Consider the following 52,057-nt stretch of genomic DNA (forward strand, 5'->3'; position numbering starts at 1 on the left):
TTAGAAAATACCGGGCCGAAAGTGGGCACACAGTCCACCGTCCACCCACTACTGACCTCTACTCCTCCATCCCGCCTTGCTCCGAGGGCTCAGGGATGGCCGCCAGGTTCTCAAACGCGGTGCAGGAGCTGAAGTACTTCAGCTTGGCCACTCCGACCGGTCCGTTTCGCTGTTTGCCAACGATGATCTCGGCCACGCCCTTTTCCGGGTTGTCCTCCCTGGTATTGTACACGTCGTCGCGGTACAAAAACACGATCAGGTCCGCATCCTGCTCAATGGCCCCTGACTCGCGAAGATCGGAAAGCATGGGCCGCTTGTTGGTCCGTTCCTCCACCTTGCGGTTCAGCTGGGCCAGGGCCACGACCGGGACATCGATCTCCTTGGCCAGAGACTTCAAGTTCCTGGATATATGGGAAATCTCCTGCTCTCTGGAGTCCTTGCGCTGGCTGGTGTGCATCAGCTGCAGATAGTCCACGACCACCAGGCCAAGCCCGGTTTCGCCCTTCATCCTTCGGCATCTGGCCCGAAGCTCCATGGGATCAAGAGAGGGAGTGTCGTCAATGGCAATGGAGGCCTGGGACAGGGCCTCAGCCGCCTGATACAGGCGGGCCCAGTCCTCGTCCTGGAGAAAGCCGCTGCGCATACGGCTCAAGTCCACCTTGCCCCAGGCGCAGAGCATACGCATCATAAGCTGCTCCATGGACATCTCCAGGGAAAAGATGGCCACCGGGACCTCGTGCATAATGGCCGAGCGCATGGCGATGTTCAGGCCGAAGGCCGTCTTGCCCATGCTGGGCCGGCCGGCGACAATGATCAAGTCGGTCCGCTGCAGGCCGGCGGTTATTTCGTCGAATTGGTGGTATCCGGTGGGGACCCCGGTGATCAGCTCCCGCTGCTCGAACCTGGTCTCCAGGTACTCAAAGACCTGGTTGACCAGCTCCTTGCTCATCTTGAATCCAGGCCTGACCCGGCCCTCGGATATGCCGAAGATGTGCTGCTCGGCCCGGTCCAGGATGGACTCTGTAGTGTCGGAGGACTCAAAGGCCTCGGAGATGATGGAGGCTGACTCGTGGATGAGTTCCCTGCGCACGGCCTTGTCCCGGACAATCCCGGCATAGCTCATAGCATTGGCCGCGCTGGCCACGGACTCGGTCAGGGAGGTCAGATAGACGGCGCCGCCGACATCGTCCAGCTTGCCCCGCTTCTGAAGCTCATCTGCGACAGTAACCAGATCAATGGGCACATTGGTCCGGTACAGATCCAGAAAGATCTGGTAGATGATCCGATGCACCGGGGAGTAGAAGTCCTCGGCCCGCAGGATGTCGATCAACGTGTGCAGGAGGGAGTTGCGTAAAAAAACCCCCCCCAAAACAGCCTGTTCCGCTTCGATGTTTTGGGGGGGGATCTTTCCTACCAGGTCGGCATTGACCCGGGACAGGGAGCTTGCACCCTGTGAATCGTGCTCTGTACGCTTACTCCCCTTCCCCGCTGCTGGCTGATTCTTCGCCATGCCGAACCACATTCACCTTGAGTTCAGGCCGCACTCCAGAGTACAGCTTGACCGGCACCTGATGCTCGCCCAGGCTCCGGATGGGATTGTCCAGCTCGATGTCCTTCTTGTCCACCTCCAGACCCTGCTGGGCCAAGGCCTCGGAGATCATGGCGCTGGTCACAGAGCCATAGAGCTTGTCGCTCTCGCCGACTCGAACCGGAATAGTAATGACAGTCTCTTCCAGCCTCCCGGCCAGGCTTTCGGCCTCGGCCCGGGCCTTGTCCAGCTTTTCCTGCAGTTTGCGGCGCTGCTGTTCAAAGACCTTCAGGTTGCTGGGCGTAGCCTGCATGGCCAGCTCCTTGGGTATCAGATAGTTCCGGGCATACCCAGGCTTGACCTTGACCACATCTCCCAGCTTGCCGAGATTTTCCATGTCTGTGCGTAAAATGACCTCCATATCCTCTCCTACACGGTCTTTTTCTTGACCTCTGAGCTGTGAACAGCAGTGTAGTACATAAGGGCCATTTGCCTGGCCCGCTTGATCTCCGTCGTCAGTTTGCGCTGATGCTTGGCGCAGGTGCCTGTAATCCGCCGGGCGATGATCTTTCCCCGCTCGGTGACAAAATCCTGGAGGATATCAGGCCGCTTGTAGTCCAGAGGAAGGTTCTTGTCTGCACAAAACCGGCAGTACTTCTTCCGGGGTGTAAACTTGAATGCCATGGGCTAGGCCTCCTCGACCGGTTGGAATTCGTCGGCAAGCTTGACGGTCATGAACTTGAGCACACCGTCCGCAATCCGGATCCTGCGCTCTATCTCCGCGACGGCTGATCCAAGCGCGCCGTAGACCAAACGGACATAGTGCCCCCGGGTGTGCTTCTGGACCGGATAGGCCAGCGTCCGCTTGCCCCAGTCGTCAACTTCCGCTACCTGGCCGGAGTATTCGCCCACTACCCGGCTCACGTCGTCCAAAACCTGCTGCCTCTCCTCGGACCCGATGTCCGGGCTGAACAACAGCAGGGTCTCAAACTTTCTGTTCATCGTGCTCTCCTTATGGTCTGTGGTTCCAGATCACTGTCCTGGAACAAGGCAAAGAAGGAAACATAGCCCCCCGCGCACGCCGTGTCAAGATCAGGAATACTCTAAGGCCTCCGGAGCGAGAATCGAGATCTCGGCATCTTCCCTGAGCCCCTGCAAGTAGGCCTGGAACAGGGTCTGCCGCTTCATCCGGCGCACATTCTCCACCCAGAAGTCCTTTTGTTCTTCCCAGGCCGCGTCCTCCGGGGGCGTGATCTCGGCCAGCCTGGCCACAACCCATGCCTGAGCCAAAAAGTACGGCTGCTGCAGCCACTTTCCAGGGTCTGCTGCAAAGGCATCCCGGGCCAGGTCCTGGTTTTTGCCCAGCCCGGGAATGGCCCCGCGTCTGGTGAACTGCCGGCTGGACGTCGTCTGCAGCCCCAGCTCCTGGACCGTTGCCTCCTGCCCAAGCTTGTGCAGGGCGTCCTGGGCAGCACTGTGTGCCAGCTCCTTGGCCTTATCCCGGGCAAAGGCAGTGCGGACCCGGTCTTGTATCTCTTTCAGCTCAGGGACATGAGCCGGCTCATGCTCAGTCTTCTTGACCATCAGGTAGCCGTCCTCCAGCATGATCGGGCTCTCGGTGATCTCCCCGGCATTCATCTCCATCAGCCTCTGCACCTGCTCCTGATTCAGCCCGAGCCCGGACGGGGGATTCTGTGAGCCGAACGGTCCCATCTCCTCCACCTCCAGGCCCACAGCCTCGGCAGCCTGGTGCATATCCTGTGATGTGAGCACAATCTGCAGCACTTCATCCAGCTTGTCCTCGAGCTGGCCCATGGCCTTGTCCTCGGCCAGACGCTGCTCGATCCCCTCCCGAACCTGGTCCAGGGGCTGCACCCCTGCTTCCCGCCGGTCCTCGACCCTGATCAGATGAAAGCCGAACCTGGTCCGCACCGGCTCGCTGATCTCGCCCGGCTGCAGGGCAAAAGCCGCATCTTCAAAGGCCTGGACCATGGACCCGCGGCCGAACCAGCCCAGATCTCCCCCTTCTGCGGCGCTCGGCCCCTCGGAGACCTCCCCGGCTACCTGGGCGAACTCCGCTCCCTGCTCCAGGCGCTCCACGGCTTCGGCGATCTTCTGCCTGGCCTGCTCCACCTCATCCTGGGCAGCATCCTCGCCCACCTGGACCAGAATATGCCTGGCCTTCACCTGCTCCGGCCTGGAGAACTGCTTTTGATGATCCTGGTAGTAGCCTGCAATTTCCTCCGCATTGATCTCCTGATTGTCAGCCAGGGACTCAGGGGTGATTCTAAGGACCTGCATACGCATTGCGGCCGGCACCTGGTAATCCTTCTTGTGCTCCTGGTAGTAGGCCTGGACATCCTCTGCATCTACTGTGACCTGGTCCATGTAATCCTGGACCGGAAACTGGACGTAATCGATCCGGGCCTTGGCCTGGACATAGTCGAACATGTCTCTGGCCTCCGCCTCCCGGACCTGAACCGGGGACACGACCGCCTGGCGCAGAGAAGAGCTGACCAGGTCCATACGGATATCGGATTCAAACTGGGCCGGATTGAGATTGTTCATCCGCAGCATGGTCTGGTACCTGCGCGGATCAAAGGTGGCGTTGTCCCCATGGAAAACGCCCATTTCCCTGATCCTGGTCCGCACTTGGCCGGAGCCGACAAAAAGCCCGAGCTCCTGTGCCTTGGCCCGAATCAGGCGCTCATTGATCATCTGGTCCAGGACCTGGCGCTTGAGGTCCATTTCCTGCAGGTCCCGGGAGGTCACCTCGCCGCGCTGGCGTCGAAGGGTCTCCACCTGACGCTGATAGGTCTGGACGAACTCCCGCATCCCGATTTCCTGATCCCCTACCGTGGCTACCACCTGGCGCTTTGAGTCCCGGAAGCTGCCCACCCCCCAGAAGACAAAAACCAGGACGATGATGGCAAACAGGAGCTTGACCCCCCAGGACTGGGCATTATTGCGGATGGCTTCAAGCATATTTTCTCCGTTCTTTAGTGGTCCGAGACAGACAGGAATGCATCACAATAAGGTGCGTCCATGCTCCCTACAGGATATACCGGCTCAAGTCCCGGTTTTCTTCAATATCCTTGAGCTGATCCTGGACGTAGTGGGCATCGATGACCACCTTCTCCCCCTCCTGCTCGGCTGCGGAAAAGGAGAGCTCGTGCAGCACCTTTTCCAGCAGGGTATACAGGCGTCTGGCCCCGATGTTCTCGGTTTCCTCATTGATCCGCTGGGCATAGGAAGCAAGCTCCCACAGCCCTTCCGGATGGAACTCCACCTCCAGCCCTTCGGTTTCCAGCAGGGCCCGGTATTGAACGGTCAGAGAATTCTGGGGCTCGGTCAGGATCTGATAGAACTCCTGCTGCTGCAATGGACCGAGCTCCACCCGCAGAGGGAAACGGCCCTGCAGCTCGGGAATGAGATCCGAGGGCTTGGAATAGTGAAACGCCCCGGCGGCGATGAACAGTATGTGGTCGGTGCGCAGCATGCCGTACTTGGTGTTCACCACGCATCCTTCCACAACCGGCAAAAGATCCCGCTGCACGCCTTCCCTGGAGATGTCGGTCTGCTGGCTGCCGCTTTGGGAGGCACAGACCTTGTCCAGCTCGTCCAGGAAGATGATTCCACTTTGCTCCACCCGCTCCTTGGCCAGCTCCACCACCTTGTCCTGATCGATGAGCCGCTCCGATTCCTGCTGGACCAGGTGCTCGTAGGCATCCACGGTCTTCATCTTTCTGGTCTTTTTCTTCTTGGGAAACATTCGGCTGAACATGTCCCGGAACTGCATTTCCATGTCTTCCATTCCGGGCATGGCCATCATGCCCATCTGCATCCCCTGACCTTCTACCTCCACCTCCACCATTCGGTCGTTCAGCTTCCCATCCCTCCACAGCTGGCGGAACTTCTCCCGGGTCGGATTTTCCGGCTCCTGCCCGGTCTCCGGGTCCGCATCCTGGGCCGAGACCGCCGACCCCTTGCTCCTGGAGTTGGGCAGCAAGAGATCCAGCAGGGATTCCTCAGCCTGCTGGGCAGCCTTTTCCCGGACCTTGTCCGTTTCCTCCTGCCGGACCATGTTCACCCCGATCTCCATCAGGTCCCGGATCATGGATTCCACATCCCGGCCCACGTACCCCACCTCGGTGAACTTGGAGGCCTCCACCTTGAAGAAGGGGGAGCCGGCAAGCTTGGCCAGCCGGCGGGCTATTTCCGTCTTGCCTACCCCGGTGGGACCGATCATGATGATGTTCTTGGGAGCCACCTCTTCCTGGAGCTCCGGATCCAGCTGCCTGCGGCGCCAGCGATTGCGGAGGGCGATGGCCACCATCCGCTTGGCATCTTCCTGGCCGACAATAAATTTATTCAGTTCAGCCACTATCTGCGGCGGAGTCAGTGTTGCCTGCATACTCTATGCTACCTCTTCAATAGTGAATTGATCGTTGGTGTACACACACATCTGGGCTGCGATGAGCATGGACTTTTCCGCAATATCCCGCCCGGACATCTGGGTATGTTCAACCAATGCCTTGGCCGCAGCCTGGGCGTACGGCCCGCCGGAACCAATACCCACAATCCCGTCGTCCGGCTCTATGACGTCTCCTGTTCCAGTCAGGACCAGGACCGTACTCTTGTCGGCCACAACCAGCAGAGCCTCCAGCCTACGCAGGTACTTGTCCGTGCGCCAGTCCTTGGCCAACTCCACGCTGGCCCGGAGGAGATTGCCGCTGAAGGCCTCCAGCTTGGACTCGAACCGCTCAAAAAGGGTGAAGGCATCGGCCGTGGCTCCGGCAAAACCGGCCAGGATCCTGTCTTTATACATCCGTCTGACTTTTAAAGCCTTGTGTTTTAAAACCACGGCCTGGCCCATTGTCACCTGCCCGTCTCCAGCCATGGCCACCCCGGTCGGGGTTTTGACCGCCAGGATCGTGGTCCCGTGAAAATCGTTCTGGCTCACATCCACCTCCAGGTACGTGCTCAATCGTCATTTGCCTTGGATAAGGTCACGCCACCCTTTGCTGGAAATGCAGCTCTTGTCAAGCATCCAGGACCAATACTCCCACCGCGTCATCCCTGCCCTTGAGCTGCACGTCCCCCACCTGGCGGAACCGGGCTGAGGTGGTGGTCAACCGGGAATGGAACTCTTTGGATATAGCCAGACGGGTCTGCAGCTCCCGGGTGCCTTTCTCCAGCCTGGCCGCCACATTGACCGCGTCACCAATGCAGGTGTACTCCATGCGTTCCGGGCTGCCGATATTTCCGGCCACAACCGGGCCCCGGTGCAGCCCGATGGAGTTCTGCAAGGCGAAATCTCCTTCCAGACGCTGCTTCTCGTTCAGCCTGTCGCACTCTTCGATCATGGCCAAGGCCGCTTCCACCGCTCGATCCGCATCGCTGCCGCCGCTATTCCCTTCCCTGCTGTCCCCGCCTCCGGACCTCCTTTCGGAAGAATGCTCAAACACAACCATCAGGGAATCGCCCACGAACTTGTCCACCATCCCGCCCCTGAACTCCGCTTCCCGGACCATGCGGGTAAAGTACTCATTGAGCAGACTGACCAGGAGGTGCGGCGGCAGCTTGGTGCTCAAGGCAGTGAAGTTCCTCAGATCGCAAAACAGGATGCTGGCCTCGACCACCTCTCCACCCAGCTGGAGCTCGCCGGCCTGCAGCCTCTGGGTCACCGAGGGAGGCAAGACCTTGCCCAGACTCCTCTTCAGCAGATCCTTTTCCCTCAGGGCCTGTATCATTTGATTAAACAGCTGCATCAACTGCCCGAACTCATCCTTGCGGCCCACAGGAAGCCGCTGTCCCAAATCTCCGTTGCCCACCGCCCGCATGGCTGCATGCAGGGAGCGCACCGGATGAAGGATTTGCCTGGACAGGATCCAGGTCATGATCAAGGCCAGGCTCAGGGCCAAGCCCAGAGAGATTACCCCCGCCCGCTGAATCTCTGTCAGCTTGTCCCGGATGCGGTTGGCCGACATGTCGATGCCCAGGAGGCCGACCTGTCGGCCGGACTCCGTGGTGATGGGTGCATATCCGGACATGGCCCAGCCCCATTTATCCTTCCACGGCTCGGGATCCACCGAGGGCCTGGCAAAGCCCTGGAGCAGCTCCCGGGGCGGGTTTGGATACGGCTCGCCGATAGGGGCCGGCATCTCATCCGCCGAGATCTTCCCGTCTCCGTCATCGTCGCTGGGCGGGGAATCGACTACAAATCTGACCTTTCCGTCCCGGATGCGCATGATATAGGCATACAAGAATTCCGGGGTGGACTGGGCCAGATTGCCCATCAGATTCTGCAGGTCCTTGTAGGCCTGGGTCGAGCTTTGCTCCGGCCCACGCAGCTTCTCCACCCGGGAACCGTCCACAAGCTTGGACCCCACCACCGCCGAGGCTTTCAGCTGCTGCTTGATGGATGTCAGCATGGATGCCTTGGCCTGCCAGTAAAAATACGACCCGGTCGCCCCGGAAGCCAGAAAGGCGATCCCCATGATTCCCAGAATCAGCTTCAGCCGTACAGACATGCCCTCTCCTCCCTGTTGCTGATATCATGACAGGTCAATTTGCCGCATCATATAAGCATATCTTCCCTGCGGCGGCAATGCCGGGCAACAATCCGGCTGTTGAAGGCTCTTTGAAACTGGAAGTGGAATTGCATGCATAAGAGATGGCGAACTCCAAAAATCCACAGCCTACGTCGAAGAACCTTGTACACAATGCTGCCCCGGCCTCCAACCGGTTTGACCCTCTTCCGGGCCTGGCGTAGGATGCCCCATAATGCCGATTATGAAGGAGAGAGCATGCCTGATATCTATGAGCAGCGAAGGGAGAAGCTGCGGGCAAAGCTGGTCGAGCAGGGACTGGATGCCTACCTGGTCCTCCACCCGGCCAACCGTTATTATTTAAGCGGCTTTGAGCTCCACGATCCCCAGTGCAACGAAAGCGCCGGCGCCCTGGTCGTCGCGGCAGATGGCAAGGACCGGCTCTGCACCGATCCCAGATATCTGGATGCGGCCAGACGTCTGTGGCCGGAAGAGGATATCTTCATCTACCGCAACAAAAGGACCCCGGCCCTGGCCGAGTTCCTGGGCAAGCAGCCCTATGCCAGGATCGGGTTTGAAACCAGGATCATGAGCCACGAGCTCTTTGCCGCCCTGAATACCAAGCTGGACCTCATCCCCCATGTGGGGCTGACAGAAGAGCTGCGGACAGTAAAGGATGAGGTCGAGCTGGAGCACATGCGCGCCTCCTGCACCTTGAATCATCATGTTTTTTCCTCCCTGCCCTCCTGGCTGGAGCCCGGGCGGACCGAGCAGGAGCTGGCCTGGCGCATCGAGCGCTGCTTCCGGGAAAACGGGGCCAGCGAACTGGCTTTTTCGCCCATTGTGGCCGTGAATCAGAACGCGGCCCTGCCTCATTCCATCCCGGGCCCCGATCAGCTCAGTTCCGACTGCCTGCTCCTGGTCGATGTCGGCGGGCGCTGTCAGGAGTACTGCTCCGACCAGACCCGGACCTTCTGGGCGGGATCCAAACCAAGCGATCGATTCCAGCGTACCCTGGACCTGGTCCAGGGCGCTCAGCACAAGGCTATCTCCGCGGTCAGGCCGGGGATGGAGATCAAGGATCTCTACCAAACGGCCTGGGCCTACTTTGACCAGCATGGTGTTGCCGAATATTTCACCCATGCCCTGGGGCACGGCATCGGTCTGGAGACCCATGAGTACCCCGGGCTGGGCCCCAAGGCCCAGGGTGTGCTCCTGCCCGGCATGGTCATTACAATAGAGCCAGGGCTGTACTACCCCGAATGGGGCGGGATCCGCTGGGAACACATGGTGGTGGTCACCGAAGACGGGGCCGAAGTCCTGTGAAGAAGTCCGCCGTTCCGCCCCCGCCCCCCACATGGTCGCAACGCATGTACATCCGCATCCCCCGGCGGGAAATCGCCTTTTTCAAGTTCATGCTGGAAGGCGAGCACAACCTGGCCCTGATGACCGTGGTGGACAGATTCGAGGCAGCGATCAGACTGAGCTTTGCTCCGGGCCAGCTGCAGGAAGTGGAGGACTTTGTGCGCCGGATGGAGGATGAAATGCACGTGGAGAGGCTGCCGGTCCCCGGCAGCTCCTTTGCCTTTGCCACCCCATGATCAGGTGAGTTTCAGCTAAGTTAGGTGGGACAAATCATGGGAGCGTAATGTAAAGAACATTTCGCACCCATTAGTAAGCGAGGCCGTATGCTCAAAGTGACCTGTCTGGGAGCCACCCAAACCGTCACCGGCTCCAACTTCCTACTCCGGACCGACTCCGGCAAGAAATACCTTGTGGACTGCGGCCTCTTCCAGGGCCCGAAAAAGATCGAACGCCGGAACTGGTCGGACTGGGACTTTGATCCGGCAGGCATCGATGCCTTGCTCTTGACCCATGCCCATATCGACCACAGCGGCCGGATTCCCAAACTGGTCAAAGACGGATTCCGGGGCAGAATTTTGACCACCCATCCCACCGCTGAGCTGTGCCGGATCATGCTCCTGGACTCCGCCCATATCCAGGAGATGCAGGCTGAATGGGAATCGAAGAAGAGAAAACGCCAGGGCCTTGCCCCGGTGGATCCGCTGTACACCCAAGAGGATGCGGAAAAGGTCATGGAATATATCCATCCGGTGCAGCGGGACGAGATGATTGAGCTTGAACCCGATCTGCAGGTCAGATTCCGCAACGCCGGGCACATCCTCGGATCTTCCATTGTCGAGCTGTGGACCAGGGACCAGGATGAGGAGATGAAGGTCATCTTTTCCGGAGACCTGGGACAGGAAGACCAGCTCATTGTCCAGGATCCCCATCAGATCTTGAATGCCGACCACCTGTTTGTGGAGTCAACCTATGGGGACCGCAATCACCGGTCCTTTGACCAGAGCAAGGAAGAACTGCTCCAGGCCATCATGTACAGCGCCCGGGCCGGTGAAAAGGTGCTCATTCCGGCCTTTGCCGTGGAGCGGACCCAGGAGATCCTGTATATCCTGGGCGAATTTCACCGCCAGGGCCGTCTTCCGGACATCCCGGTCTTTCTGGACAGTCCCCTGGCGATCAAGGCCACTGAGATCTTCCGACAAAATCCCAGGGATTACGACCAGGATGCCCGGGCCCTGGTCAGCAGGGGGGTGGACCCTTTTGACCTCCCGGACCTGACCTTCACCTCCTCCACTCAGGAATCAATGGACCTGAACGCCAGACAGGGCCCGGCGATTATTATCGCCGGCAATGGCATGTGCACCGCCGGGCGCATAGTGCACCATCTCAAGCACAATCTGTGGCGGCAAGGATGCAGTGTGGTCATTGTCGGCTTTCAGGTCGCCGGGAGTACCGGCCGGATGCTTGTGGACGGAGCCAAGAAGGTCAAGGTCCTGGGCGAAAACATATCAGTCCGGGCCAAGGTGTTCACTATTGGCGGATTTTCAGCCCATGCGGATCAAAGCGGCCTTTTGACCTGGATCGGGCACTTCCGCAATCATCCCAAGGTGTATCTGGTCCATGGGGAGGAAAGGGCGAGCACCGCCCTGGCCCAGGCCATACGCAGCCGCATCGGTTTTGAGGTCCACATTCCCCAGTGGAAAGAGAGCCTGCTCCTCAAGCCCCGCCAGGAAGTAGAGGAGGTTTTTGCCAAGGAGACCGGTGAGGCGGACTTTGCTGCTGCCACATACAACTCTGTGATCGATGTGGAACGGTTGATCAAGGAGCTGAAAAAAAAGATTCAGGATCCAGAATGGGCCAAAAACCTGGACGAGGAAGACCTGGACCGGCTGCAATCCTGGTACCAGGACCTGCAGACCATGCTTGGAGAGAAAGATGCCTGAGCCGTCGTTCATCACTGTTTCACCCGGAGATAGGATCTTTGCCCAGAATGAACGCGTAGAAGCCGTCTATCACCTGCTGCACGGCGAGGTCAGCCTGTGGCGCAACGGCTGGTCCGGAGGCAGACTCACTGCCGGCCACATCCTGGGGCTGGACGGTGCCTACGCCCCGGACTGCCTGCACCCGTGCACCGCCCTGGCTGAGAATGAATGCCGCCTGGCCGCCTTTGCCCTGGAGCACGTCCCCGAGGCCCTGCTGGATGCCCCCCAAATGGCGGAGAGGGTCCTGTTCAGCCTGGCCAGACAGCTCCACTATGAATGGGAACGATCAAGCTTTTCCGGCAGGGGAAACAACGAACGTGCTTTTCTGGGGCGGATTCTGAACGTTGAGCGCGGAGAGACCGTCATCCGGGAAGGGGAAAGAACAGACCAGGTATACCGGATAATTGCCACCGACCAGGGACTGGAGGTTTCCCGGCAGGGAACCGTCCTTTCCATCCTGGATCAGCCCGGAGAGTTCTTCGGAGAGATGGCCGCTGTCCTGGGCCAGCCCCGGACAGCGACTGTCCGCTCCCTGGGCCGGTCAACCCTGGAAGCCTATCCAGCCCGTCTTCTGCCCCAAATCGTGTCCGACTATCCTGAGCTCAGCTGGCGGGTGATCCAGGGGCTCAGCCAGAGGCTGCAGGCCGCTAACGCCGGGCTGCACTCCCGGTGAGACCTGGAGCCCGGAGCAGGCCTCAAACCTAAGTAAGGTCGAAGAACTCCCGGGCGTTTTGTCCGGTCTCTTCCCATATCTGGACTGGGTCCTGCCCTGTAAGCTCTGCCACCTTCAAGGCGGTAAAGATGGTCATGGCCGGTTCATTGCGCTTTCCCCGATAGGGTTCCGGGGCCAAAAACGGGCAGTCCGTCTCCAGAACCATCCTGGAGCGGGGGATGGTCCGCACCGCTTCCTGGATCCCGGTGGCTTTGGAATAGGTCACCGTGCCAGGTATGGATATCCGCCACCCCCGGCTGAGGATCTCTGCCGCCAAGTCCGGGCCGCCTCCAAAGCAGTGCCAGAGCAATGGACGCTGGGCATACCCTGCCCGATCCAGGATGCGCAGGGTATCCTCCTCGGCATCCCGGGAATGAATTACCACTGGAAGATCCAGGTCCCTGGCCAGCTCCAGTTGAGCCTGGAATGCATCCTGCTGCAGGTTGCGGGGGGCGCGGTCCCGGTAATAGTCCAGCCCGATCTCGCCCACGGCCTTGATCCGGTCATCCTCCTCTATTGCCTCCTGGATCCGGACCAGACATCCATGGTCCGCATCCCGGGCCCCGTGGGGATGAACCCCCAGGACGAAAAACACCTGGGGCCGATGGGCAAACAGGTCCTTATTCTGCTCATAGGCCTGGGGGCCGAGGAACACGTTGCCGATATGGGCCAGGCCGGTCTGCTCCGCCCTTCCCAGGACCTGGGAGACATCATCTTTGAGCTCCGGCAGATCCAAATGGGCGTGGGTATCCACTCCATGCCCCGCCACAGCGAGGCTTTCCGGGGTCGGTCTTTTTCGTTTCTTGGACATAATCTCCATGCTCGTAAGGTATGCGCGTGCACCTGGTGCGGTGAACGCAGAAAGGCCGGGTGTGACCCGGCCTTTCTGTCTCGTTTTCAGCCTTGCGCCGGCTGGGATCAGTCTTGCTGGATTTCGATCTTCCGCGGCTTGAGTTCTTCAGCCTTGGGCAGATGCAGCTTGAGCAGTCCGTTCTTCAGGTTGGCCTTGATATTGTTTGCATCCACCGCGTCGGAAAGGGTGAACTTGCGGATATAGTGGACATTTCCGAACTCATTCTCGATGAACCGTTCTGTCTGGTTGTGCTCGTAGGAGGTATCCGCCTCAACGGTCAAGGTGTTCTTGTCCGCTGATATAACCAGATCGTCACTCTTGACTCCCGGCATATCCATGAGGATGTAGAATGCCTCGTTTTCCTGCAAAATATCTGCTGCCGGGCGGATACGGGGCAATTCCCTGCTCGTGGTCATTTCAGTCATGGCCTCTCCCCCCTTAGGCGGTTTCGATGCTGATCTGTTTGGGTTTGATTTCCTCGGCCTTGGGCAAAGTAATCTGCAGCAGTCCATCCTTCATCCGCGCGCTTACTTTGTCCCGTTCGATCTTCACATTTAAATTCACTATACGCTGAAATGATCCTGTGGGCCTCTCCTGCCGAAAATAGCGTCCAGGCTCTGTCTTGCGTTCACCTTTGATTATAAGGCTCTCATCGGACAAGGTGACATCGATGTCGTCAATATTCATTCCCGGCAGTTCACCCCGGATATAAATATTGCTGTCATCTTCGCTGATATTTAACGGCGGATAGGCAAGCCTGCGCTGACTCAGATTGACAGGATGCCACAACTCATCAAACACTCTCTCTATATTCCGGGGAAAATCATAAAGGCTGGTAAAATCGAGAACCATAATTTCCACCTCCTGTTTATTTCCGGACTCCTGCGGGTATTCTGCGTTACTTGCATAAATAAGCACTCTGGGCAGGCTGTCAATATATGGAGGTGGATCAAGAACAGAAATCGGCGTGCGAATATTCCCCGGCCTTGTGGGTTTTGCCTGCCGGAGGCCGGCTACCGACCCTCTTCCGGCCACTTCTGCAGGTCAACAGCTTCTTCTACAAGCATTATGGGTATCTCGTCCCGGATGGGATAGACCACTGCACAGGACCGGCAGATGAGGCCGTCTTCCTGGGCGGTCAGTTCCAAATCCCCCTTGCATTCCGGGCAGACCAGGATATCCAGTAGCTCCTTGTTTAATGCCATGTTCCCTCCAAGGGTTTGATCATTGCATCTTGCCAGGCAGTCCAGGGTAGCGTATATCCACATGCGTCCGGGGAAACAAGAAGAGCCGTACGCGTATAGGTCCCCTGAACGAATACGAACGCCCGATATGTCTGAAATCGATCTGCATACCCACAGCACCGCATCCGACGGCAGCCTCTCCCCGGAAGAGCTGGTCCGGGCCGGCAAAAAGGCCGGTCTGCGGGCCCTGGCCCTGACGGATCACGACACCGTCTCCGGGCTGCACCAGGCTCTCCTGGCAGGACAGGAACAGGGGCTGGAAGTCATCCCGGGTTGTGAACTAAACGTGCAGTCCCCCAAAGGCTTCATGCATCTTTTGGGCCTGTGGATACCTGTCCGACCACCAAAGCTCCAGGCGACACTGGCCTGGCTGCAGGATATGCGCAGGCAGCGCAACGAACGGATCATGGCCGCCCTGCGTTCCCTGGGTATATCCATTGCAGACCGGGAAGTCAAAGAACAGGCCAAAGGGGAAAGCATCGGCAGGCCGCATATCGCCCAGACCCTGGTCCACAAGGGCGTGGTCGACAGTCTTGAACAGGCCTTTGCCCGGTTTGTCGGCTCCACGGGTCAGGCCTATGTGCCCAAGGTCAAGCTCTCGGCCGGGCAGGCAATTTCGATTCTGAAGCAGGAGCAGGCCACGGTGATCCTGGCCCATCCATACTCCCTGCGCATGACAAACCAGGAGTTCACTGCGCACCTGAAGCACATGCAGGCCATGGGGCTGGACGGCCTGGAGGTGTATTACCCTGAGCACACTGCGGAGCAGACCCGGCTGTATGCCTCCCTGGCCCGGGACCTGAACCTCGTGCTCAGCGGGGGATCGGACTTTCACGGCCGGATCAAGCCGGATATCAGCCTGGGAAGGGGCCGCGGGGACCTTGACCTGCCCTACAGCCTGGTGGAAAAAATGAAGGCTGCCCGAAGGCGGCAGGGCCTGCCGGTGGAGATTAGGCAGACCGGGTGAAGCACCGCAGCATGTACCCTGAGCTTCTGGCCCCAGCGGGCTCTCCGGAACGGCTGGATACAGCCCTGACCTACGGTGCAGACGCCGTGTACCTGGGAGGGACTGATCTCAACCTTCGGGCCCAGACCCCCGGCTTTTCGCCAGCAGAGCTGAACCAGGCCCTGCACACCGCTCATGCCCAAAACCGTAGGATTTACTACTGCCTGAACATCCTGCCCCACCCGGAGCAGATTCCCCTGGTCCAGGAACAGCTGCAGGGCCTTGAGGGCACGAGCGTGGATGCCCTGATCGCCGCAGATCCCGGGGTCATTCGGCTGGCCAGAAAAATCCTGCCCCGGATCCCCATCCACATCAGTACCCAGGCCAACACCTCCAACCCGCACGCCGCCGCCTTCTGGCAGGATCAGGGCGCCAGCCGGGTCAACCTGGCCCGGGAGCTGGACTTGAGGGCGGTGCGCGCCATTCGACGGGCGGTTCCGGATCTCGAGCTCGAATCCTTTGTTCACGGGGCCATGTGCATGGCCATCTCCGGACGCTGCCACATGAGCGCCCACCTCACCCGGCGCTCGGCCAACCAGGGCCTGTGCACCCAGCCCTGCCGCTTCAAATACAGGAGCGTGTTCCTGGAGGAAGCCCAAAGGACCGGAGAACCCACCTGGGAGGCCTTGGAGGACGAGGCTTTTACAACCCTGCTGGCCAGCGAGGATCTGGCCCTGATCGACTTCCTGCCCTGGCTGAGCAAGGCCGGGATGGACAGCCTGAAGATAGAAGGCCGGATGAAGACCAGCTCGTATCTGGCCCAGGTTGTGGACATCTACGCCACCGCCCTGGCCGACATTCGGCGCAAGACCTTCCGGCCCGGGCTGTATTGGCGGGAGCTGCAGCTGGTGGCCACCCGCCCCCTGTGCACCGGATTTTTCCTCCCCGGCAGGCGAAAACGCCTGTTCACCCCTGAACGGACCCAGCCCAGGGCCCCGGTCCTGGCCAAAATCCTTTGCAGGGACGGTCCGGACACGTGGAGGATCAGCCTCAGGCACAGATGGGAGTCCGGCCGGAAGGTGCAGATCCTGGTCCCCGGCCTCAGGCGCCCGGAGCTCTCCCCGGCAGTCTACAGCCTGGAGTCCCTGACCGGTGACCCGGCAGATGCCCTGCACTCCGGTCAGGAGGGCCTCCTTCGCTCAGACCATCCGGACCTCCGGCCGGGACTTATGCTCCGGGCATATCCAGAACAGTCCCCGGAGGACGACAGGGAATAGACCTCATCCTGGCCTCACCCCAGCTCCTGGGGCAGATTCTGTCCTGTCTTTGCAAACACCGCCCGCACTGCGGCCCATCCGTCCTGTCCCATATCCCGGGAAAAATCCGTCACAAAGGTCTGGATATGCTCCCGGATGATCCGCTCTTCCATTTCCTGGGCATGGGCTTGAATATATGGCCAGATCTCGGCTTCGTGTTCCCGGGCATAATCCAGGCTGGCCCGGATCTTTTCTTCCATCCAGGCCGCCACGTCCGTCCCTAAGCTGCGCCGGGCCACGATTCCTCCCAAGGGAATGGGCAGTCCGGTGGCCTGCTCCCACCAGGCCCCGAGGTCCAGGACCAGATGCAGTCCGTGCTGGGGATAGGTAAACCGGCCTTCGTGAATGATCACTCCGGCCTGGACTTCTCCCCGGGCTACAGCGGACATAATCCTGTCGTAGCGCATGACCTGCAGCTCTCCCTGGAATCCACCATGGGCCCGCAGGAGCATACAGGCTGTGGTCAGCATCCCGGGAACCGCGATCTTGGCCGAGCCCAAGTCCTGAACAGAGCTGGGACCATGGGCAACCAAAAGCGGACCGCAGCCCCGTCCCAGGGCCCCTCCGCAGCTCAAGAGACGGTAGCTCCCGTGAATTTTGGGGTAGACCGCCATGCTGATCTTGGCCACGTCCAGCGCACCGGCACAGACTGCGCTGTTGAGCTCCTGTACGTCCGCCAGTCTGGCCTCCAATCTGTAGGGGCGATGATCGATCCGCCCCTGAAGCAGGGGGGCAAAAATATACGTGTCGTTTGGGCAGGGGGAAATCCCGAGCTGTAGGGTCTGAGTCATGGTGTCTCGTCCTCCGGGTGGTCGATGTGCTGCGTGAGCATCTTGACCTATGTGTTCAGGGGGTCTGAACGATTGCATCTTGACAAGCCTTGGCCCCAGTGACAAGCTCTGCAATGACCGGCTGGTCATTGCAGGCCAGCGATCCTTTTCGACCATGTCCCGGGGTGATCCTTTGAGCCAGTACCCAAGCCCTACCTTTCTGAAAACGGCACCAGAAAAGCAACAGGCTGTTTTGGATGCGGCCGTGGCTGAATTCGGCACATACGGGTACCACCAGGCCAGCATCAACCGGCTGGTCAATCGCCTCGGAATCGCAAAGGGATCAATATTTCAATATTTCGGGACAAAACAAGGCCTTTTTGACTACGTCTTTGCCCAGGCCAAGGGCGCTGTTTCCCAGCATCTGCGCTTTATCCGGGAGCACACCCGGGACAAGGATTTCTTCACCCGGCTGCGTATCGTGGTCCAATCCGGGTTGGACTTTGTCCGGGAAAACCCCGGGTTCTACCGCCTGTACATGCACGTCCTGCGGGATGAACACCTGCCCGGCCGGGCAGGGTACCTGCTTGAAGTCAGAGCCGCTTCCAGGGCCTATTTGGCCGGGTTGGTTGACCAGGGCCTGGCCAACACCGAGCTGGACCCGGACCTTTCCCCGGAATGGTCCGTGGTTTTTATCGATACTCTTCTGGACCGCTTTTTTCAGGCCATGTCTGCCCCCGATGGGGATGAAGCATCGTCCATGATCCCGACCGGCCCGGACCACGAACATGTGCAGACCCTTATCCGCTTCATCCGCAAGGGATTGGGGAAATAATGCCGTAATAAAACCGCTTCTGTTTGTAGAGAGCAGCCCTGCACACACATCACAGCCCTTTGTAATCTGAGAGGATATTCATGCCCTTACACCAAGCCCTGCGCCAGCACAACCTGAGCACGATTGCGGACAAAGTCCGGGCCGGGGAGCGCCTGACCCTGGATGAGGGACAAGCCTTGTTCGACTGTCCGGATCCGGTCCTGGTCGGAGCCCTGGCCCACGCCGCCCGGACCGAAAGGCACGGCCTGGGAACCAGCTACGTGCTCAACCAGCAGATCAACTACACAAATATCTGCGTCAACCAATGCCGGTTTTGTTCCTACTACCGCAAACAGGGACAGGAGCAGGCCTTTGAGCTCAGTCTGGAAGAGATCAAGGAAAAGATCATGGCCCAGTCCGACATGCCCCTTACCGAGATCCATATCGTCGGGGGCTGTCATCCCGGGCTGGGCCTGGACTACTACGAAGCCGCGCTGTCTACCATCCGTGCCCTGCGCCCGGACGTGATCCTTAAATGCTTCACTCCGGTGGAGATTGAGCACTTCGCCAATCTGGAAGGCATCTCTCCCCGGGAGGTCCTCCTTCGCCTGCGTCAGTCCGGCCTGGACATGATGGCCGGGGGAGGAGCGGAGATATTCGCCCCAGACGTCCGGCGGCGGATCTGTCCGGAAAAGATCAGTGGACAACGCTGGCTGGAGATATCCGGCCTGGCCCACAGCCTGGGCCTGAAGACCAACTGTACAATGCTTTTCGGGCACCTGGAAACCGTCCGGGACCGCCTGGAGCATCTGGAGCTCTTGCGCACCCAGCAGGACCAAACCGGAGGATTCGTCTGCTTCATTCCCCTCCCCTTTCAGACTAAAAACAACCAGCTCACAGGGATTACCTCTCTCACCGGCATCGAGGAGCTCAAGACCATAGCCGTGTGCAGGCTTATGCTGGACAACATCCCCAACATCAAAAGCTATTGGGTCATGCTGGGACTGAAACAGGCCCAGGCGGCCCTGTTCTTTGGGGCCAACGACCTTGACGGGACGGTGGTGGAGGAAAAGATAGGGCATATGGCCGGTGCCGACTCCCCCCAGGTCCTGACCCGAAAAGAGCTTGAAGACATGATCCGCGGCTGCGGCCTCATCCCCCAGGAGCGAAACGGCTTGTTCAGCCCGGTGCAAGGAGGACAATGATGAACGCATCTGCCTCCAGCGATCTGCTCCAGAGGGCTGCACGCGGCGAACGCCTCACCCGGGACCAGGCCCTGGACCTGTATACCCGGGCCGATCTGCATCAATTGGCCGCTGCGGCTCAGGCCGTTCGCCGCCGCATGCATCCCCAGCCCGTGGTCACCTATGTAGTAGACAGGAACATCAACTATTCCAATATATGCGTCTGTGGATGCCGGTTCTGCGCCTTTTACCGCGCACCGGGGCAGGCCGGAGGATACGTCCTGGGGTTTGCCGAACTGAGCGCCAAGATCCGGGAGGCCATGGATCTTGGCGCCACCCAGATCCTGCTCCAGGGCAGCCATCACCCGGATCTGGGGATTGATTTCTATACCCAGATGCTCACTGCGGTGAAGGAGCAGTTTCCCGGCCTGCACATCCATGGGTTTTCCCCTCCGGAAATCATGCACTTCGCCTCTCTCTCAGGGCTGCACCCTTCACAGGTCCTGGACCGGCTGATCTCGGCCGGGCTGAACTCCATTCCCGGAGGAGGGGCGGAGATCCTGGTCGACCGGGTGCGCAGGGGAATCGCGCCCAACAAGTGCACCGCAGGGGAATGGCTTCACGTCATGGGCCTGGCCCATGCAAAAGGGCTTCTGACCACAGCCACCATGATGTTCGGGCATGTGGAAACCCTGGAGGACCGGGTCGATCACCTCCTGGCCCTCAGGGATCAGCAGGACAGAACTAAGGGGTTCACCGCCTTCATCCCCTGGACCTTTCAGCCGGACAACACCGCCCTGTCAGCCCGCAAGGCCACCAGCATCGAGTATCTGCGTCTTCTGGCCCTGTCCCGCATGGTTTTGGACAATATCCCCAACCTCCAGGTCTCCTGGGTGACCATGGGGGCCAAAATCGGACAGCTCGGACTGTTCTTTGGGGCCAACGACTTCGGATCGACCATGATTGAAGAAAACGTGGTCGCTGCATCCGGGGTAAGCTTTCGGATGAGCGAAGCCACGATGCAGGAGGTCATTCAGGCGGCGGGGTTTGAGCCCAGGCAGCGCCGGATGGACTATGCACTGGTCTGATCCGGGAACTGTGTTACAAACCAGATCCATTCTCCATCTGTTGACGCCGAAACCTTTCTCCAACCCATTGGTATGACTGCTATGCATTCCGACCCACTTTCCGGTTCAGGCCCCAGCACGCCCATTCGCATGGGCAAGATCAGCTACTTGAACGTTTTGCCCATCTACTACGCCTTGGACCATGGGTATGTGGCCCATGACTTTGTCTTTACCTCCGGCCCTCCGGCGGATCTGAACACCCGGATCAAGGCCGGGGAGCTGGATATGAGCGCGGCCTCGAGCATCGAATACGGCCGACACTTTGAAGACTACCTCCTCCTGCCCCGGGTAGCCATTGGCAGCCAGGGACCGGTTCAGAGCGTTCTCCTGCTCAGCAGTGTTCCCTGGTCTTCCCTCCAGGGCCGCCGCATTTTGCTCAGCTCCCAGAGCCATACCTCGGCAGCCCTGCTCCGTCTCCTGGTCCGCGAGCACATGGGACTTGAGGTCGAATACGAGACCGGGGACATTACTGCCAGGCTCCAAGCCAACGATCCGCCGACCGCCTTCCTGGCCATCGGCGACGAGGCCCTGCGGCTGCGCGATCACCCGGAGTTTCCCTATCGCCTGGACCTGGGGCAGGCATGGCTGGAGTGGACCGGCCTGCCCTTTATCTTTGGGGTCTGGGTCGGGCGGAAAGCGGGCACCAGCCGGGAAGAAGCCGCCCTGGCCTGCGGATGCCGGCAGCTCCTTGCGGCCAAGGACTGGGGAGTGAAACGCATTCCCTTTTTCGCCCGCCTGGTCAGTGAACAGGGCATTTTGACCTATCCGGACCTTGTTTCCTACTTCAACGGGTTGGTCTATGATTTCGGCCCCAGGGAACAGGAGGGGCTGCGCCTTTTTTACCGCAAGCTGTATGACTGCGGCGAGCTGCAGCATATGCCGGAGCTGAACTTTCTGGCTATTCCCAGCGGTCCCGAATGAACTCCAGGCTCTGGGTCAAGAGATCGCGCTCCGGAGAGGACGGAAAGACGGAGAGGGCCTCTCTGGCGGTGTGCAGAAAGGTATCGGCCTCTTCCCTGGCCTTCTGGCTCAGGCCAAGATCCTGGATGCGGCGCAGGATCCACTGCTGTTCAGAATCGGCCAGGGTGTAATCCTTGATCCTGGCCAATATCCCGGCCTTGACATCCTGGTCCAGGGTATTGAGGAAGAAAATCAGGGGCAGGGTCAGCTTGCCCTCCCGTAAGTCCCCTCCCAGGGGCTTTCCGGACTGGGTCGGAGACGCGGCGTAATCCATAGCGTCGTCCACCAGCTGGAAGGCAATGCCCATATTCAGCCCGAAGCACTTGGCCGCTTCGATCTGCGCATCGCTGCATCCGGCCATGATCGCCCCGCTCTGACAGCAGGTCTGGAGCAAAAAGCCGGTCTTGCCGACAATGATCTCCAGATACTCCTCGCGGGACAGATCCGGCTGCTTCATGCGCTCGATCTCCAAAATCTCCCCGGTGGCTGTCTGGTAGATGGCCTCGGATATACAGGCCATCAGGGGCAGGCTGTTGTATTCGGTGACCACCTTGTTGGCCTTGGCCAGCAAAGCGTCTCCGGCCAAAAGGGTTGCGCTGGTCCCGAACAGCAGGTGGGCCGCGGACTGGCTGCGTCGCATGGATGCATTGTCCAGGATATCGTCATGCAGCAGGGTCGCGGAATGGATGAGCTCCAGAGAAGCGGCCAGAGGGTACAGCCCGCGGACCGGCTTTCCCTGCCCCAGGGCCTGAAAGGTAAGCAGGCATAAGGCCGGCCGGAGCCGCTTGCCGCCTCCGCTTAAAATATGTTCAGCCACCGGCTGAACAACCGGGTTCAGATCGGAGCAGATAGTGCGCAGACTGTGGTCAATTTGCGAACGATGCTGGTGAAAAAACTCGATCAGCGAGGGCATGGGATTCCTGATACACTACTGCCTTTTGCCTGGCAAGGGATCTTTCTCCGGCCCCAATAGCCGCAAGGCGGCATCCCCCAGACTGGAGAAGGCCCGATCAATTGCCCACTCCCCCGCCTCGCGCGAGCCGACCCGGTTGGAGATGCTCCGGATCTGCACAAAGGGCAGTCCATGCACCGCACATGCCCAGCCCAGGGCAAAGCCCTCCATGTTTTCCACCTCCGCCTGAGTCCGGCTCCACAAATAGGCGGCCCGATCCGCAGTCCCGGAGACCCCGGAAACACTCAGGCTGGTCACCCGGGGCCACTGGGGACAAAGCTCCAGTCCCATGCCCTGGGCCTCCCGGTCCGGATCCCAGGCCAGGGTATCCCAGACGATCTCCCCCTGAGCCTTGCCTTGGCCCAAGCCCAGGCCCTTGGGATCCACGCCGTGTTCAGTTATCAGACCGAACTCGGGCCAGATTTCAGTCTGCACTGCGACCACAGAGCCCAGAGGAAAACGGCCTGGATCAAAGCTTCCGGCAATGCCCAGGTTCAGAACCCCGGCCAGTCCAGGGGCCCGGGCGGCGAGCCGCCCCAGGGCCATGGCAGCATTCACCATACCGATCCCGGTGATCACAAGAAGCAGGGTCCTGGGGCCCCAGGCCAGCTCATACGAACGACTCAGCTTCAGGGAGACTCCCTGGCCCCGGGCGCCGAGCACGGCCTGCATCTCCCTGCGGGTGGCTGTGACCAGGGCGATGGGCTGCCGGGTGCATCGAGTATCCATTTACGTATCCCTCACCTGTCTCTAAACCCTACAGCCGCCAATAGGTGGTGCCAAAGCTGCGGATGACCTCCGGTTGCAGGGCCCCCTTGATGTCGGCGATCACTGCCTTCTGCGGATCACGCAGGCAGCTCAGAAGCTCACCGGCGGAGCGCTGGGTATACCACGAATGGGGCACAGCCAGAATCAGGGCATCCAGTTCCTTCAGCTCCTCCCAGGGCGTCAGCTCCACTCCGAACTCTGCTTTGACCTCATCCACATCCACAAGGGGGTCGTGGACCGCAACCCGGACGCAGAAGCTCTCCAACTCCCGGAGAATATCGATAACCCGGGTATTGCGCAGATCCGGGACATTTTCCTTGAAGGTCAGGCCCAGGATCCCGATCCTGGCCCCATGGACACCATTCCCGGCCTGGATGATGTTCTTGATCACCCTTTGGGCCACAAACTCGCCCATGTTGTCGTTGATCCGCCTTCCAGCCAGAATGACCTGGGGGTGATAGGCCAGGGCCTCGGCCTTGAAGGTCAGATAGTAGGGATCGACACCAATGCAGTGCCCCCCGACCAGGCCGGGCCTGAAGGGCAGAAAGTTCCATTTGGTCCCGGCAGCCTCTAAGACATCCAGGGTATCGATCCCCATCCGTTCAAAGATCAGGGCCAGCTCGTTCATCAGGGCAATGTTCAGGTCCCGCTGGGTATTCTCAATGACCTTGGCCGCCTCAGCAACCTTGATGCTCGGGGCCCTGTGCACCCCGGCCCGAACAACCCGGGCATACACTGAGGCCAGAAAATCGGTGACCGCCTCGCTTTGCCCGGCCACGACCTTGACGATATTCTCCAGGGTATTCACCTTGTCTCCTGGATTGATCCGCTCTGGTGAGTACCCGATCCAAAAATCCCTTCCGCAGTGCAGCCCCGAAGCCTCCTCCAGCATGGGCAGGCACAGCTCTTCCGTCAAACCCGGATAGACAGTGGATTCATAGACCACAACAGTCCCCTCGGCCATGTGCCGGCCCACAGTTGCGCTTGCACCCTGTATCGGTCCAAGGTCCGGACGCCGGTTGGAGTCGATGGGAGTGGGCACGGCCACGATAATCAGCCGGGCCCGGCCCAGGATTTGCGGATCCGCAGAACAGGTCAGATCAACTGCCAACAGATCCCGGGCCTGGGTTTCTCCGGTTCGGTCCCGCCCCTGGTTCAGCTCCTGGACCCTGACCGGAGAGATGTCAAAGCCGATGACCTGAAAATGCCTGGCCAAAGCCACGGCCAGGGGAAGGCCCACATAGCCCAGACCAACCACCGCAATCTTTTCCTTTCTTTCCAGAAAATCGGCCAGCTTGAGCATGTCCGGTCACCTTCCTTGTCATTTTCCTTAGAATTTGACATGATGAAACAAATCACAAATGCGGAGGACGAAATGGACCTTTTGCCCATCAAGCGGGCCATGCTCAGCGTGACCGACAAAACAGGCCTGACTGAGCTGTGCACAGCCTTGGTTCAGAACCAGACTGAGCTGGTATCCACCGGGGGAACCATGCGCCACATCCAGGATGCCGGGCTTCCGGTGACTGCAGTGAGCGAGGTTACCGGGTTCCCCGAAATCCTCGGAGGCCGGGTCAAGACCCTCCACCCCTTGATCCACGCCGGGATCCTGGCCGACAAGGACAACCAGGAGCACCTGGAGACCCTGCGCAGAATGGATATCCTTGCCTTTGATCTGGTCTGTGTCAACCTGTACGATTTCGCTCAGGCCCTCAACGATCAGAAACAGGACCGGGAGCTGGTCGAGGAAATCGATATTGGTGGCCCCACCCTGCTCCGGGCCGGGGCGAAAAACTTCCACAGCCTGACGGTTCTGCCTACCCCTGAATCCTATGCCCAGTTCGAGGCAGAGCTGGAAAAGAACCGCGGCGCAGTGAGCCTTGAGTTCAGAAGGCGGATGGCGGCCAGAACCTTTGCCCTGACCGCAGGGTACGACACCATGATCGCCCGGGCCCTGGGCCAAACCGATCTGTAAGGAGCCTCATATAGCCGGAAAAGTCTTGGGTCACACCAGCGGCCTCAAACCAAGCCATCTCAAGCTGCTGCAACGCATATTCCGCCGCCGGTATCCCAGCCAAGGCGGATACAGCAGCGAACAGGCCCATGAACTGGCCGGGCTGAGTGAGATGACCGGCCGCCAGCTTGGACTGCTCATTGATCGCCAGGGACGGCCGAGCATGCTTTTGGTCGGCGACCGGGACCAGATTGTCATTCCGGACCTGGGCCGCCAGCGGCAAAGCGAAGGCCGCCTGCGCGGACTGCGATTGCTGCATACCCATTTCGGGACCGCCGGCCTGTCCCAGGACGACCTCATGGACCTGGTTTTTTTGCGCCTGGACTCCATTGCCGCCTTGACCGTGAACGATCACGGCCAGCCGGATCAGCTCCAGTGGGCCCAGATCCTGCCCCCGAATCCGCAGCAGAAACTGTACCAAGTATCCCCGGTCCAGCCCTGGGACCGGGTGACCACCGACTTCACAGCCCAGGCCGAAGCCCTGGAGTCTGAGCTGCACAAGCACTTTGCTCCAGGCCGGAACTCGACATCTCTGGAGCGCGCCCTGCTCATCAGCGTGAGCACAGCGCCCAAAGGCATACAAGAGACCTCTCTGCAGGAACTGGCGGATCTGGTGCACACTGCTGGGCTGGAGACCGTGGGCCGTCTCGTACAGCGGGTCAATGCGGTCAATCCCAAGCATATCCTGGGACGGGGCAAGCTGGCCGAGCTCGAGGTCCAGGCCCTGCAGTCCGGAGCCGGGGTCCTGGTCTTCGACCGGGAGCTGGCCCCGGCCCAGATGCGGAATCTGGCCGAGCTCACCGAGCGCAAGATTCTGGACCGGACCCAGGTCATCCTGGACATCTTCGCCCAGCATGCCACTAGTCGGGCCGGAAAGCTGCAGGTAGAGCTGGCTCAGCTGGACTATACCCTCCCCCGCCTGGTGGGCAGGAACAAGGCCCTCAGCCGCCTGGCCGGTGGGATAGGCGGCCGGGGCCCCGGAGAGACAAAGCTGGAGCTCGACCGGCGGCGGATAAAGGACCGACGGACCAAGATCAACAAAGAGCTGGCCAAGGTCAGGGACCGGCGGGGTGCAACCCGGAATCGACGGGACAAGGCCGGGCTGCCCATTGTGGCCCTGGTCGGTTATACCAATGCCGGCAAGTCGACCCTGCTCAATACCTTGACCTCCAGCCGGGTTCTGACTGCGGACAAGCTGTTCGCCACCCTGGACCCCGTTACCCGCAGACTGCGCTTTCCTCAGGACCGGGAAGTGATCCTGACCGATACCGTCGGCTTTATCCGCTCCCTGCCGGCTTCGCTCCGGGAAGCCTTCCTGGCCACCCTGGAAGAGCTGGATGCAGCCGATGTTCTAGTCCAGGTGGCCGATGCCCGCCACCCGGAGCTGAACCAGCATGTGGAAGCAGTCCAGACCCTGCTCCGGGAGTTGGGCCTGCATGGCATTCCCCGGCTGCTGGTCCTGAACAAATGGGACCTGGTGGATTTTGCCCAGCGCATGACCTTGACCAACCGCTATCCGGACGCTTTGCCCGTGTCCGCTCAGGGCCGGTATGGGCTGAGAGAGCTTATGCAGCGCATCGGCAGCAAGCTGCCGGCAACGGAGGCTGGGTCCCATGGACAGCCCGGAACTTTTGGCCTGAACAGTGAGTATATGCATCTAAAGTGAGGAACCTTCACTCCAATCCATTGAAGTAGCTCAAGACCACCATGGCGGACAGCGTGCAGTACCCAGCCAAATACATAGAACCGTCGGCATTTCAGGCCCGCAGGGGCAAGGACTTTTCCGGTACCGTGGTCTTTACCAACGGATGCTTTGATCTTGTGCATCCCGGCCATGTCGACTATCTGGCCCGGGCCAGACAGCTGGGATCCCGCCTGGTACTCGGAGTCAACAGCGATGCATCGGTTCGCAGGCTGAAGGGGCCGGGCCGGCCGATCACCAGCGAGCTGGACCGGGTCGCCGTGCTCTCCGCCCTGGAGTGCGTGGATCACATTATGCTTTTCGACCAGGACACACCCCTGGAGCTGATTCGGGACATCAGCCCGGATATCCTGGTCAAAGGCGGAGACTGGCCGGTCCAAGACATTGTCGGCCGGGAGCATGTCCTGGCCAGGGGGGGACAGGTCCTCAGCCTGCCTATGCTTCCGGGGTATTCAACCACCGCAATCATCGAAAGGATACTCGCCCTTTCGCGAACCGGGGAGACGGGCCAAAACCCCCATTTGATGGAGCCAGAGGCCAACGGGCGTTGATTAAAAGTCCAGGCCTGTGCAATTCGATGCCATCTGCGTGCGCATTTTGTCCTATACCGGACTTACTCATGGGTGCGAAATGTTCTTGGTTCTTCGACGTAGCCTGTGGATTTTTGGAGTTTGCCATCTCTTCTGCGTGCCCACTTTCGGCCCGGTATTTTCTAAGTCCCGCCAAAGGGGGATCCCTGCCCCCCCCCGGCTACTCACGTGCAGGTCACTGCTTTGTGTTTGACGAAAGCTTGTCATACACGTGAGTGCCGGGTTTCCCCCTTTTGGCGGGACCAAGAAAATGTGCGGGCCTGCCGCTTAAGGCACACAGAAGAGACGCCAAACTCTTAGGTGTGCAATTCCACTTTCTGTGTCGAAGAGCCATGTTCTTTACATTGCGCTCCCATGAGTAGTTCCGCTTATGGCGGGACTCGAGCTATGTCCGCAAGCGGGAAGTTGTTTCCCGCGTAGCTTCAGTGCAGCGCGCAAAAAGTAAACAACTTTTTGCGCTCATCAATAAGACCGGCTCAGGCTTTTGGGTACGGCCGGAATTGACATCTCGCACCACCAACCGGAGGGAACAGTATGGCCCAGATCAAAAAAATTCTGTGCGCTGTGGACTTTGCCGAGTACAGTCCGCAAGTAGCCGATTACGCCCGGACCCTGAGCGAGGCCTTCCAGGCTGAAATCCATGTTGTCTATGTCGCCCCCACCCTGGCCCAATACGTTGGCTTTCAAATCGCCCCCAGCTCCATTGAGAACTTTGTGGGCGAGATCATCTCCGGGGCGGAACAGACCATGGATGCGTTCCTGAACGAAAACTTCGGCTCTGATCAGGCTCAGGGACACGTGCTTTCCGGCTACGCCGCAGAAGAGATCCTCGCTTTTGCCAATGAACACAACGTGGATCTCATTGTCATGGGCACCCATGGCCGGAAAGGCATTGACCGCATCCTTTTCGGCTCAGTGGCTGAGAAAGTGGTCAAAGCCGCATCCATGCCGGTGGTGACCCTGCGCCCCAAAGACGTCAAGGCTGCCGGCTGATTGCAATGAAGCTGCCCTGGAAACGGAATAGACCTCCGACCGGTCTGGACTGCGGCCAATCCTGGGCCAAGCTGGTTGGATTCCAGCGGACCAGGCAGGGGGTGGTTTTGCACAAAATCGGCCGCATGCCGTGGACTGTGCAGGACAAGGAGAAGCCCCGGCAGATGGCCGAGCACCTCGGCGCCCTGTACTCCGAGCTGCAGATCCCCCCGGGGGCTGTGATCACTTCATTGGCCGGACATTCAGTGATCATCAAGCGTCTCAGCCTCCCAAGCCATCAGGCCGGGGACTTGCCGGACTCCCTGCCCGGTCTGGCCGCCCAGCATATTCCATTTGAAGCCCAGGACGTCTGCCTGGACTATCAGACCCTGGCCCCGCACCAGGAGAGCGGGGAAACCTCGGTCCTTTTGGTGGCCAGCAAGAAGAAAATGGTCCATGAGCGCCAATGGGTCATGTCCCGGGCCGGGCTTGAAACCCGGATTATCGATGTGGACGGTTTTGCTCTGTGCAACTGCTTTGCCTTCAACTACCCGGAGATGCAGGACACCCCGTGTGCACTTCTGGACATAGGGGCCAATCAGAGCACATTTTGTGTTGTGCACGGCGAAAACCCTTTGTTTATCCGGGATGCGGGGTTCGGCGGACAGCAAATAACCGACCGCCTGGTTCATGCCCTGGACCTTCCAGGCACACAAGCAGAGAGCTTAAAGTGGCAGTCTCCGGACAGCCTGTCTCCTGAGATCCGGACCACCGTGGAACGAGAGATGCAAGCCGCCTTCATCGCCTGGACGGAAGAGATTCAGCGCCTTCTGCACTACTATGCCGGCTCTCTGGCCGACTCCGCTCCCCGGCCCCAGACCCTGTACCTGAGCGGGGGGGGGAGCCTGCACCCAGGATTGACGGATATCCTTCACGAATATCTCGACTTTGAGACCGCATTTCTTGATCCCTGGAGGCAATGCAGGGTCCAGGACTCCCCTGAATTCGATCCCGGCTATCTGCAGAGCCTGGGGCCACAGTATGCAGTCGCCGCCGGCCTTGCCCTGCGTGGAGTGATGTGAGAAAAGCGCCTATGCTGACCATCAACCTGTTGCCCCATAAACGGCACAAACCAAAGACAGACAGCAGGAAACAGATCCTTCTGGGCATTCTCCTGCTTTTGCTTCTGGGCACGGCAGTCATCCAGGCCAGGCAGATGCTGGCAACCAAAGCAGAGCATCTGCGTCAGGAGAGACAAGACAAGGTCGTTCTGCGCAAGAAGCTGCAGAAGAAGCTTTCAAAGATCACCAGGATACAAAACCAGCTCCAGGACCTGGACCGACGGATCTCCATCATTCGCGGCATCCGGGCCCGGCAGGCCATGCCGGTCAGGTACCTGGACGTCATCTCCGGCCATGTTCCGGAGGACAAGATATGGTTTGAGTCTTTGAGCATGGACAACAAAGGCCGGATCACCCTCAGCGGGGTGGCCCTGGACAATCAGGTCTTCGCTCGTTATCTGCGCAATCTGCGGGGCTCGGAGTACATTGCTGATGTCTCCCTGCAGCAGACCCAGCGCACATCAATACAGAATCTGGATCTGGTCGCCTTCCGGTGCAGCCTGTCAGCTGCCGACTCGCCGGACTCAGGAGAAACCAATGGCTGAGCCCTTTCTGCTCCAACGCTGGAAGGAACTCTCCTTCCGGCGCAAGCTGGTTCTGTCCTGCGCTGCCGGGGCGGCGGCTGTTGCCGCAGTATGGTTCGTTCTGTTCAAGCCCCAGCTGGAAACCATCCACAGCCTGGAGCAGGACATCCAGCAGATTGACCAGACCATAGCCAGATACCGGGCCAAGGTTCGACGGCTGCCCGAGCTGACAAAGGATCTTGAGGCCCGGAAGCGGGAGATGCTGTATGCCCAGACCCTGCTTCCGGAAACAAATGCCGATGTCGAAAACTTGCTCTCGTCTATAGAGAAGCTGGGCAACAAGGCCGGGATAGACTTCCTGCTCTTCACCCCGAGTCAGGAGAGAAGACATGATTTTTATGCATCCAGAACTGTGACTGTCCGATTCCAAGGCACATTCCACAATCTCATGCGTTTTTTCAATCGCCTGTCCGGCCTGGACCGGCTGGTCACATTGGAGTCGGTCCAGCTCAGGCCTGTTTCCAAGAATCGATCCCAGGGCGTTTCCCTGCAGGCGGACTGCCGTCTGCAGATATATCGGATCCTGTCCGAACAGGAAAAAAAGGACTCAAAAAATACGTGACTATGGGCGTCGAGACAGGAAAACCTCACCGGCTGAGCCCTGGCCTCGGGGTACGGATCGGTGTGTGCATCTTCGCCGCATGCTGCACGTTTCTGTGCGGCCCAGATGGACGGGCCCAAAAGGCAACCAACGGCACTGCAACCACGGCCCCGGCCTGGATCAGCCCCCCTGACTTCAGCTATTCCCCCCGGGACAGGGTGGACCCCTTCGCCTCGTTTCTGCATTCCGAGCCCAAGGGCGGGGAGGGAGAGGATCGGCCGGAACGCTCACTCACGCCTTTGGAAAAGATTGCTCCGTCCCAGCTGAAGCTGGTGGGGATCTTGAGGCCGGCAGGAGACGGAAGCCGGTTGGCATTGGTTGAATTGCCCAACGGCAAAGGGTATATACTGCGCCCGGGAACGACCATCGGACAGAAAGAAGGTGTAGTGACCATAATCCAGGAACGAGAGGTAACCATTGAAGAAACAACAACCACCCCCTGGGGGGAGGAAGTTCGGCACACAATCGTTCTGGAGCTTCAGGACCCGGCAGGAGAGAGGCATGACGGGTAAGCAGCCGATAACCCATATTCTCTGGCCAACTTTCACCTTGCCCTTTATCTGTGTATTCCTGGTCCTTCTCTGGGCAGGGATTGGATGCGGGGTCAGTGGACCTCAGAGCTCAAACCGGCTCCCGGCTGGGAACGCAACAGGACAGTCCGGCTGGGCATCCCGGTCCTCTTCAGATGCCGGACCAGCCGCGTCGTCCTCATTTAAGGACACCGGAAAGGATCAGCCCCAGGCCGCCCTTTCCGGTGCCGTGGTCCGCTTCGAACAGCAGGACGGAAGGCACGTTGCAGTTATCCCTGTGCTGCCCGAGACATCCATCACCCCCGCATACAGTCAAAAACGCCTTAAGCTCAAGCTGACCCCCCATTTTGGTCTCAGCCGCCCTTCCTCCATATCCGACCCTCTGGTCGCCTCCATGGACACCGACTTTGAGGCCAAAGCCCATTCAGGCAGCCTGACCATCTCTTTTACCCGGGACATCCAATTCTATATCTCCAGACCTAAGCCGGATACGGCCAGGGTTATCTTTACCCCCCACTCCCAAGACCGATCAGCACAGCCCGACAGTTTGAACCAGACTCCACTCCGACTGCAGGCCATCGACTTTGAGCGTTCCGGCCGGGACCTGGTTGTTTCCCTGACCGCCTCGCACCCCTTTGAGTATCAGCTGGGTTCGAGCTCTGACCACAAGCTGCGCATGCTCTTTCCGGGCCTGCATGTCCCTCCCCGCTTGGTCAAGCTGTACAGGCTGGGCAAGTTCGACTCCGCAGTCCGTTCCGCACTGCTTACGGACACTCCGGATGGTGCTGAGCTCATCCTGTCCGGAATCCAGGATCCGGTCCCGGTTCGCAGACAAGGCCCCAGGATGCACCTGCACATCCCGGCCCGGACTGCGGCCGCCGCTGCCCCCTCCGGCCCGGACCGCAGCCTTCGCCAGCCGGAGACAAAGGCGTCCTCCCTGACCGGCCCGGACCGCGAGGACAGCCGCAAGCGGGTCCAGCTCTTCCCGGGAATGAAGGAGGAGTATACCGGAAGTCCGATCAGCCTGGATCTCCAGGACGCGGATATCGAGCACGTCCTGCGCTTGATATCCGAGGTGGCCGGCTACGACCTGATCCTGGACCAAGAGGTCTCCGGAACCATCTCCCTCAAGCTGGACAGCGTGCCCTGGGATCAGGCCCTGGACCTGGTCCTGATGCAGAAGAGCCTGGGCATGGTCCAGCAGGGCAATATCCTCAGGGTTGCCCCGGTTCAAACCCTGCAGAAAGAGCAGGAGCAGATTCTCAAGGCCCGCCGGTCATCGCTGCAGGCCCAGAAAAGCAAGCAGGATCTGGCCCCTCTGCATACGGAATACATCCAGATCAACTACGCCAAGTCGCCCGACCTGCAAAAGAGTGTGCAGAAGTTTCTCAGCGACCGGGGCGAGATCAGCCACGATGCCAAGACCAATCAGCTCATTGTCTCTGATACGGCCCAGGCTATAGACAAGGTCCGCAGTGTGGTCCGCAAGCTGGACAGAGCCGAGCGCCAGGTCCTGATCGAAGCCAGACTGGTCTACGCCACAGACGAGTTCCAGCGCAGCATGGGGATCAAATGGGGAGGCGGGCAATCCTCCACCCACTCCGGCGGCAAATATGTGTCCGGGATCTACGGCTCACAGGGAGGAACCGAGCCGATTGCCGATCCTGATTTCAGCGGCTACGCCGTCAATCTCCCAATCCAGGGCGCCAGCACATTCGGCCTGGGGGCGTTTTTTTCCAAGATCACGGGCAATGAGATGTACACCTTAGATGCCAAGCTGGATCTGGGCGAGAGCCAGGGCCAGGTCAACACCATCTCCTCCCCCCGGGTGGTGACCCTGAACAACCAGCTGGCTGAGATCACCCAGGGGACCAAGATCGCGACCAAAAACGAGTCCGAGAGCGGAGGGACGACCACAGAGTACGTGGACGCCACCCTCAAGCTGGCGGTGACCCCCCAGATAACCCCGGACAACACCCTGATCCTGGAGCTGGACATCTCCGACGACAGTCCGGTCACCGGCGGGGAAGACATAGAAACCCGCAGCCTGCAGACCAGATTATTCGTGGACAACGATCAGACCGTTGTCATCGGGGGGGTGCAGCAGCTCAATCAATCAAACGTCCAGGACCGGGTGCCCGGCCTGGCCAGGATCCCACTTCTGGGCTGGCTGTTTAAAAACGAATACAAAACGAGAACCAAGCGCGAGCTGCTTATCTTCATCCGGCCGCATATCCTCCAATCCTGAATCACGGAGAAGAGCTGTGGATTGCACCCCAGAACACCCCAAAGACACAATCCGCCCTGAACTTTTGGACTTCAGTCCCTATGTCCCGGGACAGTCCATGGCCGAGATCCGCCGGGATCTGGGCCTGGACACGGTGATCAAGATGGCCAGCAACGAAAATCCCCTGGGGACATCGCCTTTGGTGACCAAAACCGTCCAGCGCCGGGCGGACCTGGTCTTTCGCTACCCCCGGCCCAACTCCCCTGATCTGGCCTCCGCCTTGGGCCGGCACCTGGGGCTGGCCGAGGATCGGCTGGTCATCGGCAACGGCTCGGACGAGATCATCGACCTTCTGATCCGGGTTCTGGCCCGACCCGGGCAGGACCGGATCCTGATTCTGGATCCCAGCTTCAGCATCTATCGCCTCCAGGCCCGTTTGTGCGGAGTCGAGCTGACCAAGATCCCCCTGAATCCGGATTTCAGCTTCCCGTTGAGCCAGATCCTGGCCGCTGCGGATCAGAACACCGCAATGGTTTTTTTGACCAATCCGGACAACCCCTCTGGGTACACCGCCCCCCGGGAGAAGCTGATCGACCTGGCCCGCTCCCTGCCCCGGAGAACCATGCTCATCGTGGACGAGGCCTATGTAGAGTTCGCTGATCAACCGTCCAGCTTCTCACCTCTGCCTTTGTTTGAGGAGCTGGACAATGTGGTCCTGCTGCGCACATTTTCCAAGCTCTACGGCCTGGCCGGGCTGCGTCTGGGATACGGGATCATGCCGGCCTGGTTGAGCGACCTTTTGCACCGGGTCAAACTGCCCTTCAGCGTCAACCTGCTGGCTGAAGCCGCAGGCCTGTCCGCCCTGGAAGACGCCTGGTTCGTCCAGGCCAGCAGGCAAACCATCCTCCAGGGCAGACAGGATCTGACCCGGGAGTTGCGCGCATTGGGATGGACCGTCTACCCCACTCAGGCCAACTTCCTCCTGGTCAGGCCCGCATGCCCGGCCCGGCATTTGGTGGATGAGCTCTTAAACAGGGGATACATTATCCGGGGGCTCGAAAGCTACGGCCTGGCTGAGTATGTTCGGATATCCATCGGAACTGAACGGGAGAACAGGGGGCTGGTCCTGGCCTGCAAGGACATTCGGGACAACTATGCATAAGGACCAGCCCATGATCATCACCCTGGACGGACCGGCCGGAGTGGGCAAATCCACCCTGGCCAAGGATTTGGCCGGATACCTGAACATTGCGTACCTGGACACCGGGGCGATGTTCCGGGCCCTGGCCCTGCACCTCGGTCCCGGATCATGGGACTGGTCTGAACAGCGGCTGCAGTCCGCTCTTCGGGGCATACGCTGGAGCCTGTGCGGGGATGGCCCGGAGACTGGACTGGAGGTAAACGGGGTCCAGGTCGGCCCGGAAATTAGGGCTGAAGATGTCGGTCTGTGGGCGTCTCACCTTGGGCAGCGCCAGGAAGTCCGCTCCTTTCTCCAGGCCGTGCAGCAAGGGATTGGTAGCCGGTCTTCCCTGGTCGCCGAGGGGCGGGACATGGGCAGCGTGGTCTTTCCCCGGGCCGGGTGCAAGATCTTTTTGGATGCCGCGCCAGAAGAACGGGCCAGACGGCGTTGTCTCCAGCTTCAGGAAGCGGGGCACACCCCGGACCAAGCAGCCCTGGCCCATGATCTCCGGCAACGTGATCAGCAGGACCGCACCCGGGCCATTGCCCCTTTGCGCCCGGCCGATGACGCGCATATTGTGGACACAACCGCACTCAGCCTGCAGGACGTAGAGCAAAGACTCCGCGAAATCATTCACAGATCATTTCCCGGGATCACGCCCCAACCCAAACAGCCGGAGTAGACTCCGGGACCCGGCTTTTTGGGGTTCTTTCATATCAGGCTCAATCCCGGCCGATCTCCGTGCAGGGGACCTACCTTCCCAATTACCTGGGCCAGCTCTCCCCCAGCATGCAGGGCCTCCTGGATCCGGCTCAGCTTTTCTTCCGGAACGCTGAGAAGCAGCCCGCCCGAGGTTTGGGGATCAAAGACAAGATCCACATGAAGTGGATCCACAGTGTCAGCGCAATCAAAGAATTCCCGGCAATGGCTTTTGTTCGCGTAGGCGCCCGCAGGCAGCAGCCCCACGGCAGCGAGATCACAGGCATGGTCCAGCCAGGGGATCGCTCGGGCCTCCAGCTGGATATGCACCCCGCTGGCCTTGGCCATCTCCAGGGCATGCCCTCCCAGACCGAAACCGGTCACATCAGTCGCCCCTTTCAGCCCGAACTCCTGGATAACCCGGGCCCCGCCTGCATTCAGCCTGCCGGACCACGTACTGAGCAGTTGTTCCAGCTCGAGTGCATTGTCCCACCTGGCCTTGATGGCCGTAGCCAAAACGCCTGTCCCGACCGGTTTGGTCAGGACCAGGACATCGCCAGCGGATGCCCCGCTGTTTGTCGCTATCTGCCCGGGATCGATCGTCCCGGTCACAGCCAGGCCGAACTTCAACTCCGGGTCCTCCACAGTATGCCCCCCGGCCATAACCGCACCGGCTTCCCTGACCACGTCCTGGCCCCCACGGAGGATGGAGGTCAGGACATCCAGGGGTAGGCAGTCCTTGGGAAAACCCACGATATTCATCGCACTGAAGGGGCATCCGCCCATGGCATAAATGTCGGACAGGGCATTGGCCGCGGCGATCCGCCCGAATACATAGGGGTCATTGACCATCGGGGTCAGAAAGTCCACTGACTGGACCATGGCCTTCCCTGATGGAAACCTAAGGACCACCGCATCCTCGCACCCCTGACCGGAGACCAGGATCCGGCTGTCCTGGACATGCGAGAACTGGGAAAGCACCTGCTCCAGATCCTCTGGAGCGAGCTTTGCCGCTCAACCGGACGCCTTGACCGTGTCGACCAGAAATATCTCTTTCATACGCTGCATCCTGATTCATTGCCCTTTGTTGGTCTGGCTCATTTTCTGCTCCAAGCTGCAAGTCCTTCTGTGCCTGGCCCTTGGTATTCGTTCAGGGGGGTTGAAACGTGAACGGCCCTTCGGCCCAAAAGGTACGCGCTAAGTTATGTGGTCTGTCTCTCATCTCCTATGCATCTACCCTGGATTAGCTGAGACAAGACCATGCTCTCCAATAATATGCCGCAAAAAGGCCCTGGTCGCCGGGAATTGAGCCTTTTGTGCATTGATCACAGCATAAAACTCCCTGGTACGCCGGTGGTTTTCTCCTGGAAGCTGGATCACTTCACCACGCCCAACCGGACCTGCGGCTGCCAGGGATGAAACCATGCTCACCCCAAGCCCGGCCTGGATGCAGGACAGGACGGCCTGGGTACTGCTCACAGTCGCCCGGATGTGCAGACTGTTCCAGGATATGCCCATCTCCTCCAGCACCAAGCGCATGGCCTTCCGGGTCCCCGACCCTGGCTCACGCACGATCCAAGGCCAGTCCGGACCTGGCGCCTCGTTCATCTTCCAGGGATGAAGTGGGGAACCGCTCGGCGCAAGCAGCCATAGCTCGTCTGCAGCTGCCCGGTAATACTGTAGATGGGATATATTCTCCCGCCCCCCGATAACGGCAATATCCAGGGCCCCGGAATGGACCATGTTCTCGATATGCGCGGAGTCCCCTATCTCCAGCTGCAGCTCGACCTGGGGATATCTGTGCTGGAAGCTGCCCATATACCCCGGCAGGATGTAATGGCCCGGTATAGTGCTTCCGCCCAGACGAAGCAATCCCTGGACTGATCCGTTTAACAGCGCAATATCAGCGGTGGCCTTTTTTCTGGCTTCAATAATTATACGGGCATGGGCGTAGAGAGTCTCTGCCGCAAGGGTGGGGACAACCTGCCTGGAACAGCGATCAAACAGGACTGTTTCCAGCTCCTTCTCCAGGCTGGAGATATGGGAACTGATGGTCGGTTGGGCGAGATGCAGCAGGGCCCCGGCTCGAGAAAAGCTGTGCTGTTCATAGACTGCGCAGAAGGTCTCCAATCGGCGCATATCCATTAGATCTATCTTTCCTATCACATTTTATAATAGCAAAAACCAAAAAATAGTTCGCCCAGGACGGCGAACTATTTTAGGTCATATCCTTCTCTCCACTCAGGATCAGGATGCCTCGCTTTGGCGGGTAAACTCGATCACAGCCATGGAGGCGGCGTCTCCCCGGCGGGGCTCAGCTGACTTGAGTATCCTGGTGTATCCGCCCGGCTGTTCTGTAAACCTGGGTGCGATCTCGGAAAAGAGCTTATGGACCAGGGTCCTGTCTTCCAAAACCCGATAGGCCTTCCGTCTGGAATGCACTGTGTCTTCAAGCCCCATGCTGACCAGACGATCTGCGACCTTGCGCAGCTCTTTGGCTTTGGCTTCCGTGGTTTGTATCCGTTCGTGCTCCACCAGTGACTTGGCCATATTTTTAAACATGGCTTTCCGGTGTTCCCAGGTCCGTCCGAGTTTGCGTCCTGCTTTTCTATGCCTCATAGTCGTCTTTCCTATTCAGCCATTGTTGATACTTGGAATCGAAGTTATCGATCTTCATCCCCAGATCCAAGCCCATGTCGTTGAGGACCTTGATTATGTCATCCAGAGACTTTCGCCCGAAGTTCTTGGCTTTGAGCAGATCGTTCTCAGTCTTCTGGACCAGCTCACCCACGGTGTATATGTTTGCCTTTTTCAGACAGTTGCTGGCCCGGACAGGTAGCTCAAGATCGTCAATGCTCTGAAACAGCATCTCATCCACTTCATCCGAGGAATGCTGCGGCTCACGCCTGCCGGTGGAGTCCTCATCAAAGTTGACAAATACGCTGAGCTGATCTTTCAATATCTTCGCGCTGTACGAAAGGCTGTCTTCCGGAGTGATGGAACCGTCTGTCCATACCTCGATTATCAGCTTGTCGTAGTTGGTCATTTGTCCCACCCGGGCCTGCTCCACCCGGTAGGCGACTTTTTGGACCGGAGAAAAGCTGGCATCCAGGACGATGACTCCGATCTGATCACTGAACGATTCCTGCTGCTCAGCAGGCACATAGGCCTTGCCCATATGCACATCCAATTCCATCCGCAGGGATCGTGCTTCGGACAGGTGGGCTATGATCTGATCCGGATTGAGAACCCGTACGTGTTGGTTCTCCTGAATATCACCTGCTGTTACCGGCCCCTCACGCTGCACGTCGAGCACGAGCTTCTGCGGCTCGTCGGTATCCATAGCCAGGCGGACCTGCTTCAAGTTGAGGATAATATCGGTGACATCCTCTTTGACCCCGGGAATACTGGTAAACTCATGCTGCACGTCATCGATGTGGACTGCAGCGATGGCCGCCCCCTGCAGGGATGAGAGCAGGACCCTGCGCAAGGCATTGCCCAAGGTGGTCCCAAACCCGCGTTCCAGAGGCTCACAGGTAAACTTCCCGTACGACGCTGTGGAGTCAGCATCCTGATCGATCTTCTTCGGTCTGACCAGTTCTGTCCAATTCCGGGTGTTGATGGTCCGTCCATTATCATCGAATATCATAGGAGGCACCCGCTTTGTGGCTCGACGGGAAAAACATGAAGCCGAAACCAAACATCATGATTCCGGCTCGTCCGAACGTGATCTGTCCGTGTTCCGCCCTATCGGCCGTGCGTTGTGTCATAGAGTTGCTGATCGTAAGGCCCAGCCAAGGACATTATTTGGAATACAGCTCAACAATGAGATGCTCATTCACCGGAAATGTGATGTGCTCCCGTTGCGGTTCAGCTTTGACAGCAGCTGAGAACTGCTCAGCATTCCCTTCCAGCCATTCCGGAATGCCGCGGCGGTCAACCACCTCCAGGGCTTCAACAATAACCGGAATTTTTCTGCTCCGCTCCTTGACCTGAATCACATCTCCGACCCGCAGCTGCAGGGAAGGAATGTCCACCTTATGTCCGTTCAGTTCCAGGTGGCCATGCCGGACCAGCTGCCTAGCCTGATTCCGGGAATTGGCAAAACCGGCCCGGTACACAACGTTATCCAAGCGCAGTTCCAGCATGCGCAAAAGATTCTGACCGGTTATCCCTTTTTTCCGATCTGCCTCCAGAAAATAGTCATGGAACTGCCCCTCCAGAAGTCCATACATGCGGCGAAGTTTCTGTTTTTCCCGCAGCTGGACTTCATAGTCGGTGGATTTTTTCCGTCGTCGTCCATGCTGTCCGGGGGGGTACGGTCTGCGTTCAAAAGGGCACTTGTCCGTGTAGCATCTGTCGCCTTTCAGGAACACCTTTGTTCCTTCCCGTCGGCATACTCTGCACTTTGCTTCTGTATATCTAGCCAAGGCTCGTCCTCCTCAAAGACATTCGCTTATACCCGCCGACGTTTTGGCGGACGGCACCCATTGTGGGGAATGGGCGTGATATCCCGTATAAAAGTGACCTTAAATCCGGCGTTGTTGATGGCCCGCATTGCAGATTCCCGTCCCGACCCGGGGCCTTTGACAAAAATGCCCACAGTACGCATTCCATTGTCCTGCGCCTTCCGTGCAGCACTCTGAGCCGCCATCTGGGCCGCATACGGAGTGCTCTTCTTCGACCCTTTAAATCCGGACATCCCGGAGGTCGCCCAACTGACTACATTGCCTTTCATATCCGTAAAGGTAATTGTTGTATTATTAAATGACGCCCGGATATGCGCCAATCCAGTCGGAATATTCTTCTTTTCCTTTTTCTTCGTCGTACGGCGCTTTACTTTTGCCATGTCAGTCCCCGCTCAGCTTTGTGACCTGATGTCTCTGTCCTACTTCTTTTTTCTGCCTATCATGGCCCGCCGGGGGCCTTTGCGCGTCCTGGAATTGGTGCTTGAACGCTGGCCCCGAACCGGAAGATGCCGTTTATGCCGTTCCCCACGGTAACAGCCTATCTCCATAAGCCGCTTGATATTGGCGTTCGTCTCCCGGCGCAGATCACCTTCAACCTTGTAGTTGGTCTCTATCTCTTTGCGTATGAGATTGACTTCTTCAGCAGTCAAGTCCTCAGTCGTCTTTGTCCAGTCGATACCGGACGCATCGAGGATCTTCAGCGCATTTGACTGGCCGATCCCATAAATATAGGTCAAAGCTATATCCAGCCGTTTGTTTTTCGGCAGATCTACACTTGCGATACGAGCCACGTTTTCCCCCTTCCACTTAGCCTTGTCGTTGTTTGTGACGCGGATTCTCACAAATTACACGCAGTGCTCCCCGCCGGCGTATAACTTTGCACTTGGGGCACATCTTCTTAACTGACGGTCTGACTTTCATACTCCCGCTCCTTCCGGTCCTTAAAAGCGCCCTTTGAGCTTGCTTTTCTGCATCAACCCTTCATATTGATGGGTTATCAGATATGACTGCACCTGAGACATGGTATCTATAGCCACCCCAACCACGATAAGCAACGCGGTTCCGCCGAAATAAAACGGTACATTCAGCTTATTGATCAGCAGCATGGGCAGAACACAAATTGCCGCCACGTACAGGGAGCCCCACAGGGTGATCCTGGTCAACACCTTGTCTATATAATCCTTGGTGTGCTTGCCGGGACGAATGCCTGGGATGAACCCGCCCTGCTTCTTCAGATTTTCAGCTATATCCTTGGGGTCGAAAATGATCGCTGTATAGAAAAAACAGAAAAATATGATCAGCCCGACAAAAACAATGGTATAGGCTGCAGACCCGGGCTGGAAAAACGTGGATATGCTCTGCAGCCATTCCACCTGGGAAAAATTGGCTATCGTCGCTGGAAACATAAGGATGGACGATGCAAATATCGGCGGAATGACCCCCGCGGTATTCACCCGCAAAGGCAAATGCGTGTTCTGGCCGCCATACATCTTGCGCCCCATCTGGCGCTTGGCGTAATGGATCGGTATCCGGCGCTGGGAGGTCTCCATGAAACAGGTAAAGACCAATACCCCGGCCATAATGACCGTGATGATAAGCGCCACGAAGATCGCCATTTCACCCGAACTCATCAGTCTAAACGACTTCATCAGCGCACCGGGTATCCCGGCCACAATCCCGGAAAATATGATCAGCGAGATCCCGTTCCCTATTCCCCGGGCTGTGATCTGTTCTCCCAGCCACATTATGAAAATAGTCCCGGCCGAAAGGGTGATCACAGTGAGAAAGATGAACATCGGACCCGGATCTGGCACCACAGGCACACCGGTTGGGCTGGTCATTTGCTGCAATCCGATGGATATCCCGGTGCCCTGGACCAAGGTGATAAGGACCGTCAAATACCGTGTATACTGGGTAATCTTTTTTTGTCCGGCCTCGCCCTCTTCCTTCTTCAGTCTGGACAGCTCAGGGCTGACCACAGTGAGGAGCTGCAAAATAATGGATGCCGAAATATACGGCATAATCCCCAAGGCAAAAACTGAAAGCCTGCTCAGCCCGCCCCCGGAAAACATGTCGAAGAGACCAAAAAGGGTGTTTTGGGCATTGGCGAAAAAGTCTGCTATTGCCTGGCCGTTTATACCCGGTACAGGGACATGTATACCGAGACGGTAAACAATGAGCATCCCAAAAGTAAACAGGACTTTGTTTCGAAGCTCTTTGGATCCGGCGACATTGTCCATCTTGGGAATCACACCCTAACCCTCCAGAGCGACAGCTTGCCCGCCCGCCTGGTGAATCTTTTCCTTGGCCTTGGCGCTGAATGCGTGGGCAGTAATTGTCACAGCCCGGCTGACCTCGCCTCTGGCCAGAATCTTGATCGGCCGCTTTGCAGACGCGATGCTGAACAGATCCTCAAGAGTAATCTCCTCAGCTTCAGGAAACTGTGAGATAATTCGTTCCAGATTGAGAACTGTATATGCGACCCGGAATTGATTGGTAAACCCGCGTTTGGGCAGCCTGCGGACCAATGGCATCTGCCCGCCCTCGAATCCGGCTGCGGGACCGGAGCCTGCCCGAGCCAGTTGGCCCTTGTTTCCTTTCCCCGAGGTGCAGCCCAATCCGCTGGACGGGCCTCGTCCGCGGCGCTTTTTATCTTTATTTTCACTAGGGAAGGGGTATATGTCGTGCAGCTTCATGAATCTGTTACCTCAACCATGTGCTTGACTTTGCGGATCATTCCCCGGCTGACCGGCGAATCCTGAACCTCTCGTTCCTGATGCAGCTTGCGCAGGCCGAGAGCGTCCAGATTTCTCCGTTGCTTTGGTGACGATCCGATCCTGCTCCTGATCAGCTTGACCTTCATGATCCGACCCTCGCCAGTTGGATGTTCGTCCCCCGCAGGGCATTGACCTCGTCAGCGGTGCGCAACGAGGTCAGTCCCTGCATGGTGGCCTTTAAAACATTCACAGGATTGTTCGTCCCCAAGGCCTTGCTGATAACATCCTGAATCCCGCATGCTTCCATGACCGCCCGCACAGGTCCTCCGGCGATTATTCCAGAACCCTTTGCACCGGGTTTGAGCAATACCTGACCCGCGCCGTACCGGCCGACTGTCCCGTAGGGGATGGTCCCGTCAATGATCGGGATCCGTTCCATGTTCTTTTTGGCTCGCTCCGTGGCTTTCTGTATGGCATCAGGGACTTGGTTCGCCTTACCGTGCCCACAGCCCACACTGCCTTGGCCGTCACCGACGACAACGAGCGCACTGAACTTAAAGTTCCGGCCACCTTTAACAACCTTGGCCACGCGGTTGAGATGGACGACCTTTTCGATTAACTGAATATCATTTCCTTCCATGCCAAACCTCAATCAGAATTTGAGTCCGCCCTCTCGAGCACCGTCGGCTACTGCCTTGATCCGACCGTGAAAATAATACCCGCTTCGGTCAAAAACCACTTTTTCTATGCCGCATTCATTTGCTTTCCGCGCCAGCTCTTTGCCCACTGCAAATGCGACATCCTTGTTCATTCCTTGCTGATCAGGCAATGCCTGGGATGATACGGCTGCGAGCGTGTGTTGACTGCGGTCGTCAATGAGCTGAACATACATGTGCTTGTTTGAACGAAAAACAGCCAATCTCGGTCGCTCACCTGTACCGGAAATCTTTTTCCTGATCCTCAGTTTCCGTCGTTTCCGGGCTTGGTTTCGACTAAGTCTCATCTCGTCCTCTTTAGTTATTTCTTGGCGGATTTTCCGGCCTTGCGTCGGATTTCCTCATTTATATACTTGATGCCCTTGCCCTTATACGGCTCCGGCGGTCTTATCCGCCGTATCTTGGCAGCTGCCTCGCCCACGTGTTCCTTGCTTATCCCGGAGACGAAGAGCTTATTCCCTTCGGTTCGGGCCGATACGCCTTCAGGCAAAGTGAACTGCTGGGGATGTGAATACCCCACACTGAGCTCCACCGTATTCCCGGACACGCTGACCCGATATCCAACGCCGACCAGCTCCAGTCCCTTTTCAAACCCCTGGCTTACTCCGACGATAGCATTGTTCAGCAGTGTGCGCCGCAATCCATACTGTTCTCTGGCAATCTTATTGTTTTGCTTGCGCTCCAGCTGCACCTGCCCACCGTCAACCTGGTAGACTATCATTGGATGAGCATCGACGGTCACTTCGCCCTTGGGGCCTTTGACCTGAATGGTCCCCTGATTCAAGGTGACCTCGACCCCCTTGGGAATGGGAATTGGTGTTTTACCGATCCGTGACATACGAAACCTCACATTACCATATTTCACACAGAAGTTCGCCGCCGACTCGATTATCGCGCGCCTGCTGCCCGTCCAGAATCCCTTTGGATGTAGAAATAACGTTTATCCCCAGACCATTTTGGACCAGAGGGATCTCATCGACGCCGACATATTGCCGGCATCCTGGACTGCTCAGTCGACGCAGACCGGCGATAGCCGGTTTCCCGCGCACATACTTGAGGGTCACTTCAATTTCCCGGTCATCGTGCTCAAAATCTGTAATATAGCCCTGATTTTTCAATATCTCGGCTAATGAAACCTTGAGTTTTGATTTGGGTACACGGGTTTTTTTGTGCAATGCCATATGGGCATTGCGGATCCGGGTCAGCATATCCGCAATAGGATCAGATACTGCCATGGCGATGCCTCCTTACCAGCTCGATTTGCGCACACCCGGCAGTTCACCGGCTAACGCCATATTTCGAAAACATATCCTGCAGATTCCGAATCTGCGCAAAAAGGCCCTGGGCCGTCCGCAAATCGGGCACCTATTGTACTCTCGAACTTTGAATTTACCCTTCTTTTGGGCTTTTACTCGCAGTGCTTGCCGTGCCACACGGTCCTCCTTACTTGATAAATGGCATCCCCAGTAATTGAAGAAGCATTTTTCCTTCTTTATCTGTTCGTGCAGACGTGACCACGGTAACATTCAGACCTTTTACCCGGTCAATCTTATCCATATTTATTTCTGGAAATATTGTGTGTTCACGAATGCCGAGGGTAAAATTGCCTCGTCCGTCAAACCCGCGATCCTGCACTCCTCGAAAATCCCGTACCCGAGGCAAAGCAAAATTGACCAGCTTATCATAAAACTCCCACATTCGCCGATGGCGCAAGGTGACTCTGCACCCGACCGGCATTCCTTCCCGGAGCTTAAAGGCAGCAATGGATTTTTTGGCCCGGGTAATGACGGCTTGTTGGCCGGCGATCAAAGACAGCTCCTGGACTGCGTCCTGAATGATCTTGTTGTCTTGACTGCCCTCGCCGAGCCCCATATTCAGAGATATGGAACGCATGCCGGGAATCTGCATGGGCGATGAATAGCTGAACTCCTTTTTGAGCTCAGGAGCTATCTTTTCGCTGTAAATTTCGTGTAAGCGGCTCATATAGACACCTTTGAATGGGGACACAATGACATTCGTCTTCTGGGTTATTATCTCGTACCCAGCCTAATCAAGCATTTCGTGACATTTCTTGCAGAACCGGAGTTTACGCCCATCTTCAGTATAGGTGAATCCGATCCTGGTCGGCTTGGTGCAGGAATCACAGACCAGGGCGACGTTGGATATATGCATCGGGGCTTCCTTGTCCTGGATGCCGCCGCTTTTCCCGGTGTATGGATTGCCTTTTACGTGCCTTTTGACCATGTTTACCTGGTCCACGACAATGTTTTCGTCCTTATACAGAACGGACTTCACCGTTCCTACCTTGCCCCGATCTTTGCCGGTCATGACCATGACCTTGTCATTGACTCGGATTTTATTTTTTCGCATGCCAATAACTCCTACAATACTTCGGGGGCCAAAGACACGATCTTCATGAAGTTTCGTTGTCTTAGCTCCCGGGCAACTGGTCCGAAGATTCTGGTCCCAATGGGATCCATATTGTTGTTCAGCAACACAGCGGAGTTGGTGTCAAAGCTGATATATGATCCGTTGGGGCGGCCGATTTCTTTTTTGGTCCGAACCACAACTGCTCGGTATACATCGCCCTTTTTGACTTTGCTGTGCGGCATGGCCTCTTTGACCGAAACGACGATCAAATCCCCTATACTCGCGTATCTTCGCTTGCTGCCCCCCAGGACCTTGATGCAATGCACCTTTTTGGCACCAGAGTTGTCTGCAACATCGAGCTTTGATTCAACTTGGATCATTGGTTGCTCCTACACCGCTTGTTCCAGAACGGAGTGTACATGCCATCTCTTCCGCCTGCTCAGCGGGCGGCTCTCAATGATCTGAATCTTGTCTCCGATCTGGCATGTATTCTCAGGATCATGAGCCATCAGTTTTTTTCTGCGCCGGATATATTTTTTGTACAGTGCATGCTGAACAATGGTCTCACACCGCACGACCACGGTTTTGTCGGTCTTATTGCTGATCACATATCCGGTCAGCATCCGTTTGGTTCCTTGCGATTCTGATTTATTCATTGACCTGCTCCATCTCTTTTTGCCGCAAGATGGTCAGAATCCGGGCAATATTCTTCTTGACCGTAGGAATCCGCTGGGTGTTTTCCAGCTGGCCGGTGGCGTGCTGAAAGCGCAGCTTGAACTTTTCCTGATTGTACTCGGCCAACTTTTTGTGCAGTTCCTTCTCAGTCATATCACGCATTTCTCTTGCCCGCATGATTCATGACTCCTTGAAAACGATTTTGGTTTTGATCGGCAGCTTATGTGCGGCCCGGACCAAGGCCTCCCGGGCCTGCTCCAGGTTCACCCCGGTAATTTCATACAGCACTCTGCCCGGTCGTACTGGGGCAACCCAGCCTGCAGGCGAGCCCTTTCCTTTCCCTTGTCTGGTCTCAGCCGGCTTTTCCGTGTACGGCTTGTCGGGAAACATCCGTATATAGACCTTTCCGCCACGGCGAATGTGCCGCATGATGGCCACCCGGGCGGATTCGATCTGCTTATTGGAAATCCGGCCGTGCTCCAAGGCTTTCAGTCCGATCTCTCCGAAAGAAACCGTTGTTCCCCGCGATGCAGACCCGTTGGTGAAATTACGGTGCTGTTTCCTAAACTTGACTTTTTTGGGACTAAGCATTGGAACTTACCTCGTCGAGAATCTCACCTTTAAATATCCACACCTTGACCCCGATAACACCGTAGGTTGTCTGGGCAATTGCGTATCCGTAGTCTATGTCTGCGCGCAGAGTATGCAACGGCACCCGTCCGTCCCGAAACCATTCGGTCCTGGCTATATCTGCTCCGCCGAGCCGCCCGGCACATGAAATCTTGATCCCTTCAGAACCGAACTTCCGGGCTAAGCTTATTGTCCGTTTCATGGCCCGCCGGAATGCAACCCGACGCTCGAGCTGCATGGCAACGTTCTCGGCAACCAGCTGAGCCTCGGTCTCTGGACGTCGTACTTCATTGACTTCAATGACGAATTCACGTCCGAAATTTTTCTTCAGCTCAGCCTTGAGCTTTTCGATTTCTGCCCCTTTGCGGCCGATGACGATTCCAGGCCTGGCGGTATATATAATGATCCTCACCCGGTCTGCTGCCCGCTCTATTTCCAGCCTGGCTATCCCGGAATGATACAGCTTTTTCTTCACGTACTTGCGTATCTTGTCGTCCTCAAAGACGAATTCAGGATATGACTTGCTGCTGAACCAGCGGGACTGCCAATTCTTATTATATCCTAAACGAAACCCGTAGGGATGGACTTTTTGACCCAAAACCGATTCCTCCTAAAGTTCGTCGACAATCACTGTGATATGGCTTGTCCGCTTGCGGATCCTCGTAGCGCGCCCCATTGCCCGAGGCTTGATCCGTTTCCAGGTTGGCCCTTCGTCTATAAATATCTGCTTCACGTACAATGAATCGACATCCAGGGACGAGGAGCTTTCTGCATTGGACACTGCCGAGTACAGCACCTTGTATAAGGCCTTGGCCGGCTTCTTGCCCGTATACCTCAAAATATTCAGGGCACTTTCAACCGGCTGATTGCGAATATTATCCGCTACGAGTCGAGTTTTGCGCGGTGATACTCGGATGAATCGGGCTCGAGCTTTAACTTCCATGTCATTCCCTCAACAAGCTACTTTTTACGGCCCTTGGCTTGGCTTTTGCGATCCCCGGCATGTCCATGAAATGTGCGGGTTGGTGCAAACTCGCCTAGTTTGTGCCCGACCATATTCTCAGTGACGAATACGGGAATGAACTTCTTCCCGTTATGCACAGCAAAGGTCAGTCCAACCATTTCTGGAATAACCGTTGACCGCCTGGACCATGTCTTTATTACGCTGCGATCCTTGGTCGCCTGGGCAGCTTGCACCTTTTTCAGCACATGATCATCGACAAAAGGGCCTTTTTTTAATGACCGCGGCATGGACCACTCCTATTTTCGCTGTCTCTTTCTGACAATAAATCTGGAAGAAGGCTTTTTCGGATTCCGGGTCTTGTATCCCTTGGTCGGTTTACCCCATGGGGTTACCGGATGCCGCCCGCCGGAACTGCGGCCTTCTCCGCCGCCGAGGGGATGATCGATGGGATTCATTGCCACCCCCCGCACCTTGGGCCGCCGGTTTAAGTATCTATTTCGCCCAGCTTTTCCAATATTGATGCTTTCGTGCTCCACGTTGCCCACCTGGCCGACGGTCGCATAGCACGAAGCCAGGATCTGCCGGATTTCACCCGACGGGAGCTTGACCAGGGCATACTTGCCTTCTTTGTCCACCAGCTGGGCGTAGGCCCCGGCCGAGCGGCACATCTGACCGCCTTTTCCCGGATACAGCTCCAGGTTATGGATGACTGTTCCCTGGGGGATCCGGGAGCAGGGCAAGGCATTCCCGGGAGTGATGTCCGCTTGCTCCCCGGCCATGATCGAATCGCCGACCCGTATACCCTTGGGGGCCAGAATATAGCGTTTTTCTCCGTCCTTGTAATGGACAAGGGCTATACGCGCACTCCGGTTTGGATCATATTCGATGCTGGCGACCTTGGCCGGAATATCCAGCTTGTTCCGCTTGAAATCAATAATCCGGTATCTGCGCTTGTGCCCTCCGCCTTGCCGTCTGGAGGTCATCCGTCCGTAATTGTTCCGGCCGCTCTTACGGGCCAGACCTTCGGTCAATGACGGTTCCGGCCTGTTGGTGCTTATCTCTTGAAAATCGGACCTCGTCTGTGCCCTGCGACCGGGAGACGTCGGCTTGAGATTTCGTACAGCCATAGCTTAGACACCTTCAAAATATTCAATTTTGTCACCTGGGGCCAAGCGTATAATCGCTTTCTTGTATCCAGGCTTGGTTCCCATGGTCCTTCCGAATCTTTTGCGCAGGCGCGGCTTCTGGCGGGAGATATTCACGTTATCCACTGAAACATCAAACGCCTTTTCCACCGCCTGCTTGACCTCTATCTTGTTCGCCGATTTGCTGACTAAAAAGGTCACTTGATTATGAGCGTCCTTCATCTCAGTGGACTTTTCAGTCACTATCGGCTGTATGAGTATGTCGGTGTAATCCATGGCTACTGCAACCTTTCTTGAATATGCTCAACCACCTGGGGGGTTAAAACAACCTTGTTGCTGTTCAGAATGTCGTACACCCCAACCTGATTTTCATCGATCACTTTGATTCCGGGCACATTCCTTGAGCCAAGAGAGAGATTGTTATCTTTTTTTGGCACAACAATCAACCCCTTTTCCAGGCTCAGTGCATTTTGGATCTGAACGAAGTCCTTGGTCTTGTGGGTGGACATACTCATATCGTCGACAACCAGCAAAGCCTGTTCGGACAGCTTGGCACTCAAGGCCATCCGCAAAGCCAGGCGCTTGACCTTTTTATTTACCTTCAAAGAATAGTCGCGCATTTGCGGCCCATGAGTGACTGCACCCCCGGCCCAGAGCGGAGAGCGCACGCTACCGGCACGGGCCCGTCCTGTGCCCTTTTGCCGCCAGGGCTTTCGCCCCCCGCCTCGAATCCGGGAACGGTTTTTGACCCCAACGGTTCCAGCCCTTTTGGCAGCCAACTGGGCCTTGACCACCTGATGCAGGATTTCGGGCCGGACTTCGACACTGAATATCTCTTCCGGAAGCGTGATCTCGCCAACCGGATTGTTCTGTTTATCGATAATATTCACAACTGGCATGGTAAGCCCCTTAGCGCTGCTTGCGGATCATGACGACGGAATTCTTGTGGCCGGGGATTTGTCCCTTGACCAGCAGTATATTTTCATCCTCCCGGACATCAATGACTTCGGCGTTGGAAACAGTAACCTGCTTGTTACCCATCTGCCCGGCCATCTTTTTGCCCTTGAAAACCCGGGCCGGATCAGCGCATTGCCCGATAGCGCCGGGGCTGCGATGCACTTTGTGATGGCCATGGGTAGCCGGGAGTCCCCGGAAGTTCCACCGCTTCATGACTCCGGTGAAGCCCCGTCCTTTGGACTGGCCGCTGACCTTGACCCGCTCGCCAATCTTGAAGAGATGCACATCAAGGGTCTGCCCGGTCTCATACTCGTGTTCGGCATCAGGGCGAAACTCTATCAAATGGCGGTAGACACCGGCTCCCGCCTTCTCTTGATGCCCGCGGAGGGCCTTTGTCTGCTTGGCGGATTTGACGGGCTCAAAGCCGAGCTGCAGGGCAGCATATCCATCCTTTGCTTGGTCCTTGACCTGAATAACAGGACAGGGACCGGCCTCAATCACGGTTACCGGCACGTACTTCCCGTCTTCGGTAAATATGCTGGTCATGCCCAGCTTTCGTCCAATGAGTCCTAACCCATTCATAGTGTCCTCACCTTAAAGCTTAATCTCCACGTCCACACCGGCAGGCAGACTGAGCTTGCCCAGGGCGTCAACCGTCTGCTGCGTCGGCTCCAGCAGATCGAGCAGACGCTTATGGATCCGCATTTCAAACTGTTCCCGCGATTTCTTGTTCACATGCACGGAACGGTTGACAGTTACCTTATGCGTACGCGTCGGCAGTGGAATAGGTCCGGCTATGCTGGCACCGGTATTGTGTGCTGAGTCGACTATCTCTGATACCGCCTTGTCCAGAATGCGATAGTCGTAGGCCTTGAGCTTGATTCTGATTCGATCGCTGTTCATTGTCACCATGGGTTTACGCTCCTACTCCACTATCTCAGAGACCACACCGGCTCCAACGGTTCGCCCGCCTTCGCGGATGGCGAAGCGCAGACCGTGCTCCATCGCTATCGGTACGATCAGTTCAACGTCAAAGGTCGCATTATCCCCGGGCATGACCATCTCTACACCCTCTGCCAAGGTCACCACTCCGGTCACGTCTGTGGTCCGGAAGTAGAACTGCGGACGGTAGCCGGAGAAAAACGGGGTGTGCCGTCCTCCCTCTTCCTTCTTCAGAACATACACCTCGGCCTTGAACTTCCGGTGCGGGGTGATCGACTTCGGACGGGCCAGCACCTGGCCGCGCTCGATCTCGTCCCGCTTCACCCCCCGAAGCAGAATGCCCACGTTGTCACCGGCTTCACCCTGGTCAAGGGTCTTGCGGAACATCTCTACTCCGGTCACCACCGTCTTCCGGGTGTCGGTCATCCCGACCACCTCGATCTCTTCACCGACCTTGATCATGCCCCGCTCAACGCGCCCGGTGGCAACCGTACCCCGGCCGGAAATGCTGAACACGTCCTCAACCGGCATCAAAAACGGCTTGTCCTTGTCCCGCTGCGGCTCCGGCACGTAATCGTCTATGGCATCCAAGAGCTCAAAGATCGACTTGGCGTCTTCGCTGCTCGGATCGTCGCTCTCCAAGGCCTTCAGCGCGCTCCCGGATATCACCGGCACCTCGTCGCCAGGGAAGTCATACTCCGAAAGCAGCTCCCGAACCTCCAGCTCAACAAGCTCCAGAAGCTCCGGATCGTCAACCAGGTCAACCTTGTTCAGGTACACCACCAGGCTGGGTACCCCCACCTGACGGGCAAGCAGAATATGCTCCCGGGTCTGGGGCATCGGTCCGTCCGTTGCCGCCACAACCAGGATCGCTCCGTCCATCTGGGCCGCACCGGTGATCATATTCTTGATGTAGTCGGCGTGGCCCGGGCAATCCACATGGGCGTAGTGCCGCTTGTCGGTCTCATACTCCACGTGGGCCGTGGCGATGGTTATCCCCCGCTCCTTCTCCTCCGGAGCCTTGTCGATCTGGTCGAAGGGAATGAAGCTTCCGCTCTTGTTCTTCATGTGCAGCATCTTGGTGATCGCTGCCGTAAGCGTCGTCTTGCCGTGGTCTATATGGCCCACGGTCCCTATGTTCACGTGCGGCTTACTCCGGGCATACTTCTCTTTGGCCATACCT

Annotated in this window: 68 protein-coding genes; 21 read left to right on the forward strand and 47 right to left on the reverse strand. The window is 57.9% G+C overall.

Going from position 1 to position 52,057, the window contains the following annotated elements; translation table 11 throughout:
• Positions 1-58: 58 nt before the first annotated feature.
• From dnaB to N902_RS0111000, 8 genes are all read right to left on the reverse strand, one after another.
• Positions 59-1,510 (reverse strand): replicative DNA helicase, encoded by a 1,452-nt coding sequence (dnaB, locus tag N902_RS0110965; RefSeq protein ID WP_027370970.1) that lies wholly within the window; start codon positions 1,508-1,510, stop codon positions 59-61.
• Positions 1,473-1,949 (reverse strand): 50S ribosomal protein L9, encoded by a 477-nt coding sequence (gene rplI, locus N902_RS17510; protein ID WP_034622576.1) that lies wholly within the window; start codon positions 1,947-1,949, stop codon positions 1,473-1,475. The genes dnaB and rplI overlap by 38 nt, the downstream gene beginning before the upstream one ends.
• Before the next feature lie 8 nt (positions 1,950-1,957).
• Positions 1,958-2,212 (reverse strand): 30S ribosomal protein S18, encoded by a 255-nt coding sequence (rpsR, locus tag N902_RS0110975; protein ID WP_027370971.1) that lies wholly within the window; start codon positions 2,210-2,212, stop codon positions 1,958-1,960.
• 3 nt (positions 2,213-2,215) lie between these two features.
• Positions 2,216-2,530, reverse strand: coding sequence for a 30S ribosomal protein S6 (gene rpsF / locus N902_RS0110980; RefSeq protein ID WP_027370972.1), 315 nt, complete (start codon positions 2,528-2,530; stop codon positions 2,216-2,218).
• Positions 2,531-2,620: 90 nt separating this feature from the next.
• Positions 2,621-4,513, reverse strand: a complete 1,893-nt coding sequence (locus tag N902_RS0110985; protein ID WP_027370973.1) for a SurA N-terminal domain-containing protein — start codon at positions 4,511-4,513, stop codon at positions 2,621-2,623.
• A gap of 67 nt (positions 4,514-4,580) precedes the next feature.
• Entirely contained in the window at positions 4,581-5,942 is a 1,362-nt protein-coding gene (hslU, locus tag N902_RS0110990; protein WP_027370974.1) for an ATP-dependent protease ATPase subunit HslU, read from the reverse strand.
• 3 nt (positions 5,943-5,945) lie between these two features.
• Complete coding sequence (gene hslV, locus N902_RS0110995) at positions 5,946-6,515, reverse strand: ATP-dependent protease subunit HslV (RefSeq protein WP_279614660.1); 570 nt, start codon at positions 6,513-6,515, stop codon at positions 5,946-5,948.
• A 55-nt stretch (positions 6,516-6,570) separates the two neighbouring features.
• On the reverse strand, positions 6,571-8,061 hold the full coding sequence (locus N902_RS0111000) for an adenylate/guanylate cyclase domain-containing protein (protein ID WP_027370976.1): 1,491 nt from the start codon (positions 8,059-8,061) through the stop codon (positions 6,571-6,573).
• A 276-nt stretch (positions 8,062-8,337) separates the two neighbouring features.
• Here N902_RS0111000 and N902_RS0111005 point away from each other — a divergent pair, with 276 nt between their 5' ends.
• From N902_RS0111005 to N902_RS0111020, 4 genes are all read left to right on the forward strand, one after another.
• Positions 8,338-9,405, forward strand: a complete 1,068-nt coding sequence (locus N902_RS0111005) for a M24 family metallopeptidase (RefSeq protein ID WP_027370977.1) — start codon at positions 8,338-8,340, stop codon at positions 9,403-9,405.
• Positions 9,406-9,449: 44 nt separating this feature from the next.
• Positions 9,450-9,680 (forward strand): DUF4911 domain-containing protein, encoded by a 231-nt coding sequence (locus N902_RS17515; protein WP_051564525.1) that lies wholly within the window; start codon positions 9,450-9,452, stop codon positions 9,678-9,680.
• Positions 9,681-9,767: 87 nt separating this feature from the next.
• Complete coding sequence (locus tag N902_RS17520; protein WP_034622582.1) at positions 9,768-11,384, forward strand: MBL fold metallo-hydrolase RNA specificity domain-containing protein; 1,617 nt, start codon at positions 9,768-9,770, stop codon at positions 11,382-11,384.
• A complete protein-coding gene (locus N902_RS0111020; protein ID WP_027370978.1) occupies positions 11,377-12,096 on the forward strand; it encodes a cyclic nucleotide-binding domain-containing protein in 720 nt (239 codons plus the stop codon). Before N902_RS17520 ends, N902_RS0111020 begins: the two co-directional genes overlap by 8 nt.
• Positions 12,097-12,124: 28 nt before the next feature.
• Here N902_RS0111020 and N902_RS0111025 read toward each other — a convergent pair whose 3' ends face one another.
• The 4 genes from N902_RS0111025 to N902_RS0111040 all read right to left on the reverse strand — a co-directional run bounded on the left by N902_RS0111025 (position 12,125) and on the right by N902_RS0111040 (position 14,193).
• Positions 12,125-12,946 carry a TatD family hydrolase gene (locus N902_RS0111025; protein WP_027370979.1) on the reverse strand — a complete coding sequence of 274 codons (822 nt, stop codon included), beginning with the start codon at positions 12,944-12,946 and terminating at the stop codon, positions 12,125-12,127.
• 107 nt (positions 12,947-13,053) lie between these two features.
• Positions 13,054-13,413 (reverse strand): Hsp20/alpha crystallin family protein, encoded by a 360-nt coding sequence (locus N902_RS0111030; protein ID WP_027370980.1) that lies wholly within the window; start codon positions 13,411-13,413, stop codon positions 13,054-13,056.
• Between the two features lie 13 nt (positions 13,414-13,426).
• Positions 13,427-14,023, reverse strand: coding sequence for an Hsp20/alpha crystallin family protein (locus N902_RS0111035; protein ID WP_341830625.1), 597 nt, complete (start codon positions 14,021-14,023; stop codon positions 13,427-13,429).
• The gene (locus N902_RS0111040; RefSeq protein ID WP_027370982.1) at positions 14,002-14,193 is read right to left on the reverse strand and encodes a Trm112 family protein; all 192 of its coding nucleotides are present in this window, start codon (positions 14,191-14,193) and stop codon (positions 14,002-14,004) included. Before N902_RS0111040 ends, N902_RS0111035 begins: the two co-directional genes overlap by 22 nt.
• Before the next feature lie 127 nt (positions 14,194-14,320).
• Here N902_RS0111040 and N902_RS0111045 point away from each other — a divergent pair, with 127 nt between their 5' ends.
• Positions 14,321-15,199: a PHP domain-containing protein gene (locus tag N902_RS0111045; RefSeq protein WP_027370983.1), complete on the forward strand. Its 879-nt coding sequence runs from the start codon at positions 14,321-14,323 to the stop codon at positions 15,197-15,199.
• An 11-nt stretch (positions 15,200-15,210) separates the two neighbouring features.
• Positions 15,211-16,455, forward strand: a complete 1,245-nt coding sequence (locus tag N902_RS17525) for a peptidase U32 family protein (RefSeq protein ID WP_034622605.1) — start codon at positions 15,211-15,213, stop codon at positions 16,453-16,455.
• 14 nt (positions 16,456-16,469) lie between these two features.
• Here N902_RS17525 and N902_RS0111055 read toward each other — a convergent pair whose 3' ends face one another.
• Positions 16,470-17,285, reverse strand: a complete 816-nt coding sequence (locus N902_RS0111055; protein WP_027370984.1) for a 1,4-dihydroxy-6-naphtoate synthase — start codon at positions 17,283-17,285, stop codon at positions 16,470-16,472.
• A 244-nt stretch (positions 17,286-17,529) separates the two neighbouring features.
• On the opposite strand from N902_RS0111055, the gene N902_RS0111060 reads away from it, so the two are divergent.
• The 4 genes from N902_RS0111060 (at position 17,530) to N902_RS17530 (ending at position 21,310) form a co-directional block, all read left to right on the forward strand.
• Entirely contained in the window at positions 17,530-18,099 is a 570-nt protein-coding gene (locus tag N902_RS0111060) for a TetR/AcrR family transcriptional regulator (protein WP_161635180.1), read from the forward strand.
• Between the two features lie 80 nt (positions 18,100-18,179).
• Positions 18,180-19,283: an aminofutalosine synthase MqnE gene (gene mqnE / locus N902_RS0111065; RefSeq protein ID WP_034622585.1), complete on the forward strand. Its 1,104-nt coding sequence runs from the start codon at positions 18,180-18,182 to the stop codon at positions 19,281-19,283.
• On the forward strand, positions 19,280-20,350 hold the full coding sequence (gene mqnC, locus N902_RS0111070) for a cyclic dehypoxanthinyl futalosine synthase (RefSeq protein WP_027370987.1): 1,071 nt from the start codon (positions 19,280-19,282) through the stop codon (positions 20,348-20,350). The genes mqnE and mqnC overlap by 4 nt, the downstream gene beginning before the upstream one ends.
• 81 nt (positions 20,351-20,431) lie before the next feature.
• Positions 20,432-21,310, forward strand: a complete 879-nt coding sequence (locus N902_RS17530) for a menaquinone biosynthetic enzyme MqnA/MqnD family protein (protein ID WP_051564527.1) — start codon at positions 20,432-20,434, stop codon at positions 21,308-21,310.
• On the opposite strand, the gene N902_RS0111080 is transcribed toward N902_RS17530, so the two are convergent.
• Genes N902_RS0111080 through N902_RS0111090 form a run of 3 tightly spaced genes read right to left on the reverse strand, consistent with a single transcriptional unit; the run spans position 21,288 to position 24,372 of the window.
• Positions 21,288-22,262, reverse strand: coding sequence for a polyprenyl synthetase family protein (locus N902_RS0111080; protein ID WP_027370988.1), 975 nt, complete (start codon positions 22,260-22,262; stop codon positions 21,288-21,290). The genes N902_RS17530 and N902_RS0111080 overlap by 23 nt on opposite strands.
• Positions 22,263-22,277: 15 nt before the next feature.
• Complete coding sequence (gene mqnB, locus N902_RS0111085; protein WP_027370989.1) at positions 22,278-23,030, reverse strand: futalosine hydrolase; 753 nt, start codon at positions 23,028-23,030, stop codon at positions 22,278-22,280.
• A gap of 28 nt (positions 23,031-23,058) precedes the next feature.
• On the reverse strand, positions 23,059-24,372 hold the full coding sequence (locus N902_RS0111090; RefSeq protein ID WP_027370990.1) for a nucleotide sugar dehydrogenase: 1,314 nt from the start codon (positions 24,370-24,372) through the stop codon (positions 23,059-23,061).
• Between the two features lie 72 nt (positions 24,373-24,444).
• Here N902_RS0111090 and N902_RS0111095 point away from each other — a divergent pair, with 72 nt between their 5' ends.
• The 11 genes from N902_RS0111095 (at position 24,445) to cmk (ending at position 35,272) form a co-directional block, all read left to right on the forward strand.
• Positions 24,445-25,044: an IMP cyclohydrolase gene (locus N902_RS0111095; protein ID WP_027370991.1), complete on the forward strand. Its 600-nt coding sequence runs from the start codon at positions 24,445-24,447 to the stop codon at positions 25,042-25,044.
• A 25-nt stretch (positions 25,045-25,069) separates the two neighbouring features.
• Positions 25,070-26,749, forward strand: a complete 1,680-nt coding sequence (hflX, locus tag N902_RS17535) for a GTPase HflX (RefSeq protein ID WP_244147412.1) — start codon at positions 25,070-25,072, stop codon at positions 26,747-26,749.
• A 53-nt stretch (positions 26,750-26,802) separates the two neighbouring features.
• Positions 26,803-27,336 (forward strand): D-glycero-beta-D-manno-heptose 1-phosphate adenylyltransferase, encoded by a 534-nt coding sequence (gene rfaE2 / locus N902_RS17540; RefSeq protein WP_425246761.1) that lies wholly within the window; start codon positions 26,803-26,805, stop codon positions 27,334-27,336.
• Positions 27,337-27,909: 573 nt separating this feature from the next.
• Entirely contained in the window at positions 27,910-28,368 is a 459-nt protein-coding gene (locus tag N902_RS0111110) for a universal stress protein (RefSeq protein WP_027370992.1), read from the forward strand.
• Positions 28,369-28,373: 5 nt separating this feature from the next.
• Positions 28,374-29,429 (forward strand): type IV pilus assembly protein PilM, encoded by a 1,056-nt coding sequence (gene pilM / locus N902_RS0111115; protein ID WP_027370993.1) that lies wholly within the window; start codon positions 28,374-28,376, stop codon positions 29,427-29,429.
• An 11-nt stretch (positions 29,430-29,440) separates the two neighbouring features.
• Entirely contained in the window at positions 29,441-30,013 is a 573-nt protein-coding gene (locus tag N902_RS0111120) for a PilN domain-containing protein (protein ID WP_027370994.1), read from the forward strand.
• Positions 30,006-30,614, forward strand: a complete 609-nt coding sequence (locus N902_RS18810) for a type IV pilus inner membrane component PilO (protein WP_051564529.1) — start codon at positions 30,006-30,008, stop codon at positions 30,612-30,614. The genes N902_RS0111120 and N902_RS18810 overlap by 8 nt, the downstream gene beginning before the upstream one ends.
• A 2-nt stretch (positions 30,615-30,616) precedes the next feature.
• The gene (locus N902_RS0111130) at positions 30,617-31,165 is read left to right on the forward strand and encodes a pilus assembly protein PilP (protein WP_027370995.1); all 549 of its coding nucleotides are present in this window, start codon (positions 30,617-30,619) and stop codon (positions 31,163-31,165) included.
• Positions 31,155-33,431, forward strand: coding sequence for a type IV pilus secretin PilQ (locus tag N902_RS0111135; RefSeq protein ID WP_027370996.1), 2,277 nt, complete (start codon positions 31,155-31,157; stop codon positions 33,429-33,431). Before N902_RS0111130 ends, N902_RS0111135 begins: the two co-directional genes overlap by 11 nt.
• 16 nt (positions 33,432-33,447) lie before the next feature.
• Positions 33,448-34,572 (forward strand): histidinol-phosphate transaminase, encoded by a 1,125-nt coding sequence (gene hisC / locus N902_RS0111140; protein WP_027370997.1) that lies wholly within the window; start codon positions 33,448-33,450, stop codon positions 34,570-34,572.
• Complete coding sequence (cmk, locus tag N902_RS17550; protein WP_051564530.1) at positions 34,565-35,272, forward strand: (d)CMP kinase; 708 nt, start codon at positions 34,565-34,567, stop codon at positions 35,270-35,272. Before hisC ends, cmk begins: the two co-directional genes overlap by 8 nt.
• A gap of 29 nt (positions 35,273-35,301) precedes the next feature.
• Here cmk and selD read toward each other — a convergent pair whose 3' ends face one another.
• From selD to tuf, 31 genes are all read right to left on the reverse strand, one after another.
• Positions 35,302-36,348 carry a selenide, water dikinase SelD gene (gene selD, locus N902_RS0111150; protein ID WP_084288256.1) on the reverse strand — a complete coding sequence of 349 codons (1,047 nt, stop codon included), beginning with the start codon at positions 36,346-36,348 and terminating at the stop codon, positions 35,302-35,304.
• Positions 36,349-36,522: 174 nt separating this feature from the next.
• Entirely contained in the window at positions 36,523-37,434 is a 912-nt protein-coding gene (locus N902_RS17555) for a selenium metabolism-associated LysR family transcriptional regulator (RefSeq protein ID WP_034622591.1), read from the reverse strand.
• Between the two features lie 102 nt (positions 37,435-37,536).
• Positions 37,537-37,908 (reverse strand): 50S ribosomal protein L17, encoded by a 372-nt coding sequence (gene rplQ / locus N902_RS0111160; protein ID WP_027370999.1) that lies wholly within the window; start codon positions 37,906-37,908, stop codon positions 37,537-37,539.
• Positions 37,898-38,938 carry a DNA-directed RNA polymerase subunit alpha gene (locus N902_RS0111165; protein ID WP_027371000.1) on the reverse strand — a complete coding sequence of 347 codons (1,041 nt, stop codon included), beginning with the start codon at positions 38,936-38,938 and terminating at the stop codon, positions 37,898-37,900. Before N902_RS0111165 ends, rplQ begins: the two co-directional genes overlap by 11 nt.
• Before the next feature lie 154 nt (positions 38,939-39,092).
• Positions 39,093-39,719, reverse strand: coding sequence for a 30S ribosomal protein S4 (gene rpsD, locus N902_RS0111170; protein WP_027371001.1), 627 nt, complete (start codon positions 39,717-39,719; stop codon positions 39,093-39,095).
• 26 nt (positions 39,720-39,745) lie between these two features.
• Entirely contained in the window at positions 39,746-40,138 is a 393-nt protein-coding gene (gene rpsK, locus N902_RS0111175; RefSeq protein ID WP_027371002.1) for a 30S ribosomal protein S11, read from the reverse strand.
• 39 nt (positions 40,139-40,177) lie between these two features.
• Positions 40,178-40,549, reverse strand: coding sequence for a 30S ribosomal protein S13 (rpsM, locus tag N902_RS0111180; RefSeq protein ID WP_027371003.1), 372 nt, complete (start codon positions 40,547-40,549; stop codon positions 40,178-40,180).
• A 16-nt stretch (positions 40,550-40,565) separates the two neighbouring features.
• Positions 40,566-40,679 (reverse strand): 50S ribosomal protein L36, encoded by a 114-nt coding sequence (gene rpmJ / locus N902_RS19275; RefSeq protein ID WP_084288258.1) that lies wholly within the window; start codon positions 40,677-40,679, stop codon positions 40,566-40,568.
• Positions 40,680-40,699: 20 nt separating this feature from the next.
• Entirely contained in the window at positions 40,700-41,998 is a 1,299-nt protein-coding gene (secY, locus tag N902_RS0111185) for a preprotein translocase subunit SecY (protein WP_027371004.1), read from the reverse strand.
• A 15-nt stretch (positions 41,999-42,013) separates the two neighbouring features.
• Positions 42,014-42,454 carry a 50S ribosomal protein L15 gene (gene rplO, locus N902_RS0111190; RefSeq protein WP_027371005.1) on the reverse strand — a complete coding sequence of 147 codons (441 nt, stop codon included), beginning with the start codon at positions 42,452-42,454 and terminating at the stop codon, positions 42,014-42,016.
• Positions 42,451-42,624, reverse strand: coding sequence for a 50S ribosomal protein L30 (rpmD, locus tag N902_RS0111195; RefSeq protein ID WP_027371006.1), 174 nt, complete (start codon positions 42,622-42,624; stop codon positions 42,451-42,453). The genes rplO and rpmD overlap by 4 nt, the downstream gene beginning before the upstream one ends.
• Positions 42,618-43,115: a 30S ribosomal protein S5 gene (gene rpsE, locus N902_RS0111200; RefSeq protein WP_027371007.1), complete on the reverse strand. Its 498-nt coding sequence runs from the start codon at positions 43,113-43,115 to the stop codon at positions 42,618-42,620. The genes rpmD and rpsE overlap by 7 nt, the downstream gene beginning before the upstream one ends.
• A gap of 12 nt (positions 43,116-43,127) precedes the next feature.
• Positions 43,128-43,478: a 50S ribosomal protein L18 gene (gene rplR, locus N902_RS0111205; protein ID WP_027371008.1), complete on the reverse strand. Its 351-nt coding sequence runs from the start codon at positions 43,476-43,478 to the stop codon at positions 43,128-43,130.
• Between the two features lie 14 nt (positions 43,479-43,492).
• Positions 43,493-44,029, reverse strand: coding sequence for a 50S ribosomal protein L6 (rplF, locus tag N902_RS0111210; RefSeq protein ID WP_027371009.1), 537 nt, complete (start codon positions 44,027-44,029; stop codon positions 43,493-43,495).
• Positions 44,030-44,042: 13 nt separating this feature from the next.
• The gene (rpsH, locus tag N902_RS0111215) at positions 44,043-44,426 is read right to left on the reverse strand and encodes a 30S ribosomal protein S8 (protein ID WP_027371010.1); all 384 of its coding nucleotides are present in this window, start codon (positions 44,424-44,426) and stop codon (positions 44,043-44,045) included.
• A gap of 12 nt (positions 44,427-44,438) precedes the next feature.
• On the reverse strand, positions 44,439-44,624 hold the full coding sequence (locus tag N902_RS19280) for a type Z 30S ribosomal protein S14 (protein WP_084288260.1): 186 nt from the start codon (positions 44,622-44,624) through the stop codon (positions 44,439-44,441).
• Between the two features lie 10 nt (positions 44,625-44,634).
• Positions 44,635-45,174 carry a 50S ribosomal protein L5 gene (gene rplE, locus N902_RS0111220; RefSeq protein WP_027371011.1) on the reverse strand — a complete coding sequence of 180 codons (540 nt, stop codon included), beginning with the start codon at positions 45,172-45,174 and terminating at the stop codon, positions 44,635-44,637.
• Positions 45,175-45,237: 63 nt separating this feature from the next.
• Entirely contained in the window at positions 45,238-45,561 is a 324-nt protein-coding gene (gene rplX, locus N902_RS0111225; RefSeq protein ID WP_027371012.1) for a 50S ribosomal protein L24, read from the reverse strand.
• Between the two features lie 11 nt (positions 45,562-45,572).
• Positions 45,573-45,941, reverse strand: a complete 369-nt coding sequence (rplN, locus tag N902_RS0111230) for a 50S ribosomal protein L14 (protein WP_027371013.1) — start codon at positions 45,939-45,941, stop codon at positions 45,573-45,575.
• Between the two features lie 9 nt (positions 45,942-45,950).
• Complete coding sequence (gene rpsQ / locus N902_RS0111235) at positions 45,951-46,217, reverse strand: 30S ribosomal protein S17 (protein WP_027371014.1); 267 nt, start codon at positions 46,215-46,217, stop codon at positions 45,951-45,953.
• Complete coding sequence (rpmC, locus tag N902_RS0111240; protein WP_027371015.1) at positions 46,210-46,413, reverse strand: 50S ribosomal protein L29; 204 nt, start codon at positions 46,411-46,413, stop codon at positions 46,210-46,212. Before rpmC ends, rpsQ begins: the two co-directional genes overlap by 8 nt.
• 3 nt (positions 46,414-46,416) lie before the next feature.
• Positions 46,417-46,827, reverse strand: a complete 411-nt coding sequence (rplP, locus tag N902_RS0111245) for a 50S ribosomal protein L16 (RefSeq protein ID WP_027371016.1) — start codon at positions 46,825-46,827, stop codon at positions 46,417-46,419.
• A complete protein-coding gene (gene rpsC, locus N902_RS0111250; RefSeq protein ID WP_027371017.1) occupies positions 46,820-47,464 on the reverse strand; it encodes a 30S ribosomal protein S3 in 645 nt (214 codons plus the stop codon). Before rpsC ends, rplP begins: the two co-directional genes overlap by 8 nt.
• 12 nt (positions 47,465-47,476) lie before the next feature.
• Positions 47,477-47,809 (reverse strand): 50S ribosomal protein L22, encoded by a 333-nt coding sequence (gene rplV / locus N902_RS0111255; protein ID WP_027371018.1) that lies wholly within the window; start codon positions 47,807-47,809, stop codon positions 47,477-47,479.
• A 17-nt stretch (positions 47,810-47,826) separates the two neighbouring features.
• A complete protein-coding gene (gene rpsS / locus N902_RS0111260; RefSeq protein ID WP_027371019.1) occupies positions 47,827-48,117 on the reverse strand; it encodes a 30S ribosomal protein S19 in 291 nt (96 codons plus the stop codon).
• Positions 48,118-48,126: 9 nt separating this feature from the next.
• Positions 48,127-48,957, reverse strand: coding sequence for a 50S ribosomal protein L2 (gene rplB / locus N902_RS0111265; RefSeq protein ID WP_027371020.1), 831 nt, complete (start codon positions 48,955-48,957; stop codon positions 48,127-48,129).
• Between the two features lie 3 nt (positions 48,958-48,960).
• Positions 48,961-49,251, reverse strand: a complete 291-nt coding sequence (gene rplW, locus N902_RS0111270) for a 50S ribosomal protein L23 (RefSeq protein ID WP_027371021.1) — start codon at positions 49,249-49,251, stop codon at positions 48,961-48,963.
• A gap of 2 nt (positions 49,252-49,253) precedes the next feature.
• Positions 49,254-49,874 carry a 50S ribosomal protein L4 gene (gene rplD, locus N902_RS0111275; RefSeq protein WP_027371022.1) on the reverse strand — a complete coding sequence of 207 codons (621 nt, stop codon included), beginning with the start codon at positions 49,872-49,874 and terminating at the stop codon, positions 49,254-49,256.
• Positions 49,875-49,884: 10 nt separating this feature from the next.
• Complete coding sequence (gene rplC, locus N902_RS0111280; protein ID WP_027371023.1) at positions 49,885-50,514, reverse strand: 50S ribosomal protein L3; 630 nt, start codon at positions 50,512-50,514, stop codon at positions 49,885-49,887.
• Between the two features lie 12 nt (positions 50,515-50,526).
• Positions 50,527-50,844 carry a 30S ribosomal protein S10 gene (gene rpsJ / locus N902_RS0111285; RefSeq protein ID WP_027371024.1) on the reverse strand — a complete coding sequence of 106 codons (318 nt, stop codon included), beginning with the start codon at positions 50,842-50,844 and terminating at the stop codon, positions 50,527-50,529.
• A 12-nt stretch (positions 50,845-50,856) separates the two neighbouring features.
• Positions 50,857-52,053 (reverse strand): elongation factor Tu, encoded by a 1,197-nt coding sequence (tuf, locus tag N902_RS0111290; RefSeq protein WP_027370639.1) that lies wholly within the window; start codon positions 52,051-52,053, stop codon positions 50,857-50,859.
• Positions 52,054-52,057: the final 4 nt, after the last annotated feature.

Origin of the sequence: Desulfovermiculus halophilus DSM 18834 (assembly GCF_000620765.1) — a bacterium.
Lineage (GTDB): Bacteria > Desulfobacterota > Desulfovibrionia > Desulfovibrionales > Desulfothermaceae > Desulfovermiculus > Desulfovermiculus halophilus.

Bases quoted from the DNA above. Each gene is read 5' to 3' on its own strand.
- N902_RS0111135 (WP_027370996.1), top strand. From the start codon at position 31,155: ATGACGGGTAAGCAGCCGATAACCCATATTCTCTGGCCAACTTTCACC.
- N902_RS0111080 (WP_027370988.1), bottom strand. From the start codon at position 22,262: ATGCCCTCGCTGATCGAGTTTTTTCACCAGCATCGTTCGCAAATTGAC.
- mqnE (WP_034622585.1), top strand. From the start codon at position 18,180: ATGCCCTTACACCAAGCCCTGCGCCAGCACAACCTGAGCACGATTGCG.
- rpsH (WP_027371010.1), bottom strand. From the start codon at position 44,426: ATGGCAGTATCTGATCCTATTGCGGATATGCTGACCCGGATCCGCAAT.
- N902_RS0111000 (WP_027370976.1), bottom strand. From the start codon at position 8,061: ATGTCTGTACGGCTGAAGCTGATTCTGGGAATCATGGGGATCGCCTTT.
- rplB (WP_027371020.1), bottom strand. From the start codon at position 48,957: ATGGCTGTACGAAATCTCAAGCCGACGTCTCCCGGTCGCAGGGCACAG.
- rpmJ (WP_084288258.1), bottom strand. From the start codon at position 40,679: ATGAAAGTCAGACCGTCAGTTAAGAAGATGTGCCCCAAGTGCAAAGTT.
- N902_RS0111165 (WP_027371000.1), bottom strand. From the start codon at position 38,938: ATGATATTCGATGATAATGGACGGACCATCAACACCCGGAATTGGACA.
- rplW (WP_027371021.1), bottom strand. From the start codon at position 49,251: ATGGATTACACCGACATACTCATACAGCCGATAGTGACTGAAAAGTCC.
- dnaB (WP_027370970.1), bottom strand. From the start codon at position 1,510: ATGGCGAAGAATCAGCCAGCAGCGGGGAAGGGGAGTAAGCGTACAGAG.
- N902_RS0111120 (WP_027370994.1), top strand. From the start codon at position 29,441: ATGCTGACCATCAACCTGTTGCCCCATAAACGGCACAAACCAAAGACA.
- rpsE (WP_027371007.1), bottom strand. From the start codon at position 43,115: ATGGAAGGAAATGATATTCAGTTAATCGAAAAGGTCGTCCATCTCAAC.
- N902_RS0111005 (WP_027370977.1), top strand. From the start codon at position 8,338: ATGCCTGATATCTATGAGCAGCGAAGGGAGAAGCTGCGGGCAAAGCTG.
- secY (WP_027371004.1), bottom strand. From the start codon at position 41,998: ATGGACAATGTCGCCGGATCCAAAGAGCTTCGAAACAAAGTCCTGTTT.
- rplC (WP_027371023.1), bottom strand. From the start codon at position 50,514: ATGAATGGGTTAGGACTCATTGGACGAAAGCTGGGCATGACCAGCATA.
- rpmC (WP_027371015.1), bottom strand. From the start codon at position 46,413: ATGCGGGCAAGAGAAATGCGTGATATGACTGAGAAGGAACTGCACAAA.
- N902_RS0111040 (WP_027370982.1), bottom strand. From the start codon at position 14,193: ATGGCATTAAACAAGGAGCTACTGGATATCCTGGTCTGCCCGGAATGC.
- rplN (WP_027371013.1), bottom strand. From the start codon at position 45,941: ATGATCCAAGTTGAATCAAAGCTCGATGTTGCAGACAACTCTGGTGCC.
- N902_RS0111025 (WP_027370979.1), bottom strand. From the start codon at position 12,946: ATGTCCAAGAAACGAAAAAGACCGACCCCGGAAAGCCTCGCTGTGGCG.
- pilM (WP_027370993.1), top strand. From the start codon at position 28,374: ATGAAGCTGCCCTGGAAACGGAATAGACCTCCGACCGGTCTGGACTGC.
- rplR (WP_027371008.1), bottom strand. From the start codon at position 43,478: ATGAGACTTAGTCGAAACCAAGCCCGGAAACGACGGAAACTGAGGATC.
- N902_RS17525 (WP_034622605.1), top strand. From the start codon at position 15,211: ATGTACCCTGAGCTTCTGGCCCCAGCGGGCTCTCCGGAACGGCTGGAT.
- cmk (WP_051564530.1), top strand. From the start codon at position 34,565: ATGCATAAGGACCAGCCCATGATCATCACCCTGGACGGACCGGCCGGA.
- rpsQ (WP_027371014.1), bottom strand. From the start codon at position 46,217: ATGAATAAATCAGAATCGCAAGGAACCAAACGGATGCTGACCGGATAT.
- N902_RS17515 (WP_051564525.1), top strand. From the start codon at position 9,450: ATGTACATCCGCATCCCCCGGCGGGAAATCGCCTTTTTCAAGTTCATG.
- N902_RS0111130 (WP_027370995.1), top strand. From the start codon at position 30,617: ATGGGCGTCGAGACAGGAAAACCTCACCGGCTGAGCCCTGGCCTCGGG.
- N902_RS17520 (WP_034622582.1), top strand. From the start codon at position 9,768: ATGCTCAAAGTGACCTGTCTGGGAGCCACCCAAACCGTCACCGGCTCC.
- N902_RS0111045 (WP_027370983.1), top strand. From the start codon at position 14,321: ATGTCTGAAATCGATCTGCATACCCACAGCACCGCATCCGACGGCAGC.
- hslU (WP_027370974.1), bottom strand. From the start codon at position 5,942: ATGCAGGCAACACTGACTCCGCCGCAGATAGTGGCTGAACTGAATAAA.
- N902_RS0110985 (WP_027370973.1), bottom strand. From the start codon at position 4,513: ATGCTTGAAGCCATCCGCAATAATGCCCAGTCCTGGGGGGTCAAGCTC.
- rplQ (WP_027370999.1), bottom strand. From the start codon at position 37,908: ATGAGGCATAGAAAAGCAGGACGCAAACTCGGACGGACCTGGGAACAC.
- rplI (WP_034622576.1), bottom strand. From the start codon at position 1,949: ATGGAGGTCATTTTACGCACAGACATGGAAAATCTCGGCAAGCTGGGA.
- tuf (WP_027370639.1), bottom strand. From the start codon at position 52,053: ATGGCCAAAGAGAAGTATGCCCGGAGTAAGCCGCACGTGAACATAGGG.
- rplV (WP_027371018.1), bottom strand. From the start codon at position 47,809: ATGGAAGTTAAAGCTCGAGCCCGATTCATCCGAGTATCACCGCGCAAA.
- N902_RS0111095 (WP_027370991.1), top strand. From the start codon at position 24,445: ATGGACCTTTTGCCCATCAAGCGGGCCATGCTCAGCGTGACCGACAAA.
- N902_RS17530 (WP_051564527.1), top strand. From the start codon at position 20,432: ATGCATTCCGACCCACTTTCCGGTTCAGGCCCCAGCACGCCCATTCGC.
- rplD (WP_027371022.1), bottom strand. From the start codon at position 49,874: ATGCCAGTTGTGAATATTATCGATAAACAGAACAATCCGGTTGGCGAG.
- N902_RS17555 (WP_034622591.1), bottom strand. From the start codon at position 37,434: ATGGATATGCGCCGATTGGAGACCTTCTGCGCAGTCTATGAACAGCAC.
- rplF (WP_027371009.1), bottom strand. From the start codon at position 44,029: ATGTCACGGATCGGTAAAACACCAATTCCCATTCCCAAGGGGGTCGAG.
- N902_RS18810 (WP_051564529.1), top strand. From the start codon at position 30,006: ATGGCTGAGCCCTTTCTGCTCCAACGCTGGAAGGAACTCTCCTTCCGG.
- rplE (WP_027371011.1), bottom strand. From the start codon at position 45,174: ATGAGCCGCTTACACGAAATTTACAGCGAAAAGATAGCTCCTGAGCTC.
- rpsR (WP_027370971.1), bottom strand. From the start codon at position 2,212: ATGGCATTCAAGTTTACACCCCGGAAGAAGTACTGCCGGTTTTGTGCA.
- N902_RS0111030 (WP_027370980.1), bottom strand. From the start codon at position 13,413: ATGACTGAAATGACCACGAGCAGGGAATTGCCCCGTATCCGCCCGGCA.
- N902_RS0111090 (WP_027370990.1), bottom strand. From the start codon at position 24,372: ATGCTCAAGCTGGCCGATTTTCTGGAAAGAAAGGAAAAGATTGCGGTG.
- N902_RS0111020 (WP_027370978.1), top strand. From the start codon at position 11,377: ATGCCTGAGCCGTCGTTCATCACTGTTTCACCCGGAGATAGGATCTTT.
- N902_RS0111110 (WP_027370992.1), top strand. From the start codon at position 27,910: ATGGCCCAGATCAAAAAAATTCTGTGCGCTGTGGACTTTGCCGAGTAC.
- rpsF (WP_027370972.1), bottom strand. From the start codon at position 2,530: ATGAACAGAAAGTTTGAGACCCTGCTGTTGTTCAGCCCGGACATCGGG.
- mqnB (WP_027370989.1), bottom strand. From the start codon at position 23,030: ATGGATACTCGATGCACCCGGCAGCCCATCGCCCTGGTCACAGCCACC.
- rplO (WP_027371005.1), bottom strand. From the start codon at position 42,454: ATGAAGCTGCACGACATATACCCCTTCCCTAGTGAAAATAAAGATAAA.
- mqnC (WP_027370987.1), top strand. From the start codon at position 19,280: ATGATGAACGCATCTGCCTCCAGCGATCTGCTCCAGAGGGCTGCACGC.
- rpsJ (WP_027371024.1), bottom strand. From the start codon at position 50,844: ATGGTGACAATGAACAGCGATCGAATCAGAATCAAGCTCAAGGCCTAC.
- rpsS (WP_027371019.1), bottom strand. From the start codon at position 48,117: ATGCCGCGGTCATTAAAAAAAGGCCCTTTTGTCGATGATCATGTGCTG.
- N902_RS0111055 (WP_027370984.1), bottom strand. From the start codon at position 17,285: ATGACTCAGACCCTACAGCTCGGGATTTCCCCCTGCCCAAACGACACG.
- rplP (WP_027371016.1), bottom strand. From the start codon at position 46,827: ATGCTTAGTCCCAAAAAAGTCAAGTTTAGGAAACAGCACCGTAATTTC.
- rpsK (WP_027371002.1), bottom strand. From the start codon at position 40,138: ATGGCAAAAGTAAAGCGCCGTACGACGAAGAAAAAGGAAAAGAAGAAT.
- rplX (WP_027371012.1), bottom strand. From the start codon at position 45,561: ATGCGAAAAAATAAAATCCGAGTCAATGACAAGGTCATGGTCATGACC.